Source organism: Neobacillus niacini (assembly GCF_031457145.1).
GTDB lineage: Bacteria > Bacillota > Bacilli > Bacillales > Cytobacillaceae > Neobacillus > Neobacillus niacini_J.
In genome coordinates, this window is record NZ_JAVDVZ010000008.1 from 173,015 (window position 1) to 228,022 (window position 55,008).

A 55,008-nucleotide genomic window follows, 5' to 3' on the forward strand; every position below is an offset into this window, starting at 1 on the left:
AGAAAAAATATAATACAAAAAAGATGCCGCTTAAGAAAAAATCTTAACATCAGGTGCATGGTGGTTACTCTTTTTCATCTTATTCTGTCCGAATTAGGCTCCCTTTCAGACTCGATTAGTCTTTGTCCATCTTATTCTGTCAGAATGGGGCCTGCTTTCAGACTCGTTCACTCTATGTTGCAACTGATCTCCATTACATATTTCATTACATACTAAGCTTTATTTAATAGAAAAAACCGCCTCTATTTATGGTACGGTTCCCCGTAACGCATCTAATTGAGGTTCCAACAAAAAGAATGCTAAGATCAAAGCACCCAAGACCCATCTCACATCTTTTTCAATAAGAACTCTTATCCTTAATTAAGTAACCAACGAAAGTAATATAAGCGAGATTCTCCGGTTAAATACAGAACGGAGCTCGTTTCGGCGTAAATAAGGGAAGGTTTTCCGACTATACAAAGCAACCCCCCCCCATTTTCACGTTTTTCGAGTCAATAGGCGGAATCTCTCCGTCTATTTCTTACGATTAGTCAAGTGTATTTCAGTTAATTCATTTATGTTTTTTTATTTAGATGTATTGGAGAGGGGTACCCCTCCCCAATACATCTAAATTTCCCCATGACGAAAAGACCTCACGATATTCTTTTTTTCGAAAGGTCAGTATGCTATAGTGAATATTAACTTGGCTACGATTTTTGAGCTGGTAGTGCGGACTCATAATCGTAAAGTATGCCGTGTGTCAGTAACTGAAACGTCACTTTCAGAAACTTATTGATACACGCCACAATCGCGACCTTATGAGGCTTTCTCTGAGGTTGCGTTTTTAATTTGTAATAATAGTCTACTAAATGATTAGGTTTTCCTTTTGCCATAAGCATCGTACAAATCATAAAAAATAAAATCTTCCTTAGCTTCTTGTTTCCTCGTTTATTAATACGATCACGGTATTGTGTATTGCCAGATTGATAGCGCATAATATCGATGCCAACGTAAGCGTTCAGTTGTTTCGCGTTTTTAAATCGGCGAATATCACTTAGTTCGCCAATAAGTCTGCAAGCTGTTGTATCACCAATCCCTGGAAAAGAGCGTAATACGGTATATTCCTTTCTTCCTTCAGACATCATAACCATTTGTTTCACAAGCTGGTCTTTCTTTTCCATTAAATCCGCAATACGTCGGGCATAATCGCGTACTTGATTACAACGAATATCCGTTGGTTCAATGGCAGGATATGAATTTTTCGCAGCTTCTAATAACACGATGGCTTTTTTCTCTGCACGTTCTAGTGAAAGATTTTTACGTGTATTGCTTTTTAAACGATTTTTTATAATTGTCTTTGAATGAGCTAATAAAAATGCTGGATGTGGATACAATTGTACAAAATTTAAAAATAGCGCTGAACTCGGTGTAATAAGTCGTTCCAACTCTGGAAATGAAATATGTAAAATGGCATGCATACGATTGCGTAAAAGAATAAGTTCTTCTTCAATCTCGTCATAATAACGAGTAATCGCACGCATCTGTTCATAATAATCATTCTGCACATACGTCGTTTCACGTTCCAATTTAAAGTGGGTTTTCGCTAACTCATGGGCATCGCTAATATCGGTTTTCTGTCGACGCATTGAAGCCATTTGTAGGTTCGCTTCAAGCGGATTCATGCGGCAGTAAGTATGTCCGTGATCCCGTAGAAACTTTTCAACTGATTTTGAATAGACTCCCGTCGCCTCAAATACGATTTCAGGGGCTTGTCCATCAAGAGCTGTTATCTCCTTAATACGAAGGTGTAACTGCTCAAAATCAATGCGTGTATGATATAATTCCCCTTCAAATTCACATTGTCTATAGCCATCATAAATGGCAATGGTACTTTTCCCTTTACTAACATCAAGAGCGATGACATGTTTCATATAAATATTCTCCTTTTATAACCAATCATAGAAGTCTTCACAGTGCCTTATCGATTCCATTTTCTTATACACGATCTCTAGGACCCAACATACTAAACTGATTCAAACAAGGGTGTGAAGTTGGTCTGTTTAAAATACGGACTCTTACATGGTCCCATAGACGGATCGACCTTCCTTCACTTCTACTATAAAAAAATAGTAGCACAAACCATGGCCTTGGTTTGTACTACTAATGTTAGTATGTTTAAGCTATTTTTGATTTTAATTACTAATTAAGAGGATTTTTTCCGACTATTTATCTGACCGGGTGCTTAACCTGATCCCCAACCAATAGGGAAGACTTTCAGGTTAGGCAGGTCGTAGATCTTCCAATGATTAAGCCGCTATTTGCCAATTATTAAACTGAAATGACGCCGAGCTGCTTCATTAAGCCCAGATCATCCCTATGCAGCCATACTTCGGCAATCTTCCCGTTCTCCAAGCGAAAAATATGAACGTTTTGTATAACCACTGACTTCCCTGTTGCAGGGATGTTCAGCATCTGGCCTTTGTGCGTCCCGGTAAAGGTAGTCTGGACTACTACTTTATCGGCTTCCTCAATAACTTGCCCCAACTGGAAATGCAAATCTGGGAAAGCGGAAAGATACATTTTCGTCATTTCGATTGCCTGCTCTAACGTCATATACTCCTCTCCACCTGCATGATGTATCACAAATTTCGGATGAATAATCTCTCCTATCTGATCAAAGTTCGCGTTGTTGTGAACTTCATCAAAATAAATACGTATGAGTTCCGTATGACTTGTTGACATTAGAATTCCTCCCTCTTCACCGTAACCAACAGATTACAACCACTTATTTTTATCACGGGGCCTCGCTGCAAACATTAAAGAAACATCTAGTAATGTAATTACTTCCTCTACATTAAGCAATCTTTTCATAGTTTCTGGATTGTAATCATTGCTTAACCTGCTTGCGCGAAGCCCCGTCATCCCATTCCAGATTAACTACTCAAGCTTTGACTCCCATATTTTTAGGTTGGATATAAAAGATTTTAAAAAGCAATGCGATAAATCCTTTTAATTTATGAGTTCAAAATTTAACTTTTGGTTGCCCAAACGCGTCTGCCGTCAGGTCGGATTATCACCACAATACCATCGTCCTGGACAACCAGCCGGCTGCCAGGGTGCGTCCATGTATCAGATGACCAGATAGCTTTATTGGCTGCATCATAGATTACCAGATTGCCGTCCCCTTGCATGATGCATACTCCACCAGGACCACCTGTTCTTGAAGACCAGATTGCCTCCGGCTTTCCATTGATAGTTTGTGGCGGATTCGCAATGTTGCAGGCGCGTAGTTCGGTGTTGGCCTGACTAATTTGTGTGTCCAGTTTACGAATTATGACCGCTAGAGCAGGGCCTTTGATGCCTCCTAGTTCATTCTGAAGATCTTTTTTCTCCATCTGTAGTTCCTGTATCTTGTTATCTATGAGCTTGCACTGCGGAGCTAGGGCACCTGTAACTTTAGTGTTTTTATAGAGCACTAGATTCCCATCACTCTGAAATACGAAAGTAAACAATCCGTTTGCTGAATGTATAGGCCGATCAATCGCAAGTACCTCCCCTGCCAGCATATCATTCCCTTCTGCAGCGGGACCTGACTGGAGCCAAAGCCCATGAATAGGCTTCCATGGATGTCGTTCCCAATCAAGCCACCAGCTTTCTGCCTCAGAAGGGACTAATCCACCTGCCTGCTTCCGTTCCTGCACGATGTCCTTAAGCGTATTCTTGAGGGAACGGACCTCTAGCAATGCCTGCAAATCAGGTTTCATAGTCGGCGCGGGATGCACTGGGCGACCACTGTCATCATATTTCAGGAGGAAACCATTGGCTGCGTATTCCCGCACCCAAATGGACAGTCGGGTCTGAACAATCAAGCTAGTGCGACGTTGATAGGCGTACTCCTCTGTAAGCTGTTGATACTCCATCGGATTCCGCTGCTTAGCCTGCAAAGTATCATCCGCCCGCATGTAACCATGCGCCATCCGGATATCAATTAGGCCAGGGTCAATGGTCATGATGTCGTGGATGTCGAAGTTAGGCTGAATAATGGTCACATTCACACCCCAGCCACGCGGTGGGTCTATCTCGTTCAGAACAGTCTCGTCCGTCATAATGTCATTAGCAGCACGGCTCGCCACATCGAGGATATTAGCCGCCCCCACATTAAATGACGAAAGAAGCTTACCAGTCGCAACACTACGAGCGCTGTCCACCTTGCTATCGGAGGCTAAAATCGCGTAAACGTCGGTGGCTCCTGACTGAATAGCGACTTGGATAGGAACGATTTCCCGCACACCACCGTCTACGTAGTTCTCATTGCCGAGCTTAACTGGCGGAAAGGCTAAAGGAATCGAAGCAGAAGCAAGCGTGCCTTGTATTAGACTGACACGTAATGGGCTAGGCTTTGGCGGATAGGTGACTTTGCAATTATTCAGTTCGCTGGTCAGTCTAGTAATTTCTGAGTTGAGTTCACGCATTCTTTTGACAATTGCTGGTTTTCCGTTCACTGACTCATGCAGTAGAGCCTGAAAGTTGTCGGCCTCATTCTTCAGTTCCTCAATCTTCGCGGCGATGCTTTGGCATTGTGGAGAAAGGGCGGCCAAGGGTGCCTGAACTGGCGTGGTGTTGTCGCGTTCTAACATTTCTCCTGTTTCAGTCACAAAGCGCAGAGCCCCACTCTCTAATGCTACTGTCGCTAGGCGCAACTTAATACCACTCTTTTGCACCTTTTCCAAATCGAGCTTGGACGGGTCGCTCAGCTTGGTATTAATAGGCCCAAGATTATAGAGCGAACGTGAACTGCCTTTCACTACTTTACCGAGTTCATCTATAACATATCCAATATTTCCGACAGCCTCTAGCAATTCTAAAATGTCTTTAATATTCCCTCGAAAACCGTTGTGCAGTTGTAAGGACTGCTCGAGGGATGACTTCTTGAAAAAAGCGGCAAGCTTCGTGTTCTGGATATTCGCCAACCAGTCTTCCTCTCTCCACATATCAGAGTTGTTTTGCATATCACGCCAGAGTTTGATCAGCCCAGTGGGGTCCCCTTTTCCCTCAGCCAGCATAATCGCGTTGATTGAACCAACTGAACAGCCAGCTAAAATGGCGGGCCTAATTTTTTTTATCTCGTAAAGATAACGGACTGCTCCAACCTGGAAGTCACCTCGTGCCCCTCCACCACTAAACACAATTCCAACAGTCATAATCTCTCCTCCATATCCATTTATTAGCCCCACGGCATACGCTGAGGTAGATCGAACAAGATTTTCTTGAGCCTTATGACAATGCTTTATACAAAAGGTATTTAATGAACTAACGAAATATACCTTATCAATATTGAGAAGCGACACTTCATTAAGCCATAGCCTGTCATTCTGGCGAGAGATAAAAGTCAGTAGGTATTTAAATAAGCTCACCAAACAATCCAGATGTTTCCATACTGGATGGATTAGCGGTTTCACTTTTTCCAAGAAAGAAACATGTTGGTGTGCTGCACATTTAGTTACTTAATCACGATCCTTCACGGACTAATACTTGATATAGGAGCTCTAATGCTTTATTCAAATGCCGATAATAAGTGGCCGTTGATAAATTTAAGCTTTTGGCTGCTCGTTCAAGCGGTCGAACTCCTTCTATATAAGTAGTGGTTAACAACTTACCCAACATTTCTTCTTGCTCGTTGCCTTCGGTTAAGCAACGGATCGCTTCACCTAAATCATTCTTTGCATTATAGCCTGCCTTCTCGCCTGAAATGTCTGGTGCCAATCGATGCGGAAACAATCTACCGTAAGTCTGGATTAATAAAGGTTTGCTGGGAAGGACAGCCCAATGCTTCAAGATGTCTTTGAGCTCCTGAATGTATGGCTCCGCTTTCATTAAAGTGGAAGCTCCTGCCGTAGAACGATGGTTAACGGATCTATCCAGCTTTGTGATGAAGTCCTCTTTTCTTAAATCGAGCACGTAAGCCTGATAATCAGTACCGAGTTCAATGGTTGTATCCGCCCAGGCTGCACGTTCAAATCCGCAAAGCTCAAATACGGGAAACCACTCTCTCCAGGAAGTTAAGGCCAAGATCCACTCGGGGCTGCAGTAATGATTGAGTAAAGTGTGGATGAAATAAGATCGATACCGCCACTCAAGCTGGGGATCGATTCCTACTAACGCTATTAAATAGGCATTCGGGATGGGCTCCCATCCGTTGATGAACGGTTGTAACAGGGGGTCACTTTTTATTTCCTGTATGACTTGTTCATCGTGTAGGGGGATTTTGCCGAAAAAAGCTACAATGTTATCGTTTCTCCATATCGTAATAAAGGCGGAAGGTGCAACTTCCCATAGTTTGCTTATCCGATTTACTAGCGGCAGCAAGTCGACACGAGAAGTAGAAGTAAATTGGTGTGATTTGATGTATAAATCTCGGATAACCGGTAGGTCGCATTCTCGACATTGGCGAACTTCCATATCGTCCATATGTCCATAAAAACAAAGCGTACGAACGAGCGGATGCTCGTGTAAATTTAGTTTATCCAAAGGCGGCCTCTGACCCAGAAGCGGATTCAAACTTTCTTCCATACGAATATACTGCAGCGCTTTGCATCGCATTTGTTCGTAGGTATTTGGCTTACGAAGCATGAAATCTTCCAGCGTCCATGCTCTGACAGCGTCATGAAGCATCCAGCCATCTTCATTCATGATTACGAATGGCATTCCGACGAACTTACGAAACGCATCTGCCTCCAGCCCCGTGTCCATGATCGCTTCAAGTCTTTCTTCATTGAATCTCCAATAAACAGATGCAGCCTCGAGCATCCGATGCACAAAGGGAGGTTGCCCAAGTAGCATTTCACTCATCAGGACGGATATGAGTTGGAATTGTTTGTCGCGTTCCAACCGCCTGAGGTCATTACCCATTAGTATCGTTTCTGCGGCAAGAACCATTGCGAGCGGTACGCCCCTGGAAAAACGAAAAAGCTCAGTGTGACTGTCAATATCGGTAAGTCCACACTCCTTTGCGTATGACCCCACCTCGGTAAGGGTTAGCGCTTGAAGCTGAGTCATATGAATTCGGCCGGTCCATTCAGAACGCAGCCAGCTACCAGTGAGCAAATTACGGCCAGCCGTAACAATCTGAAACGACGCATCCAACGAGTTAAGCCAATTCAAAAACCAATAGGAGATAGAATGACAATGGTCGAATTCATCAATAAAGATAACTGCGTGGTTGCCTAAAGAACGCGAACGCCGGTTCATACAGCGGGCAATCCCTTCCGAATCCTCAGTAAAGTAGGATTCGCCAGCGTTACGAAGTTGTGTAGCTAACTGTACCAGAACACCCTCCTTCTGTTGGATCAGTTTACTTCCGTCTACGTAATAGAAATGATATCCTTCTGTTTCCATCATGAAGCGCCGAAGAAGCGTAGATTTTCCAATGCCGCTTTGTCCATAGATATGGAGCCAGCGCCACAACCAATCTCCTTTCACGTGTTGCCGCAACAGATCCAATTCATGTACACGGCCGACAAAACATGCCCACCCCAATTGAAATGTTTCCCCATATGACATTTGATCCCCCCTATAGACTACTAATTATTTTCAGTATATACAATCTAGTCTGATATCTCATCATATTATTGAGAGTAAATTGAGAGTATGTTGAGACGCAATTCTATTATAAACACCTTCATTATTTAGGTAAGCTCTAACAATTCCTATTTTACATTCATCATCATATGTAGCTATAGAAAACACCCCCGAGAGTAAGAGTTTTTGGTCTAACTTTTGGGGGGCGTTTCACTTATGATACGGTTCTCCAACATGTATTAAATTGAGGTTTTTACTACCCTAGAAATCTAAATAAGTAGAATTTCATATACCCTTACATATGTATATTTGATGGGTTCATTATTAATTACAAAGTATGGAGGAATGGTATGAAAGTATTAAATAAAGTCATGGTCGTAACAGGGGCTGGTGGAGGGATTGGGAGAGAGCTTGTTTTCCAACTCTTGGAAAGGGGAGCTAAAGTCGCGGCCATCCTCAACAAATCCGGGCTAGAGGAAATAAAATCATTAGCTACAGTCTATGATGGCAAGATTTCAATACACATTGCTAATTTAACCAACAGAGATGATGTGGAAAGGCTTCCAGAGGAAATCATCGCCGTTCACGGATGCATAGATGGGATTATTAATAATGCGGGAATAATTCAGCAATTCCATAGTGTGAATGATCTTGACTATGAACAAATTCAAAGGGTTATGGATGTAAACTTTTACGGTACGCTCTTTATGTGTAAATCGTTCTTACCACACCTTTTAAAACGACCAGAGGCTCACATTACAAATGTTTCGAGCATGGGTGGATTTCTTCCTGTGCCACATCAATCGATTTACACAGCTTCAAAAGCAGCTGTCAAAATGTTAACAGAAGGTCTTCATTTAGAACTAAGAGATACCAATGTAGGCGTAACAGTCGTCTTTCCTGGTGGAGTCGACACTAACATCGTCCAAAATGCTGGAATTAAAATAGAAAGTGCTGGCAACCATTCATATAAGTTGCTCAGCCCAAATAAAGCAGCTGCAATCATTATTAAAGGCATGGAAAGTAAAAAATTCCGAGTATTAGCCGGAAATGATGCAAAAATAATGGACTTTTTATATCGTTTAAATCCAAAAAAAGCTGTGGACATCATTGCTAAAAAGATAAAAATACTTGAGAAAAAAGAATGACCCTCCAGCTAGGCTTGTCAAATAGAGTGTGTAAATTTTTGGTGAAAACCTTTGAGAACCTAATTTTTTTTCTGATTAATAGGTAAGCGTCAAATCCAACCCACCGTCAACGGCACCTTCACCATGAGAACGTAGAGGTAATCGAATTGAGGAGGTTGCCTCTATGTCAACGAAAGAACAACCCCGCCAACTATGGGCCAAGCGTATTGTCGAGTTTCGCGCCAGCGGAATGACGATGGCTGCTTGGTGCTCCGCTCCCTAATGCTCCATTGATCAGTTAAAATACTGGCTTAACAAAGCCAGTCGAACATTCTCACCCGTTATACCTTCCACCTCGCCGGTTTGGGCACCTCTTGCTGTCGTCGATGCTAGGTCTACCTCCGGCCCCTCTCTTGTCGTTCGTATCGGAAAGAACTTGAATAAAAAAAATTCTAACATCCCCATCTCAAGGGAATTTGTTCAGTCAATACAAAAACCTCATTTACTTATGATACGGTTCCCCTCGATTAATTCGAAAAGCCCGATAAATCTGCTCTACAAGGATTAATTTCATCAGCTGGTGCGGAAAGGTCATTTTTGAAAATGAGAGCTGCTCGTTCGAACGTTTTACTACATCCTCGCTTAAACCTAAAGACCCGCCAATAATAAAGGCAATTTTACTTTTCCCGTAGGTAGCGAGTTTATCTAACGTATTCGCAAGCTCCTCAGAAGACTGCATTTTCCCATTGATTGCTAATGCAATCACATATGTATCCTGGCTAATCTTAGCCAATATTCTTTCACCCTCTTTTTGCTTTACTTGCAGCATTTCCGCTTCACTTAATTCTTCCGGTGCCTTTTCATCTGCTACCTCTATAATCTCTACCTTCGCATACAAAGTCATCCGCTTTAAATATTCGTCTATTCCCATTTTTAAATATTTTTCTTTTAATTTGCCAACCGTGACAATTGAGATATTCACAATCCACAACCCTCATTTTTATTTTACAAACAGTTTACAAACAAGTTATCCACAGAAGTTATCCACATGTCCACAATTTTTATCCACATATTGTATGGAATCATTTGTTCGCCACAATATATGTATCTGTATTTTGCCGAAATTCACAGCCTGTTGATAAGTTATCCCCAGTAATTTGAATAAAGACAGGATGGTACTTACTCCATCCTGCCTTCATTTTATAATCTTTCTTCAGCTAAGGTGATAGTGGTAGTTTCCAGCTTTCCTTCTCTGTAATACTTTACTTTCATTTCATCACCAATCTTCTTCTCCTGGTAAAGATGCTTCCTGAGATCGATAACATCATGTATTTTTTCGCCATCCAATTCAACAATCACATCGAGCTCTCTTAATCCAGCCTGTGCTGAAGGTGAATTTGGTAACACCTGACGAAGTGCAACTCCATAGGTGATATCCCGTGGTAATTTTAACGCTTCTTCTTGATAATAGCCAGGAATTTCAGCAACTGATTTCAAGTCAACTCCCATATACGGCCGTTTTACTACGCCAAATTGCTCCAAGTCCTTAATGATTGGTTTCGCATAGTTAATAGGAATCGATAGGCCAATCCCCTCAACTGCGCTTTGAGCGATTTTCATGGAATTAATTCCGATGACTTGTCCAGCAATATTGACTAATGCACCACCGCTGTTTCCCGGATTAATAGCTGCATCTGTTTGTAATACTTCCGCATTCCAGTCCATAATACCATCCTGATTGATATCAACCGGTATCGTCCGATTAATTCCGGAAATAATCCCTTGTGTAACAGAACCAGAGAAAGTAGCACCTAGAGGATTACCAATGGCCATTACAGGTTCACCCATTTTTAATGCTTCAGAATTACCAAACTCGGCGATTTTTTTCACCTGTCCAGCATCAATTTCAAGGACAGCCAAATCAGTCCAAATATCCCCACCCAGCAGTTTAGCAGGTATCTTTGTACCATCATTCAAGGTCACTTCTAGCTGAGTAGCACCTTCCACCACATGCTGGTTGGTTACGACGTAAGCCTTATTTCCCGCTCTTTTATAAATAACCCCTGACCCAGTACCCGCTAGTCCCTGGTCAGCAGCCGTTTCATCGGACCAGAAATTAGATGTTTGGATATTATTAATCCCAACAATAGCATCTGCAGCTTTATCGATTGCTTTTGTCGTATCTGAATTTACATCGTACGTAACCTGTTGTTGAATAAAATTTCCTTGATTATTTTTATTTGTCCCAGCAGGCTGATTTTGATTTGGCTGAACATTGTAGGGAAGAAATCCTTGGTTGGATAATGTCGGAATTGAAATCACAACGAGCATGGCTCCAATTATCGCACCAACGATACTAGAAAAAAAATATCCTCCTCTCGTTCCATTTTTCTTTTGGTAACGCTCTTGGGAATGATCATCATAATAACCCATTTTCACCACGTCTCCCTTTCATAAGCAACTAATTTATATTTTGGCTCATACTTACAATTATACTCCGCCAACGGGAATTTTATAAAAAAAAGAACAAAGATACCCATCAAGTATCTTTGTTCTTCCTTATACTGCAGTAAGAATCGTTGGCACCTTCGGATCTGTATCGTAGAGGTCAAATTGCTCTCCTACAATTAATCCTTGGCTTTTTAGTGTTTGAGCTACTGACATTCTTGCTAAATCCTTCATATTGTTGTCGAGACTTAAATGGGCAAGATATACCCTTTTTGTATTGTCTCCAATGACTTCACTCATCGCAATCGCTGCATCTTCATTTGATACATGACCGAGGTCGCTTAGAATCCTTCTTTTTATACTCCATGGATATCTTCCCATTCTTAGCATTTGCACATCATGATTTGACTCAAAAATATAGGCATCGGCATTTGATATGATTCCCTTCATCCGATCACTTACATAGCCTGTATCCGTAATCAAGACCAATTTTTTTCCGGAATGATGGAAGACATAAAACATTGGTTCTGCTGCATCATGCGATACCCCAAATGACTCAATATCAACAGCGCCAAAGCTTGTTACACTTTCAGTGCTGAAAATCATCTTTTGCTCTAGAGGAATATCCCCAACCAGGCGTTCCATCGCCTGCCATGTTTTTTCATTCGCAAAAACAGGCAGTTTATATTTACGGGCCAATACACCAATCCCTTTTATATGGTCGCTGTGTTCATGAGTTACAAATATCCCTGATAATTTACTTATATCACGATCTATATGTTGAAAAAATGCCTCCATTTGCTTGCCGCTAAATCCGGCATCGACCAGAAAGGAGTGCTCGTCTGACTCTACATAAAGCGAATTCCCCGTACTTCCGCTCGCCAAAATGCTATATCGTAATGACATATTATTTCACTCCACATCCCTATTTTCATCGCTGTTAAATTGAATAATCTGCCCTTCCAATGCATTGACATAAAGGCTTTCTTTATCGTCTACCACAAAACGCCACGTAGGGGCTAAAGCTTGCGAAGCTGCAAGCTGAATTAATGTTGAATAGCCAAGCTCCACCTTGGTAATTTTGCTCTTTGGCTTCAATACACCCTTTTGGTGCAAGGTTTCGAGTGCCTTCAAAGGAGGGAGGAGTTCCTTCTTCTCTATCATTTTAAAAATATCCTCTAAATAAGTTTGTTCGTACGATATTATTTGATTTTTATCATCAATGTGAAAAATAATCATCCCACTTAGATTTTCATATAAAGTCATATTCTCATAATGTTGAAAGTAAATGATTGTATTCTTCTTATCATCTTTCTTCCAATATTGATATTGATCACCGAATAAAATATTATCCTTAATAAAAGGAGTAAGCTCTGCAGCCTCAAATTTTGCATTTACTTGTATTGGCTTATCTAGCTTCACTTGTAATGTTGTACTTGTCTCCTTCAAATTCACTGTTTGTCCCTTAAGCTTTACTATATCATCCTTGGTAAACATTTTAGGCTTCGCACTAAGATACTGGTCCTTTATAGGTACCTTCGGAAATTCTTTGTAGCTGATTTCATCTGCCTCCAGCTGTTCCTCGAATTTGGCCTCCGTAATGATTTCGTATTTATTAGCGTCTCTAATTTTCATAAATTGAAATAAGAGGTACACATCTAATATCAAAAACGTTATGATAAAAATGGTTTTTATTTTACTCCAATCCATGTAACAATCCCCCCAGGTCTTCCTTCGTGATTTGTCCCCATGACTGGTTATATCGATAGAACCAAGCAGGCTCTAGGAGGATCAATTTGTTTTCATCTGTATTCCTTGCCATCCGGTAACCTAAAACAAGTTGTTCTAGTAATTCTGGTTTAAAACTTTTTCGACTTTTAAGATATTCCAGCGCCTCAGATCCTGATGGAAGTGTTACATTTACCATTTCTGCCGTCAATGGAAGCTCTAGGGCTATATTAGGTCTGACATATTTAGTGATTTCATCCCTGCCCCATACCTCTTGAATTTCCGACATTCCACTTTCATTAAAAACAGGGTAACCATCGACACTATATAAACGGAACTTAACTGATTTTCTTTTCACATCAATTGCGACATACCGATAAGGGTCTGTCCATCCTCCATGACCATTAATAAAATCAATACTTCGCATTAATAAATCATAAGAGTTATCAACATAATTGGATTCTACGTTAGGATTAACATAATGCAGCATATTGGTATTATTATTTATCGTCATCTTACTAGAAACATCACTGTATTCTTCCCCGTTAGAGATTGTACCTCTTTGAACAAAACTTGGATCACTAAACAATGCCTCTTTGAATGCCTCCGAATTTAAAATAACTGGTAAATAGGTATATTCCATCATTTCCAATTTACCATCGGGAATAAAAACAGTCCGCTGTTCTGTCGGCTCAAAGGCAAAATACCGTTGATATTGCCCAGCGTTTTTAAAAAAATCTCGGTTAAAATCATTTAATAAATCGGGTGATATATGACTCCTATATACGTTCTGATAATCGGAAGAAATAAAATAAACTGTTCCATTTCCCTTTTCGGAATTCTCGACATTAATAACGATGCGATTAAAATTAAAAGCAGGAATTCTCTTTTCTTCAAATTTCAAAACACTGCGATATATTTCAATCGGAACATCGGCAGGAAAAACAATTTCAGCATTGCCATTTCCATGCACCAATTCTTTGATATCCTCTACCTGATCAGAATAATTGGTGATGTCATAGAAAGACCATTTCCTTAATGAATCCATCATCTTATCAAGATCTACTGCATTCGTTGTTCCATAGTGCTGACCGTTATGGTGAAATAACGCTAAATCAGGACTAATAATCTCCTGGAGCTCCTGTTTTTCTTTCAACGTTACTTCTGCAACATAATCATAGTTTTCCATCATGTCAAAATTAGGCTGATACGTCCAAAGATTCCAGGTTAATACAATACTAACCAAGATTAGAAATATAAGAATCGCTGATTTACTATTTTCATACTTCATGACCATTCATCCTCTTCAGATTGCTCGTAAGGAAGTGAAAAGGAAACCTCCGTACCCTTGCCCTCTTCACTCTCAGCCCAAATCATGCCACCATGAACATAAACCATTTCCTTCGCAATAGCTAAACCTAATCCTGTGCCGCCTAACTTTCTCGTTCTCGCTTTATCTACTCGGTAAAAACGATCAAAAATCTTTCCGATATTCTCCTTTGGAATCCCCACGCCTTCATCAGAAACACTGACAATAATTTTTTCTTCTTCCTCTTTTATTGAAAAAGTAACCTGTCCGCCTTCAGGAGAATACTTAAGGGCATTCGAAATAATATTGTAGAGGACCTGTGTCATTTTATCTTCATCAATTTCTACAAAAATAGCATGGCTTGGCAGTTTCCTTCTAAAGCTGACATTTTGGTCCTTCGCCATTTCAAAACGGTCAATAATTCGGTCGAAGAAATCAACAAAGTTCACCCATTCTTTTGATAGGCGATAATCTGTGCTATCCAATTTGGAGAGTTGAAGGAGGTCATTCACTAATCGAATCATTCTTTCCGTTTCAGTCCGCGTTACTTCTAAGAAATTAGGGGCGATTTCTTCATCTTTCCACGCACCATCTGCCAATGCCTCTAAGTAGCTTCTCATCGTCGTGAGCGGCGTCCTTAACTCGTGTGATACATTGGCAACAAACTCTCTTCTTTCTGCTTCTATTTTTTCCTGGTCCGTTATATCATGAAGGACCGCAATCAATCCATTAACAAATCCAGTCTCTTTTTGAATGACAGAAAAGTTAGCACGAAGGATGTATGGTTCCTTTTTTGTACTATAATCTAGAATCAACGAATCTTTCTCCTCTATTAAATCTTCAAAGGTATTGGTGTCCGTTAAACTTAATAAGGAAACAATCGGCTGCGAGAGAACTGTTTCACGTGAAACATTCAGCATCTCTGCAGCTGGTTCATTGATTAAGATAACTCTACCTTTCCGATCTGTCGCAATAACACCATCTGTCATATAGGATAAGACGGAAGAAAGCTTTCTTCTTTCCCCTTCGGTCATGGCCTGGGCCTCTTGGAGTTTTTTTGTTAAATTATTAAAGGTCATTGCTAGGGTTCCAATTTCATCCTGGCCATATACTTTTACCTTACGTGAAAAGTTCCCCTTAGCCATCGCCATTGCTTGCTTTTTCATATCTGTAATCGGTCTAGTAATCGTTTGTGCAAGAAGTATTCCTAAAATAGCTGTAATAGCTAAAGCAATACCTGTCCCCGTCGCAAAAATACTATTAATGGTTTTCATTTGCGTAAACACATTTTCTATTTTTGCTTCCAAATCTATAGCAGCAATTACTTGATTGCCTGATTTTATCGGAGTGGACAGTACCCAAATTCGATGACCGCTTTTTTGATCAATTTTGATACTGCTTTGGTCCTCCGCTAAATTGATTGACTGTGTAATCCGCAGCTCTGTTGTCCTCTGTCCAATGACTCCTTGATTAGGGTCAGAGGTTCCAAGAATTTTACGAGACTTACTTTCAATAACTCTAACTTCAAAAATATCTGCAGATTCAAAATCCCGAAGAATTTTTCTGATATCATCTTCAAGAATAGGATCTTCAGGAGTCCTTTTCTTTTCCATTTCTTCCACAACATTATAGGCAAGTAAATTAACGCGTTCTTTTATAGAGGTTTGAAAATTTGTCCTTAATGTTTCTTCGAGCTGCCTGACAAAATAGACGCCAATAATCTGCATCGCAACTAAAATAAGCAGTACATAGATGATGACAAACTTCACATGTATCGATTGAAAAAAACTAACCTTTTTCATGTAGGGCATTACTCCTGATCTGGGTTTCGTAAATAGTATCCCACTCCTCTACGCGTGACGATCCACGTAGGGTGGCTTGGACTATCTTCAATTTTTTCACGTAAACGGCGAACCGTTACATCTACTGTACGAACATCACCAAAATAATCATAGCCCCAAACGGTTTGCAACAGGTGTTCTCTTGTCATTACCTGTCCGATATGTTTAGCCAAATAAAAGAGCAGTTCAAATTCACGGTGCGTTAATTCAATCGTCTCACCACGTTTTGAAACCACATAAGCATTTGGATGGATCGTAAGCGAGCCAATTTCAATTTCGTTTGTTTCAACTTCCTCATCTGTTTGAGAGACGACAACTTGATGTCGGCGCAGGTTTGCTTTCACTCTCGCAATTAATTCTCTTGTACTGAAAGGCTTCGTCACATAATCGTCTGCACCAAGTTCAAGTCCTAATACCTTATCTATTTCAGAATCTTTAGCCGTCAACATAATAATCGGCATATCATATTTCTTGCGGACTTCTCGGCAAACTTCCATTCCATCCATTAATGGCAGCATGATATCCAAGAGAATTAAGTCTGGCTGTACTTCTTCTACCATTGCGATGGCTTCATTTCCATCATAAGCACTGTAAACATCGTAACCCTCTTTTTTTAAGTTAAACTGCAAAATATCCGCAATCGGTTTTTCATCATCTACAACAAGAATTTTCTTTTCCATCCCATTGCTCCTTTTGTTTTATAAAATATCTATCAATAAATACTTAATCGGCATTTCTACTCTAGTTTACTTTACCATGGATTCCTCAGTAATTCACGTATTAGTAGTATTTGACAAAGAAGGAGCCTCTAGTACGGACTAGAGACTCCTTTGAAAAAGTGACATTATTTCAAATAATTGGAAGGGTTTTGGAGAGATCCATTTTTATATACTTCAAAATGTAAATGTACTCCGGTTGAGTTTCCTGTTGAACCCATTACCCCAATGGCAGATCCTTGTGAAACAGTTTGACCAACACTAACATCGATGGATGCAAGGTGCGCATATACAGTACGTAAGCCATTTTGGTGATCAATAACAATTTTGTTACCATAACCGCCATCCATGCCAGCTGATACTACCTTACCATTATCTGCTGCCTTAATCGTTCTGTTGCTTGGTCTTGCGATATCAATACCTTTGTGACTTTTACCCCATCTCATGCCTTGCTGACTGGAAACATAGCCTCCAGACGTTGGCCATGCAAGGTTACCACTTCCACGTGATGGGATAACCTTTGTTCCTTTAACAACTATATGATTAACTGGCTGTGAAAGTACAACCTCACTTGTTACTACGCTGCTTGTTGTTGTTCCATTTTGTGTTGAAGTTAGATAATTAACCGAACGTTCGCCATCTTTTCCTTCTTGCTGAACTTTTGTTTCGCCTTTTGGCATAGAAGCATCATCGACTGTTTCATTGGCAAACGGGATAGCTTCTTTTTGGTTAAATTCTTTATCAACAATAATTTCAAAATATGGTTTTAGCGCTGTAACATTGACCTCTTGACCAATTTTTACTACAGAGTCTTCAGTAAGTCCAGGATTTAATGCAATAAAGTCTACTAATTTTAAACCATGATTATTGGCAATTGTTCCAAGAACATCTCCTTCTTGGACTACATATTTCTTTTCTTCTAACGTACCCTTTTGTAAAAAGGTAACAGCTTCTTCAACTGACATAATTTTATCAGGAGTAACTTTTTCTATATCAAATGAAACATTTTTAGATGCTCTTACGTCTAATATACGAGTTTCATTTTCAGCTAGTGGTGGAAGTTCTGCTGTTGGTACTGCCTTTCTAGCTTCTACTTCATCTAGTTGTGCTTGAGTTACATAGGCAAGTTTAAGTCTATTCATTACCTCTTCAGCAGTTTCTTGGTTTTCTAAGAAAACAATTGGCTTCTCATCAATAATAATGGCAGAGGCTTCTGCTTGAAGCTGGATCGTACTTTCAAGATTTTTTACCGTTTCACTATTATTTGCTGTTGAATTAAAAACCTGTTCTTTTATGTACTCAATATTTGATCCAAATTTTAAGTCCATATCCTTCATGGAATCTTTAAATATGTCTTCTTTTTCTTTGACGATTTTTTCAACAACCTCTTTATCAGAAACAGTACCTATATATTGTTGGTTATGGTATACATGGTAAACGGTTGTGAATTTGATTGAAGCAGCAGCACTTCCTGAAATGGTGCTAAATAATAGTGCTGAAGCCGCGAACGCTGTCATAACAGCAGTTTTTAAAGATTGTTTTTTCTCTAATTTACTTGATTTACTTCCTTTATTAAAAAATAACATTGGAATCCTCCTAAATTACGGAAACAACTCTCTTAATCTAGTGCTTTATAACCACAAAAGAAATTTCCCTCTTTTTCTACTTTATAACTTTAACATAATTCCGAAACAAATAACGATTAGTCTTGATAATGTAACAAAATTGTATAAAACCTGACATTTTACTACAATGGCAGGTGTTGGATATCGAGGAATTTCATGTGCTATTCTCCCTATATTTGTAGGTGAAAGTTATTATATCAACGGTTATAGCAGGTATTAGAATATGACTACATTTTACAAAACGAGACAAACCCCGCTAATTACGTGTAAATATTTGGATATTTTTTTACAATAATATTACATTTGTTACAAACAAAAAAGAAGCTTACAATTTGTAAGCTTCTTTTTTATATGGCGCAGGACGGAATCGAACCGCCGACACAAGGATTTTCAGTCCTTTGCTCTACCGACTGAGCTACTGAGCCACAAATTATGGCGGTCTGGACGGGACTCGAACCCGCGACCTCCTGCGTGACAGGCAGGCATTCTAACCAACTGAACTACCAGACCATTTTTTTGATATTGATCGTTAGCAAGGAGACCGGACTTGCCAATCACTTGCCAACAATCAAATGCCAATGACCCCTACGGGATTCGAACCCGTGTTACCTCCGTGAAAGGGAGGTGTCTTAACCACTTGACCAAGGGGCCATATTTTAAAAAAGTTATTTTGCTTTCGCAGGTTGAAAGTTATTTTGCTAGCGCAAAAAACTATGGTGAGCCATGAAGGATTCGAACCTTCGACCCTCTGATTAAAAGTCAGATGCTCTACCAACTGAGCTAATGGCTCTTACTATTAATTGTTTCCTAAACTCATTTTAGCGTTGTCAGATGTTCCGTTTACCTTTTTTCAAAACGTAAACTCCACAACTCGCAGAATTTTCAAGAAGCGCTGCTCGTTGCTCTACCAACTGAGCTAATGGCTCAAACTAAATGTTTGTTTGTTTCGTTTGTGACGACGCTTTTTATAATAGCATGGCTTGTATCTATTGTGCAATACTTTTTTAAAAAAAGTTTTAATTAATTGAAAAGCCCCCAAAGTTGAGGGCTTTAATCTGTTTAAATTTGTCTCCAAGGACTACGGACTACATTTGTTTGATTTCTATCTGGCCCTACTGAGAAAGTAGTTAATGGAATACCAGTAAGTTGGGTCACCCGTTCCACATAATGGCGAGCATTCACAGGTAATTCATCTAACGACTTAACGCCTGTAATATCCTCAGTCCAGCCAGGAAGTTCTTCGTAAACAGGCTCACACTGTGCTAGTACCTTTAAGCTGGCAGGATACTCGGTAATTAATTCTCCATTATAGCTGTAAGCCGTACAAATCTTCAATGTTTCAATTCCTGATAAAACATCAATGGAATTAAGAGATAGATCTGTTAGACCGCTGACACGACGGGCATGGCGAACAACCACACTGTCAAACCAGCCAATACGACGTGGACGGCCGGTAGTGGTTCCGTATTCACGACCAACTTCACGGATTCGATTCCCAATTTCATCATGTAGTTCAGTTGGGAACGGACCGTCACCAACACGGGAGGTATAAGCTTTACAAACACCTACAACATGGGTGATTTTTGATGGACCAACGCCAGAACCAATTGTAACGCCGCCTGCAACTGGATTTGAAGAAGTTACAAATGGGTAAGTACCTTGGTCAATATCCAACATAACACCCTGTGCACCTTCAAATAAAACGCGTTTGCCATCATCCAATGCGTCATTTAAAACCACAGATGTATCACAAACATATTGCTTAATTTGCTGACCATATTCATAATACTCATCTAAGATTTCTTCTTTTGTAAAACCGGTTGTCTCATAAATACGTTCAAATAAACGATTTTTTTCAGCCAGGTTGCGTTCCAGCTTTTCTTCAAACACATCACGCTCTAGAAGGTCAGAAATTCTGATTCCAACACGCGCTGCCTTATCCATGTAAGCAGGGCCAATCCCTTTTTTAGTGGTTCCAATTTTATTGGCGCCCTTACTTTCTTCCTCGACAACATCAAGCTTCAAATGGTAAGGAAGGATAACATGTGCGCGATTACTGATACGAAGGTTATCCGTTGTAATTCCTTTTTCATGTAAATAAGCAAGTTCTGCAACAAGCGCTTTAGGATCTACAACCATCCCATTGCCAATTACACAAACTTTTTCTTTATAAAATATTCCAGAAGGAATTAAATGTAATTTGTATGTTTCTCCATTGAACTTGATGGTATGACCTGCGTTGTTTCCGCCCTGGTAACGAGCAATTGCCTCTGCATTTTCAGAAAGGAAATCTGTAATTTTACCCTTTCCTTCGTCTCCCCATTGTGTACCAACTACCACTACTGACGTCATATAGGCACCTCCAAATTAAATACACTTTTCTTTTTCCATACACAAGTTTAACAATTAATGCCGCTAAAAGTCAACAAAACCCGAACGTTTTATATTAACTTATTAAAATATGTTCGTAAAATATTAATTTATCAATCTAGCTTGTATTGGATGCTGATTTTCCATAAAATAGGTATTAGAGTTTTTTTAATATAATAATAGGGACGTGTTATATGATTTTTAGACCGCGGCCAGAAAAATTGGAATTAGTTCTTTTACGGTACTTACATTCACGAATGGTATTTAACGAAAGTCAAGCACTAATCTTCTTCACCATTGAAAAAGGATATGAGGGAGAGCTAAAATGTGATGCCTGGCTCAAAGGGTTAAGCGACGAGTGGCTGATCCTAAATGATTTATTATTTGACTATCATGGTTCACTCTTCCAAATTGACACCTTAATTATTGCTTATGAAAAAATATACTTGTTGGATGTTAAATACTTTGAAGGTGATCATACGATTAAAGAAGATAAGTGGTTTACTCCAACAGGAAAGCCTGAAAAGAACCCATTACACCAGCTGGAACGGTGTGAGACCTTATTTAAACAACTTCTAAATGAATTAGGATACAAAATATCGGTTGAATCCTATCTGATTTTCATCAATCCTGAGTTCCACTTATATCAAACCACAATCAATCCTGCAATTATTTTTCCATCGCAACTTAACCGCTTTTTGAAAAAGTTAAAAACTAAGCCAGTCCAGCTCAATAAAAGGCACTATGATTTGGCACAAGAACTAGTTGACCACCACATAGAGGAATCCCCTTATACACGATTACACAAATATAGCTATGAACAATTGAAAAAGGGTATAACCTGCGCGAACTGTAAGACCCTATTCTTAGACGATACATTGGTATGTAATAAATGTGGGTTTGTTGAGGATGTGGAAGCAGCCGTTTTGAGGAGCGTGAAGGAGTTTGCAATACTATTTCCTGATAAGCTGATTACTGTCGATTATATTTACGACTGGTGCGGTGGTCTTAAGTCAAAAAAGGCACTTCGGAGAGTCCTTTCTAAATACTTTGTTCTTGTAGGCAAAGCAAGGGCTTCTCATTACAAAGAGTCGTAAATCAAATGGGAAATGTACTTAAAGTTACCTTTTTATAGAACGACCAATTTAGTATCATTCCATTGTTTCTTCTTTTTAATAGTCCAAGGGAATGATTCTCCTAGTATCGTTCCCTCATCATCTCTTTTCTCCATTCCAAGGGAACAATTCTCCCAGTATTGTTCCCTCATCATCTCTTTTTTCCATTCCAAGGGGATGATTCTCCTAGTATCGTTCCCTTATCATCTCTTTTCTCCATTCCAAGGGAACGATTCTCCCGGTATCGTTCCCTCATCATCTCTTTTTTCCATTCCAAGGGAATGATTACCCCTCTATCAGACAAATAATCAATTAATCTACCAATCCACAAAAAAAGCCAGCCGAAAATCTCGACTGGCTCAAAAAATCTATGCACTTGGATCATACCGTGTCTCAAGATTCACGAACTTATTGTACTCTTTTACAAAGGCGAGTGCGACAGTGCCGGTTGGACCGTTACGCTGCTTGGCAATGATGATTTCAATGATGTTTTTATTCTCTGATTCTTTATCATAGTAATCATCACGGTATAAGAAGGCAACGATATCGGCATCCTGCTCAATCGAACCAGATTCACGAATATCGGACATCATCGGACGTTTGTCTTGGCGCTGTTCCACACCACGGGAAAGCTGAGAAAGAGCAATAACAGGGACCTTAAGCTCACGTGCTAATTGTTTTAGGGAACGAGAAATCTCCGAAACTTCCTGCTGACGGTTCTCGCCCGAGCGGCCGCTTCCCAGGATTAACTGCAAATAATCAATTAAAATCATGCCTAAACCATGCTCTTGCTGCAGACGGCGGCATTTTGAGCGGATATCACCGACTCTAACCCCAGGTGTATCATCGATAAAAATCCCTGAATTCGATAGACTTCCCATCGCCATCGTCAGCTTGCCCCAGTCATCATCCGTTAGGGAACCCGTACGCAGCCTTTGCGCATCAATATTTCCTTCCGAACATAGCATACGCATAACAAGCTGTTCAGCACCCATCTCGAGACTGAAAATCGCGACATTCTCACTTGTTTTTGTTGCAACATTGGCAGCAATATTCAAGGCAAAGGCCGTTTTACCCACGGAAGGACGGGCACCCACGATAATCAAATCATTGCGCTGGAACCCTGCTGTCATCCGATCCAATTCAGCAAATCCTGTTGAAATACCGGTAATATCCCCTACGCGGTTGTGCATTTCTTCAATATTGTCATACGTACGAACTAAAACATCCTTGATATTGTGAAAAGAACCAGCATTTTTCCGCTGAGCGACGGCAAGGATATTTTTTTCTGCTTCACTTAAAAGTGCTTCGACTTCATCTTCACGGGAATAGCCATCCGATGCAATCTCAGTTGCTGTTCGTATTAATCGTCTCAACAAAGACTTTTCTTCTACGATTCTCGCATAATATTCAATATTGGCAGCAGTCGGGACAGAACCAGCCAATTCACTAAGATAACTAACACCGCCAGTATCTTCAATTAGCTTCGCTGCTGCTAAGTCCTCCGTTACCGTTACAAGGTCAACTACCTTGCCTTCGTCACTCAACTTCAGCATAGCATTAAATATCTTTTGGTGTGAAGCACGATAGAAGTCTTCCGGTATCAAAACTTCAGAAGCCACTGTTAAAGAAGATGGCTCTAAAAAAATAGCACCTAATACGGCCTGTTCTGCTTCAATATTCTGCGGTGGCAGACGATCTGCATATAAATCATTCATCTATCAAAAACCTCCTATTAATGAAGAGGATCATTTATATATTTTAATAGTTTTAACACTACATACGTCCAAATTAAGGCTATTTTCGAAATGATTGTTGTTAAAATCTTAAAACCGATTTTAACGTGGAAAAAGTTATTTGGCGCTTTAGAATTTAGTTTGCAGGCTCTTTTCTTTCTATTTTCCTACGGAAACTTAGCAAAGTCATTAAATTTTGTTCCAAAAGCAACGTTTAAGAAAAGAGCCAGAATAAAGAAAAGTGACCAGTCAGAACCGATCACATCACTTTTTTTATTTTAACATGTTTATCTAAAATTTGAACTGGAAATTAATTTACTTCTTTTACATGAACTGTTAAAGAGGCTGTAACTTCATGATGCAGCTTAACCGGAACCTTAATGTGACCAAGCGTACGAATCGCATCAGCTAGTTCCATTTTACGTTTATCAATTTTAATTCCGTGTTTCTTTTGAAGTTCTTCGGCAATTTGCTTCGTTGTAATCGAGCCAAATAGACGACCACCTTCACCAGCTTTTGCCAATAACTCGACAGTTATTTTATCTAACTGTTCCCCAAGCTTTTTTGCTTCCTCAAGCTCTTCTGCAGCACGTTTGTCTTCCTTCTTCTTTTGGCCTTCGAGCGTGCTGATGTTTGTATTATTTGCTTCAATTGCCAGACCCTGCTTAATCAAGAAGTTATGTGCATAGCCATCAGCAACATTTTTCACTTCGCCTTTTTTTCCTTTTCCTTTAACATCTTTTAAAAAAATTACTTTCATTCTTTTTTCCCACCTTCAAAATAATCTTCAATTGCAAGCTTTAATTGTCCTTCTGCTTCTGTTACTGAGATGCCGGTTAGCTGAGTGGCTGCATTCGTCAAATGCCCGCCGCCCTGAAGCTTCTCCATTATCACTTGAACATTTACATTTCCAAGTGATCTGGCACTTATTCCAATAAGCCCCTCGCTTCGTTTTGCAATCACAAATGACGCCGCAACCCCATCCATAGTCAGGAGTGTATCTGCCGCCTGGGCAAGAAGTACTTGATCATGAAGTTCATTTTCATCGCCTTTTGCTATCGCAATACCATCGTGATAAAAAAGGACCGATTCAATTAATTTCGCTCTCTTTATATACGTATCCACGCTTTCTTTTAAAAACTTCTGAACAAGAATTGTATCTGCTCCTTGACCTCTTAAATAGGAAGCAGCATCAAAAGTTCTAGCGCCCGTTCTTAAGGTAAAACTTTTGGTATCCACCACAATTCCAGCTAAAAGAGCAGTTGCTTCTATCATTTCTATTTTACCTCGTTTTGGCTGGTATTCAAGAAATTCGGTTACAAGCTCCGCTGTTGATGAAGCATATGGTTCCATATAAACAAGTACCGGATTCTCAATAAATTCTTCCCCACGGCGATGATGGTCAATAACAACAACATTATCAATTTTATTAAGGAGGCGTTCTTCAATAACAAGGGCAGGTTTATGGGTATCCACAATAACCAATAGTGTTTTCTCAGTGGAAATTTCCAAGGCTTCTTCTGGACCAATAAAGCGAGAAAACAATTGCTCTTGATGACGGATTTCTCCCATTAGTCTATGAACGGCTCCATCCATTTCTTGAGGGTTCAACACTATGTAGGCGTCCTTTTGATTCATCTGAGCTACCTTGTAAATACCAATCGAAGACCCGATAGAATCCATATCAGGATTTTTATGCCCCATAATAATGACTTTATCACTTGCCGTAATTAAATCCTTTAATGCATGAGAAATGACACGAGCACGTACTCTTGTCCGTTTTTCAACCGGATTTGTTTTACCGCCAAAGAATTTAACTTTGCCATTTGGATGTTTGATTGCTACCTGATCGCCGCCTCTTCCTAATGCCAAATCCAGACTGGATTGTGCTAATACGCCTAATTCAGGCAGAGAAGGGGTTCCAGCACCTACACCAATACTGAGTGTGAAGGAGATATTTTGCTTAGATGTCATTTCTCTTACTTCATCTAGAACTGTAAATTTTCCTTTTTCGAGTAGCAGAAGAATGGCTTCATTAAAAACTGCGATAAAACGTTCTGATGAAATTCTTTTAAGAAAAATACCATTGTCCTGTGCCCATTTATTTAGGGTTGAAGTAACCATATTGTTAATGCTGCCACGCATTTGGTCATCCATACCTTGTGTTAATTCATCGTAATTATCTAAAAAGATAACCGCAATAACGGTCCTTTCATCATGGTACATTTGTTCAATTTCTTTTTGTTCTGTGACATCGAAGAAGTAAAGGAGTTTCTCCTCGCTTTTAAGAATCACTCGAAATTTCCGTTCGTGAAGGGTAATAATTTCTGTGCCAACTTCTTGTTTAATTAACGGAATCAACGTATCAGCTATTTCGTAGAGCGACTTTCCAATAAGGGTATCTTCATCAAAATAGGATGAAAGAAAAGGATTGGTCCACTCAATAAAATATTCATCATTGATGAGCATAATCCCAATCGGCATCTCCATCAGCGCTTCTTCGCCTACCCTTTTCACTCGGTATGAAAGGGTTGAGATGTAGTCCTCCATCTCTTTTCTTTGGCGCGAATCGATGACTATCATATAGTACAGCGGCGGGATGATAAGAAATAATCCCACCAAGCTTAGTATCCAATTATAGTAGGTCAGGACAATGAGCAGCACCACTGTAATGCCTATAAGCCCGTAAAAAGGATAACGAATCGAGCGTTTTTCAATAAATGCAGGCAATTTTTTCAGCTCCTAAACAGTAGTCATCTCTCTTTTTTAGTAAAGCCTTTTCGTAAATCAAAGCCTAAATCAATTATACCTAATATCCCTACAATATAAAGGAAAATTGGAATGAGGAAAGAGACAATCGCTATTGTAATAGAAATAGCCTTGGAAATGCCCTTTTTGTCAAAGTAATAAAATATAAATGTATATCCCTGCAAGACCATTAAGAATTGGAGAATATAGGTCATATTAATAATTGCCATATACCAGAAAGTGCCTTCTACAGGATTCATTAACATACTTAGAAGCAGGGTAAGAAGAAAATAATATAATAAACTTTTTGGCAACGAGATCTCTTTAAAACTTTTCCACTTCTCTACCTTAACCCCGAATCTCTTAATAATCGGAAACGATACAAGCTGGATAATGAATACGATGAAAAAGGAAGAGATAACAAATAAAGTCGGAATTAAGGTTTTAATAAGGGTCAATCCGTTATTAAATTGTTCCATTGCCTTTTCAGTGTTTTGTGCATTTCCAAAATTCTTTAGTAAATCAGCTGAAGTATTGAGTGATTCACGCATCATATCAAGCATTTCAGTAATCATATTCACATTAAATAGAACAATGCTTGTCACATAAATAATAATTAAATTTATTAAAAAGACAAGAGACCCACTGATGAATAAAACGCCCATATTCTTTTGCTTCTGAATTAAGTAACCAATTACGACGCCTGTTGTTCCATATGCCAGCGTTAATGGCAGCGACATAATCGTTCCTACAATAAACGAAAGTAGAAGGGAGGCAATAATAAAAACAAAAATACTTTTACCGTCATTTTTAGCTGCAAAAAGCATGAAAGGCACTGCTAAAAACAGATTTACGATCATCCCTAAAAATGGGACATAAATCGTAAGTAATAAAAGAACTGCAAAGGCTGCTAAAAGAATAGCGCCTTCTGTTAGTTTACGAACATTTTTCACTACTTCACCTCAATTATTTCAAAAGCCTATTCCTTAATTTTAGCTAGAAAAGCTCTGCTATTCAACAATTTAGCAAGATAAAAGAAAAAGACAGTAAGGGCACTCCCCCTACTGCCTTAAATCTCTTTATTCACCTGCAACGAATGGTAATAATGCCATTTGACGTGCACGTTTGATTGCAACTGTTAGTTTACGTTGATATTTAGCGCTTGTACCAGTTACACGACGTGGTAAAATCTTTCCACGCTCAGAGATAAACTTTTTAAGTAAATCTACATCTTTATAATCGATGCGAGTGATACCATTTGCTGTAAAATAGCACACTTTACGGCGCTTCGCGCGTCCGCCTTTACGTTGTCCTGCCATGAAAATTCCCTCCTTTATTAGTTCTTCTTTCATGAACGTTCATAAAAAGTTTACTTTAAAATGGTAAGTCATCATCGGAGATGTCAATCTGACCGTTGCCTGCGAACGGATCATCATCCACTTTAGTAAAACCTTTATTATTGTTATTATTGTTGTTGTTGTTTTGATACTGTCGTTGATTCTGATTGCCGCCGCCATAAGGATTACCCTGTGGTTCCCTTGGTGGAGCACCGAAATGATCATTGTCGCTTCTTCCGCCGCCACCAGAAGAGTTTTTAGGTTCTAGAAATTGGACACTTTCTGCCTGAACTTCTGTAACGTAAACACGCTTACCATCTTGTCCTTCATAGTTGCGGGTTTGAATACGGCCATCAACACCTGCAAGACTGCCTTTTTTCAAGAAGTTTGCCACATTTTCAGCAGGTTTTCGCCAAACAACACAATTTATAAAGTCTGCTTCACGCTCACCTGACTGACTAGAAAACGGACGGTTAACAGCTAAAGTAAAGGTAGCAACAGGAACCCCATTTGGTGTGTAGCGTAAATCAGGGTCTTTTGTTAAACGGCCAACAAGCACGACACGATTCATCATCAGAATCAACTCCTTTTCTTTGCGGAGAATGTTCCATGTGAAACATTCTGACCAAATATATTTATATTAAGCTTCTTCTTTAATTACTAAATGGCGAATGATATCTTCGCTGATTTTCGCAAGACGAGAAAATTCTTGTACCGCGTCAGCTGAAGATGTAGTTTTCACGATTTCGTAATATCCATCACGGAAATCGTTGATTTCGTAAGCTAAACGACGCTTACCCCAATCTTTTGTTTCAGCAGTTTCCGCACCGTTATCAAGAAGAATTGTATTGAAACGCTCAACAAGAGCTTTCTTTGATTCATCTTCAATATTTGGGCGGATGATGTACATGATTTCGTACTTTTTCATCACAGTCACCTCCTTTTGGTCTAAACGGCCCATTTTTGGGCAAGAAGCAATTATTCATTACTCACAAGTTAAAATTATAGCATAAGTGTGGGCGAAATGCAATGTTGTTTGCCATTTCTTGTTTTTATCCTTAAAAAAAATTATGCAAAAAGCCTTGCATACACAAGGCTCACGTTCTTATACATTAAAACGGAAGTGAATGACATCTCCATCTTTTACTAAATACTCTTTACCTTCTAAACGGACTTTTCCAGCTTCCTTTGCAGCATTATAGCTTCCAGCTGTTAATAAGTCTTCATAAGAGACCGTTTCGGCACGAATAAATCCGCGTTCAAAATCGGAATGAATAATTCCCGCACATTGTGGAGCTTTCATGCCATGTATAAACGTCCAAGCACGAACCTCCTGCACACCTGCTGTAAAATAAGTCGCTAATCCAAGCAAGTTATAAGCCGCACGAATTAATTGATCCAAACCTGATTCTTCAATTCCAAGTTCTTCAAGGAACATCTGCTTTTCTTCGCCTTCAAGTTCTGAAATTTCTTCTTCAATCTTTGCACATACCACGATTACTTCTGCATTATCTGCTGCCGCGAACTCACGAACCTTTTGTACATATTCGTTTGCAGATGGATCCGCCACATCATCCTCACCTACATTCGCCACATAAAGCACTGGCTTAATGGTTAAAAGGTGAAGCATTTTTGCAATTTTCAATTGTTCATCGGTAAATTCAACTGTACGTGCTGGCTTTTCTGCTTCAAAGGCGTCACGAAGCATAGAAAGCACTTCAAACTCAGCCGCCGCCTCTTTATCTTTTTGCTTAGCTAATTTTTCAACACGGCTAATCCGCTTTTCAACAGACTCCATATCAGCAAGAATTAACTCTAAGTTAATGACTTCAATATCGGAAATCGGATCCACTTTACCCGCTACGTGAGTGATATTGTCGTCTGCAAAGCAACGAACAACCTGGCAAATCGCATCCACTTGACGGATGTGTGATAGAAATTTGTTTCCAAGTCCTTCACCTTTACTTGCACCCTTTACAATTCCTGCAATATCCGTAAATTCAAATGCAGTGGGAACTGTCTTCTTCGGTTGAACTAATTCCGTTAATTTGTTTAGGCGGTCATCAGGAACTTCTACGATTCCTACGTTAGGATCAATCGTACAAAACGGGTAGTTCGCTGATTCAGCCCCAGCTTGTGTAATTGCGTTAAATAATGTAGACTTCCCCACATTCGGAAGTCCTACAATACCTGCTGTTAAAGCCATTAAATTCACTCCTCAAAATCAAATCTATTTTAATAAAATAATGTCCGATATTATTAAAAAGCCTCTCACAATTATAGGCATTAGCCGTTAAAAAGACAAGCATATAAAAAACTGCCGCTGCTTTCCGAGCGACAGTTAATTTATCTTTTCAAGATTCACAAGACAATCATACAAGGTGCTGCCAAGTCCATTATCAGATTCCCGACTCGATGTTAGATTATTAACAGAGCCGCCAAAACTTTTCCAAATGCCCTCATCGATATTAATGGTATTAGGATGTACCTTTGGAAGAATCGAAATATAACCTTTCACTTCACCACGAATATTCCATACTCTCACAAAATCACCATTCTTTAAGTGTTTATCCGCTGCAATATTTTCGGCAACTTCGACCTTTAACTCAGGAGCTTTAGGGAAAAGGTGGTAGTTTTGTGAATGGTTGGACCTTAAGGGATGGATGGTTAATAGGTTATAAGGAAATTTCTCAGCGAGTTCCGGATTACTCCATTTAGATTCTTCTGGAACAGCTAATTTCAGCTTACCTTCATCACCCTTACTCATCGAAGTGAACTCATATTTTCCAGAAGGGGTTTTGAATTGAAAATCACTCCACGGAATGGGTTTTACTGGCAGTTCCAGTGTATGCCTTTCCTTAAGCTGATCTAAGGTCATTCCCTTTTCTGCTAATGATTGCAGCGCCATACCCAGCCACTGTTCTCTTGAATAGTTAAAATCATCACCAAATCCTAGTCTTTCAGCAAGCTGTGTCCATATCCATAAATCAGACTTTGCTTCTCCAGGAGCTGAAACCAGTTTCGGACCATAATTGACGTAATGATGATACATAGAAGAATAATAAAAATCATCTTCCTCAAAAGAGGTGGTAGTTGGCAGGATATAATCGGCCAAACGAGCTGTATCTGTCATAAATTGTTCGACCACCACGAGTGTGGAAACGGAAGAAAATGCTTTTTCTACAATCGACGAATCTGGGACCTGTGTCAATGGATTGCCGCAAGTGACGAAAATCATTTTGATTTCAGGGTCGACTGCAGCCAGCACTTCCTCTGCTTGCTTCATAATCGAAAACTCCCTGTGGCTGCTTTTCCTGCTGCCCAAGGTTAAATTAGCGACATCAAAGCTTTGCCCCACTTGGAGGTTGGCAAAATTTGCACCCCCACCAGAAATTCCAATATTTCCACTTATAGCCACAAGGGCATCAATCAAGCGGATGGTATTTCCGCCATTTTTATAGCGCTGTAATCCAAGTCCCATGAAGGTAGAGGTTGGACGATCCGCAAAAACCTCTGCTAAAAATTGAATGGTTTCAATCGGAACCTCGGTCATTTTACTTACCTTCTCCAGTGAAATACTAGCAATCAGTTTCTTTACATCACGAAAGCCATGTGTATGTTGATCGATAAAATCCCGATCCTCTAACCCTAATCGGAGAATTTCCTTGATAATACCTGCAGCTAATAAACCGTCCATTCCAGGTTTTACGGAAATATACTTATCTGCTATTTTTGCAGTAGCGTTAAATAGAGGATCAATAACAAGTATTTTTGCCCCTCTTTTCTTTGCTTCTAGGAGCATTTCGTAAAAGTGCATGTTGGTCCGCGCTACATTTCTTCCCCAAATGATGATGTTTTTACTATGTAAAACATCATTCGGTTCATGCCCGTAAGCATCACCAAAATCCCATTTTTGTGCCTCAATGCCAGCACCCCAGCATAAGGAACCATAGATTTCCGTGACACCGCCATAACGATTAAAAAATCGCTGGTCTAGATTTTTTAGTATCCCGTTGTTGGCATAATCGTGACTGTGAAGGACCGCAGTGGAACCATATTGGTCTTTAATTTCCTTTAACTTAAGGGCTAACTCATCAAGAGCCTGATCCCATGAAATTTGTTTAAATTCACCGTTCACTTTTTTTAAGGGATGAAGAAGTCTCTCAGGAGAATTAGTCCTTGTTTCTAGCATTCTACCTCTTCCACAAATTTTTCCCTTTGTAATTGGGTGGGAAGGATCACCTTCCACTTTTATTATTTTATTATTCTCTACCGTTACGTGAAAACCACAGCTATCCCAACAATTTAAGGGACACGCCGATTTTAGAATTTCAGCCAATTTCCCCACCCCCTTAAAACGATCCATAATTAATTAAGAATAATATATTTACTCAAAAAAAAGAAGCAAGAACTACTGTTCATGCTTCACCAATATTTTCTTCATTTTCCGTGAAAATTCACGTCTTGGAATCATAACGCTATGTTCGCAGCCCTCGCATTTAATCCGAATGTCCATCCCCATACGAATTATTTTCCACCGATTTGTCCCACATGGATGCTGCTTTTTCATTTCTACGACATCATTTAACCCAAACTCTTTTTCTTCCATTGAATTCCTCTCCTTTAAACACTAGGTTCATTAACGTTTCCAGAATTCTTTGAGTACATGACCATACGTGGATATGGTATTTCAATTCCATGTTCATCTAAACATTGTTTAATATCGCTCTTAATTTTCCTTGAAACACCTGCATGCTTCATCGGCAATGTTTCCGCAACAATTCTCAATACAACCTCTGATGGTCCTAAGGTTTGAACACCTAAAAGCTCGGGTGCTTTTGTTAATTCTTCGTATTGATCCGGCATTTTCTCAAGTAATTCCTTAATTACCTTTTCCGTTTTTTCAATATCCTCTTCATAAGCAACAGATACATCAATAATTGCAAGGCTATTATTTAAAGAGAAATTTGTTACCTGAATGATACTTCCATTCGGCAGAATGTGGACTTCTCCTGTCCAACTTTTTAACTTTGTTGTTCGTAAACCAATGGTGTGAACCGTTCCTTCAAATTGGTCAATTCGAACATGATCCCCTACAGAAAATTGATCCTCAAAAATGATAAAGAAACCACTGATCACATCTTTAACAAGACTTTGTGCTCCAAAACCAACTGCGAGGCCAACAACCCCTGCACCAGCTATCAGCGCTTTTACATCAATCGTTAGGACAGAAAGAATCATCATAAAGGAAATAAAATAAACAACATATGTAAGCACATTATCCAGAAGTTTTGATAATGTTTCTTCTCTGCGTTCTGAAGTCTTTAGGGGCGAACGAGTTCTTATTTTAAAAACATTGTCAATGGCGATACTGCCTAATTTTATTAGAATTTTGGCAACAATCATAATAGCAATGATTTTAAGTACACCTTCTCCAATTGTCAGCCAAGTATCTTCATTTTGGAATTTATCGATAAATCGGTTAATAATCGAACTCATTGGAACACCCTTCCTCACTACCTAGATGAATTACACTTATTTTATCAATTTTTCTATGTAGTTTATAGTATTGTGATTTATTCGTTTTTTCAATAGGAATATCTTTTATTCATACGTATAGATTTTCTAAATTTTCCGTATACTGTTAAAAAGTGTTGCAACGCGAGGAGTGGACTTATGAATCTGAAGCCTAGTTTCTTTGATAGGAGGACCAATACACAACGAATTATCCATGATGATTTTCAAGCAGTTGAAAATCTAGCAATGGAATTACTTAAGTTTTTACCCAAGGCGTCGCAACAATCCATCGTGTTTGTTTGTATTGGAACTGACCGTTCAACTGGGGATTCATTAGGACCACTTGTAGGGTCATTTTTAGAGGAAAAAGATATTCCTCACTTTCATGTGTACGGTACATTAGATGAGCCTATTCATGCTGTTAATCTTGATGAACGGCTGAGAGAAATAACAATCAAACATCATGACCCCTATATCATCGGTATTGATGCCTGTCTAGGAAGAATGAAAAATGTCGGGGTCATCCAAGTAGCTGACGGTCCTGTTAAACCAGGTGCTGGAGTAAACAAGGAGCTTCCTGCTGTCGGTGATATCCATATCACTGGAATCGTTAACGTGAGTGGCTTTATGGAGTTTTTTGTTTTACAAAACACCCGACTTAATCTAGTGATGAAAATGGCAAAAACAATCGCAAATGGAATCTATCAGGCGAGCATTCTCCATTCAAAGGGACGGCTGCAGGATTTAGCCCAAGAACAGAAAAAGTCAAATTAAAGAGCAATTGGGTCTACTCCCAATTGCTCTTTCTTGCAGATAATGTAAATTTTTCAAAAATATTGATGATATTGATAAAGAATTGTTACCATAATCGTGGTTACGAGAATAGCAGGGAGGAGGTTGGCAACCTTTATTTTTACTAAGCCGGTTAGATTTAGCCCGATGGCAAAAATCATCACTCCACCTGTTGCAGTCATTTCAACGATAAATTGATCCATTAACATTTGTGGAATAAATCGGTCAATCTGGGTGGCGAATAATGCAATCAGCCCTTGATAAAGCATAACAGGAATCGCAGAAAAAATAACACCGACTCCAAGGGTAGATGTTAATATAATCGATGTGAATCCATCTATGAGCCCTTTTGTATATAAAATATCATGGTCCCCACGGATACCACTATCAAGTGCTCCAATGATTGCCATAGCTCCAATTACAAAGATTAAAGTTGCTGTAACAAATCCTTCTGAGATACTGCCTTTTCCAGTAGATCCTATTCCCAAAGAACCAATTTTCTTTTCCAGCCAAAACCCCAATTGATTTAACTTTTCCTCTAATTGCATGAGTTCCCCAATAACGGCTCCCATCACCAAACTTATAATCACAATCAGGAAATTTTCGCTTTTCAGGCCCATCTGTAAGCCGAGCACAATCACCGACAATCCAATGGCATACATGACCGTTGTTTTCATGCTTTCTGGAATTCGATGCAAAAGCTTTCCAATTAAGGTACCAATGATGATTAAAACCCCGTTAACAAGCGTCCCTAATAAAAACATCTGCTATTCACCTATTCTTCGAATCTCGAAATTTATAATAGTATTAACCTATCATGTTTTACCAGCAAAGAAAAGGTATTTATTTAGAAAAAAAATAAACCATCCCATTGATGGTTTAAAGTGATTCTTCCTGATCCAGCATTTCTAAAATTCGTTCTAAATCCTCTTTTGAGAAAAACTCAATCTCAATTTTACCCTTGTTTTTGGATTGTTTAATACTTACGGTTGTACCAAAACGTTCACGGAGGGAGTGTTCCCGCTCCTGAATAAATACATCCTTTTTCTTTTCGGGCTTTTTTGTTTCACGTGGAACATTATCATTTAATTGCTGAATAAGTTTCTCCAATTGGCGAACGTTCAATGATTCCTGAGTGATTTTATCCACTAGAGCGGGCAGCTTTGCCTTTTGGCGAAGACCCAAAAGTGCACGGCCATGGCCCATAGAAATTTTCCCATTGGAAATCAATTCTTGAATCTTAACAGGGAGGGAGAGCAGCCGGATATGATTCGCTACATGCGGACGACTTTTCCCTAAACGCTTTGCCACCTCTTCTTGGGTGAATTTTAACTTTTCCATTAACGTTTGGTAAGCTTGTCCCTCTTCAATCGGGTTCAAGTCCTCACGCTGCAGGTTTTCCAATACTGCTAATTCCATCATTTGCTGTTCTGTTAACTCTCTAACAACGGCTGGTACAGTTTCTAGCTTTGCTTCTTTTGCTGCTCGAAAGCGTCTTTCTCCGACAACAATTTCATAGCCTTTAATGCTTTTTCTCACTACAAGAGGCTGGAGGATTCCATGCTCTAGGATTGATGCTTTTAACTCATCAATCGCCTCTTGCTGGAAGGTTTTCCTAGGCTGGTAAGGATTAGGACGTAATTCCTTCACACTAATTTCTTGGACAGTCTCTTCCTTACCAGCTTCGATATTTGTAAAAAAAGCATTGATGCCTTTTTTACCTAGACCTTTAGCCATTTGAGACCACTTCCTTTGCTAAATCTAAATAAACTTCTGCCCCGCGGGATTTCGAATCATACGTAATAATTGGTTCGCCATGGCTTGGTGCTTCACTTAGACGTACATTTCTGGGAATAATGGTTTTATATACTTTGTCTTGAAAGTACTTCTTAACTTCTTCTATGACTTGAATGCCCAAATTGGTTCTGGCATCGAGCATTGTTAATAATACACCTTCTATTTTCAAGTCTTGATTTAAGTGTTTTTGTACTAGACGGACAGTGTTTAATAATTGACTTAAACCTTCTAAAGCATAATACTCACATTGAACAGGAATTAAAACCGAATCAGAAGCAGTCAAGGAGTTGAGTGTTAATAATCCTAATGAAGGCGGACAATCGATAATAATATAATCAAATTGATCTTTGACTTCTTCAAGAGCACGTTTTAAACGTACCTCTCTTGAAATAGTAGGAACAAGCTCGATTTCCGCTCCCGCTAGCTGTATCGTAGCAGGAATGGCATATAAATTTTCAACAGATGTTGATTTTATAACATCCTTTGCTTCGACATCATCTACTAAAACATCATAGATGCACTGTTCTACATCTGCCTTATCAATACCAATTCCGCTCGTTGCATTCCCTTGAGGGTCAATGTCTACTAATAAAACCTTTTTCCCAATGTATGCTAAGCAGGCGCCTAGATTGACAGAGGTTGTTGTCTTTCCAACTCCGCCTTTTTGATTCGCGATTGCAATGGTTTTGCCCACGATGTCACCTACCCTTGTTTCAAATAAAATATTTAAATTCTAGTAAAAATAACTAGTTTACTTGTCAGTCTAGCAAGCGAAACTAGTAATGTAATTTTTCCATTCTATGTTATTTTATCATGAAACTGATTTATTGTTATTTTTTTTCAAAAAATATTGATGACGATTAAACGTAATGGCCTCCATTATTTTACACAGACTCATTTCTTACATAAAAAAATAAAAACCAAACTACAAAGAAGTCTGGTCCCATTTTGTGAATATTTTATTTTTTCTTTGGAATTTTTATGGTAAATTGATAATACTCTTCAAACTCTTCTTCTTGCGCATCGAGATTAATTCCGTTATCGGACACCATGGTTAATGATTGTCGAATGGTGTTTACAGCAATTCTCATGTCTTTGCTGAAGGCCTTCCGTTTTGGCTTTGGTTTTTGATTTTTTTCTTCGAGCATCCGTGCAACTCTATCTTCTGTTTGCTTTACATTAAAATTTTTTTCAATAATATCTTGTAAAAGCAAAACCTGCTTCTCTGGATCTTTCAGCGGAATAAGTGCCCTGGCATGTCTCTCAGTTATTTCTTTTTTTAACAAGGATTCTTGGATGGGCTGTGGCAGCTTTAGAAGCCTGAGCTTATTAGCTACTGTCGACTGACCTTTTCCGAGACGCTGAGCTAGCGCTTCTTGCGTTAAGTTATGCAGCTCGAGCAGCTTTCCATAAGCAATAGCCTCTTCAATTGGCGATAGCTCTTCCCGTTGTAAATTTTCAATTAAAGCAACCGAAGCAGTTTCTGTATCTGAATAATTTTTTATGATTGCAGGTGCTTCATCCCAGCCAAGCTTCTTCATTGCCCGAAAGCGGCGTTCCCCGGCAATAATTTCATATTTCCCATCAAACTGTCGGACCACAATTGGCTGAATGATTCCGTGTGTATGGATTGTTCGTGATAATTCCTCTATTTTTTCATCATCAAATACGGTTCGAGGCTGAAAACGGTTTGGAACAATACTTTCAATCGGAATCTTTTTAATTTCTTCATTTTTAACAACATCTAGATTTTGTTCTAGCTCTTGTTCTAGCTCATTTTCAAGCTCTATTTCCAACTCAACCTTTTGATCTCCCTTTTCGCCGAGGCCAAAAAAGCGTGAAAACGAATTCTTCATCCCCAACACCACCTTTACGAAACTCCCTTTTACTAATTCGCTGTCTATCCGTTTTCTTCCTGCCAAATCCGCTGTTTTATTTAAGCTCTTTTCTTAAACTTTGTTGCCTTTGGGAACAAAACTTAATGATTGTGCTAAATTTCTGTAGAAATTAGCACAATTTAATAAGAAAAGAGCCTGCAAACTATATTCTAAAGTGCAAAATAGCTATTTCCACGTTAAAATCGGCTTTAAGATTTTAACAACAATCATTACGTAAGCAGCCTTTATTTTAACAAATATATCCGCCTATTCAATCGGCATTTTGCCAGGTGTTCCTGGTTTTCGCGGATATTTTTTGGGCGTTTGTTTTTCCTTTTTAATCACAAGAATATTTCTTTCACTTTCTTCCATCGGCAAAATAAACGTAAACTGCTTTTCTAGTTTTCCACCAAGTGTTGTGATTGCCTTCTGTCCAACGGCTAATTCATCATTCGCATGAGCCGCCTTCATTGCTATGAAATGTCCGCCAACTTTTACAAGCGGCAGGCAAAGCTCACTAAGAACAGACATTCTAGCGACCGCACGAGCAGTAACCAGGTCGTAGGACTCCCGGTGGGATGGATTCACCCCAAAGGTTTCAGCGCGGTCGTGAATGAAATGGACTTTATCCAATTTTAATACATTTGCTAAATGATTTAAAAAGGAAATTCGCTTATTTAATGAATCAACGATGGTTACCTCTAAGTGAGGAAAAGCAATTTTTAAAGGAATACTTGGAAATCCTGCACCTGCACCTACATCACAAAGATGAAGAGGCTGTGTAAAGTCAAAGTAAAAAGCAGCAGATATCGAATCATAGAAATGTTTTAAATAAACATCACTTTGGTCAGTAATTGCCGTTAGGTTCATTTTTTCATTCCACTCAACCAAGGTATGGAGGTACTTCTCAAATTGATCTAGCTGCTCCTCGTTAAGGGTAATGCCCTTTTCAAGAAGCATAGCTTTGAATTGTTCGATGTTCATCAGCAAAACTTCCTCTTTTTTTCTAAAATTATAGGCTATGTTAAATTAATTAGGCTGTTGATTTGCGCTCCAGGCGCGAGCGGTTCGCGGGCTCGGCCGTTCTTCCCGCAGGAGTCGAGCCCCTTCCGCTCCAATCAACAGGTTCTAAATTCAACAATATCCTTTATCACAGCCATATTATAAATTACTCGTTTTAGCTATTCTTCCTTGTTCTAAATAAATAAGGAGTATCGAGATATCAGCAGGATTTACACCAGAGATTCTTGAAGCCTGAGCAAGGGATAACGGTTTGATTTGTTTTAAATTTTGCTTTGCTTCATTTGCAAGTCCTGATATGGAGTCATAATCAATATTCTCAGGTATTTTCTTATTCTCCATTTTCTTTAAGCGTTCAACCTGTTGGAGTGACTTTTCAATGTATCCTTCATATTTAATTTGAATTTCAACCTGTTCTTTTATATCTTGGTCTAATTCCACATCACTAGGTGATATTGTTTCAATATGTGCATAAGTCATCTCTGGTCGTTTCAATAAATCTCCAGCAAGGATTCCATCCTTCAGCTCACTGCCGCCTGTACTTCTGATTAGCTCTTGAACTTCTGCGGAAGGTTTTAATCTGACTGTTGAAAGTCTTTCTTTTTCTGCCTCAACTGCCGCCTTTTTTGTTAAAAATCTCTGATAACGCTCATCTGGTATAAGACCAATGGAATGACCAATTTCCGTTAACCTTAAGTCTGCATTATCATGGCGTAAGAGAAGACGATATTCTGCTCTAGAAGTTAACAAACGGTATGGTTCAGATGTCCCTTTTGTAATTAAATCATCAATTAATACACCAATATAGGCATCGGAACGGCTAAGAATTAACGGATCTTTCCCTAGGGCACTCAAGCCAGCATTGATTCCAGCCATAATACCTTGTCCCGCTGCTTCTTCATATCCTGAGGTTCCGTTAATTTGGCCAGCAGTAAAGAGGTTTTTTACCATCTTCGTTTCTAGCGTCGGCCATAGCTGGGTCGGATTAATGGCATCGTACTCAATCGCGTATCCAGCCCTCATCATTTGTGCATTTTCCAATCCTGGAACGGTTTTGATGAGTTGCTGTTGAACATCTTCAGGCAGACTGGTTGATAATCCTTGAACATAAACCTCTTGTGTTTTTCTTCCTTCCGGTTCGAGGAAAATTTGGTGACGTGGTTTATCATTAAATCGGACCACTTTATCTTCAATAGACGGACAGTAACGCGGACCCGTCCCTTTTATCATTCCCGAATACATGGGTGAACGATGGAGGTTTTGGTCAATCAACGTATGTGTTTGTTCATTTGTGTATGTTAACCAGCATGGAAGCTGATCAGTAATATATTTAGTTGTTTCATATGAGAACGATCTCGGCTCTTCATCACCAGGCTGAATCTCTGTTTTGCTATAATCAATCGTTTTACTATTTACACGCGGCGGAGTTCCTGTTTTAAAACGAACCAACTCAAATCCAAGTTCTTCTAAATGCTCAGATAATTTTATAGATGGCTGTTGATTATTAGGACCACTTGAATACTTCAATTCTCCGAGGATAATTTCACCACGAAGATACGTACCGGTCGTAATAACAACTGTTTTTGCACGGTAAATAGCGCCTGTTTTTGTAATAACCCCAACACAGACGCCGTTTTCAACGATTAATCTCTCAACCATCCCTTGAAGGAGTGTCAGATTTGGAGTATTTTCAATTGTATTTTTCATTTCAGACTGGTACTCAACTTTATCTGCTTGCGCCCGCAGTGCACGGACTGCAGGACCCTTCCCAGTATTCAACATTCTCATTTGTATATGTGTTTTATCTATATTTCTTCCCATTTCGCCGCCAAGTGCGTCTATTTCCCGGACAACAATCCCTTTTGCCGGTCCACCGATTGATGGGTTACATGGCATAAATGCCACCATGTCGAGGTTAATGGAAAGCATTAATGTTTTTGCACCTATACGTGCAGCCGCAAGGCCAGCCTCACAGCCAGCATGACCAGCCCCAATAACCACAACATCAAAAGTACCTGCTTCGTATGACATCTCTTTCACCTCTTTCTAAATTTATGTCTATCTCCAGCGCCTAGCCAGTTTTCATCCTGAATAGACTTCTTCGTTTATCTTGCGAGAAGCGTTAGCTTTGAGCAGCTCGAGGTCACTTCGGACCAACCGAAGAAGTCAAAGTGCGCGACTTCTCCGCCTGGTCCTCCAGCGCTTGTCGGGGCTGAACGAGGCGCTTCCGCTTTTCTATTTTCCTAAACAGAACTGTGAAAACAACTGGTCGATTAAGCTTTCGTGAACACTTTCACCGATGACTTCGCCAAGCAATTCCCACGTTCTTGTAATGTCAATTTGTACAATATCAATTGGAGTTCCCATTTCAACTCCATCAATCGCTTCTTCTATCGTATGCAAACTTTGCCCTATTAAAGCAATATGGCGGGTATTCGATAGATAGGTCATATCACCAGCGTCAATGGACCCTGCGAAAAATAAGGAGGATATCGCCTCTTCAAGCTCATCAACGCCGCGATCTTCTAATAATGAGGTGGTGACGATTTTATGCTCAGAAGCTAATTCCTTTACACGGTCCATATCAATTTGCTGCGCGAGGTCCGTCTTATTAACGATAACGATAACATCCATCCCTGCAACAGCTTCAAAAAGGTTTTCATCTTCTTTTGTAAATTTGTCGGCATGATTTAACACCAACAAGATTAAATCTGCTTCTTTTAATACCTGCCTAGACTTTTCTACGCCAATGCGTTCAACAATATCTTCCGTTTCTCTTATTCCTGCCGTATCTAGGAGTCTAAGCGGCACCCCACGAACATTAACATATTCTTCAATGACATCACGGGTTGTCCCAGGAATATCCGTGACAATTGCTTTATTCTCCTGAACAAGACTATTTAATAACGATGATTTCCCAACATTCGGACGTCCCACAATCACCGTTGAAAGACCTTCACGTAGAATTTTCCCTTGCTGAGAAGTTTGTAACAATTTCCTCAATTCATCTCGAACATAAGTAGCCTTTTCCAATAACATTTTATGCGTCATTTCTTCAACATCGTCATATTCCGGATAATCTATATTTACTTCGACATGCGCGAGTATCTCTAATATTTCTTGGCGCAGTCCCCTTATTAATTTTGATAATCGACCTTCCATTTGCCCTAGGGCGACATTCATAGCCCGATCTGTTTTTGCCCGAATTAAATCCATTACTGCTTCTGCCTGAGATAAATCAATCCGTCCGTTTAAAAACGCTCGCTTTGTGAATTCACCTGGTTCGGCAAGTCTAGCACCATGCGCTAATACATGCTGCAAAACCCGATTCACAGAAACAATTCCACCGTGACAATTTATTTCAACTACATCCTCTTTTGTAAAAGTTTTTGGTCCCTTCATGACCGATACCATTACTTCTTCGATCACTTGTTCATCCTTAGGATTAATTAAATGTCCATAATGTATCGTATGAGTTGGTACTTCAATCAACCTTTTACCACCGATGCTCCGAAAAATTAAATCCGCAATTTTAATGGAATCATCGCCACTCAATCGTACTATTGCAATTGCTCCCTCACCCATTGGTGTCGATATAGCAGCTATCGTATCAAATTCCATTACTTTCACCACTCTTTATAAAAATATATAAGATGAGTATTTTTTTACTCCAAATTATTAGAATATCACATCTGTTCTTGTCTAAATACAAAAAATACTTATAAATAAATTATCCACAACCAAAAAAATGTCCACGTATTATTTTAACTTATCCACATGTGAATAACAATAAAACAAGAGATTTCATATATTTGTTATAAACAGGGACTTTTTATCTATTTTACTACACACAAAAAAAGACACCCATGGAATGGATGTCTTTTACTCGTATTATTTGACTGGTGAAATAACAATATGTCGGTGTGGGTCAGAACCATCTGAAAAAGTTTTCACTCGTTTATTGTCGGATAAAGCTGTGTGAATGACTTTACGCTCGTATGAAGGCATTGGTTCCAATGCGACATCCTTCCCTGTTTTTACAGCCTTTAGGGCGAGGCGATGGGCTAATTGGAATAGCGTATCATTTCTCCGATTTCGGTAATCCTCTGCATCCAAGATAACGGTTAGATACTGATCAGAAAAGCGATTGATGATTAACTGCGTCAAATATTGCAGTGAATTCAATGTTTGTCCTCTCTTACCAATCAAGAGAGCAATCTTTTCTCCGGACAAAACGAAATGTACCTGTTTGCCATCACGTTTTATCTCTATACTGACAGGGGCTCCCATTTGTTCACTTACCTGAAGCAGAAACTTCTTTGCCTCATCAATTGGATCAATGATCACCGTAACCTTAACAACAGCAGGGCGAGAACCAAAAATTCCAAAAATGCCCCTTTTTCCTTCATCAATTATGGCTACATCAGTGCGGTCTTTTGTTGTATTTAATTGAGCTAAAGCTGATTGCACTGCTTCTTCGACAGTTTGTCCGGTAGCAGTTACTTGTTTCACTTTTTTGCTCCTCCCGCTTTACCGGCGACTGCATTCTTTCTTAGGTCCGGTCCTTTAATGAAGTAAGTTTGTGCGATCATAAAAATATTACCAACTACCCAATACAAGGAAAGGGCTGCTGGGAAATTGAAAGCAAAAATAACAATCATAATCGGCATCATCCAAAGCATCATCGCCATTTGCGGATTATGCTCCTGTCCGGCCATCATCAATTTTTGCTGAATAAATGTTGTGATGCCTGCAATAATCGGCAGGATATAAAACGGATCCTTATCACCAAGATCAAACCACAAAAAGCTATGATCAGCAATTTCTCTTGTTCTTGAAATCGCATGGTAAAAACCAATTAAGATTGGCATTTGTACGATTAAAGGGAAACATCCAGCCATTGGGTTAACACCGTGCTTTTGAAAAATAGCCATTGTTTCCTGCTGCAGTTTTTGTTGTGTTTTTTGATCTTTTGAACTGTACTTTTCTCGAAGAGCCTTCATTTCTGGCTGCAAGGCCTGCATTGCTTTAGAGCTTCTTGTCTGCTTAATCATTAGCGGCAAAATAGCCAATCGTATTAAAAGTGTTACGACAATCAATGAAAACCCAAAGCTTCCGCCTAGTACTTCTGCACCCTTCACAATCACCCAAGAAAGTGGATATACGATATACTCATTCCAAAACCCTGTACTTTCTGCACTAATCGGTTTATTTATTTCCGTACATCCTGTTAAAAACAAAAAGACTGAAACAATGCCAAGCAAAAGTAATATTCGTTTTTTCAACCTGAATTTTCCTCCTTGAATAATACATATACTCTATTTAAGTTGAAGCTTTTAATAAATATATCCATATGGAATAGTTCATTGGTATTTTACCATCTTTTAGAATAATTTGTCTCTTAAATTTATGACGAATACCTCTTTATTTTGACAAACTATCGTTTCTTTAAAACCTTTCCAACCTTAAAGACATGAGTTAAACTTTTTTTCACCTCAAAAAAGTCCATTTCAGCTGCAGGCTTCCTAGCAATTATCACATAATCATTCCCTGGAGCAAGTAAATCAGATAATTCGAAAACAGCTTGTCTTATGTATCGTTTAATTTGATTTCTAGTTACAGCATTTCCAATCTTCTTGCTCACAGAAAGGCCAATTCGAAAATAGTCCTGATCTGCTTTCTCGAGACTATAGACAACAAATTGTCGATTCGCAAAGGATTGCCCCTTTTGAAATGCCTCTTGAATTTCTTTATTCTTCTTCACACGTAATTCTTTCTTCATAGAAAACACCTTCCATCTACACAAAAACTTTTCCACTCTGAAAGATATTTATTAGAAAAAAGACCACTGATGTTTCAGTGGCCTAAGCTGATAATACTTTTCTTCCTTTTAGACGACGGCGTGCTAGAACTTTACGTCCGTTAGCTGAGCTCATACGACTGCGGAAACCGTGAACTTTACTATGTTTACGTTTATTTGGTTGATATGTTCTTTTCATTATAAGACACCTCCCTGAGGAATAGCTGTTAAAGACAGTCTAACTTATTATAAAGAGTGACCCTCACATTGTCAACCACTCATACAATATTGTTCCCTCATTAACAATTTTTTTACACCAAGATGTTTTTAGTTAATAAATTTTTTATCAATCCAATTGCCTAGCAAAATTCTACCTGTGGATATTTTTTTCGACATTTTTTTCGCTACTTCACAAGATATTGACAGTTTTTACACAGGATACACTACTTGTGGACAAGTTTTAATCACATCTTGTCACAGTTGTGGATAAACTAAGAAAAGGCATTGCACCTCTGCGTTTTATTTGGTATCATATTTGTGTTTTCACTCTGAATAACTACGTCTAATAAAATTGTTATCCACAAACTGTGGATAAGTTGTGGACAAGTTATTCAAGTGTACTGCAGAAACTTGTCCACAAGCGGTGGATATTGTCGAAACTCCACTTTATTTCCTATATTATGTTTTTCCACAACCATTGTTTCGTATATTTATAAATTAGTAGGTTGTACAGCTTGTATAATGTTGTTTTACACGGAACTTTTGTCCATTTTGATATAAGGATGCGTGCTAAGGATACTTCACAACTCTTTGTGAAAAAATACTTTATATATGGAGTTAGACGAAAAACAAAACTGCAAAGTGCATTTCATTAATAGATAGAAAAAAAGAAAAAAGGAGGGACAACCGTTGGAGAATATTGCGGATCTTTGGAATGCTGCTCTTGCCAATATTGAGAAAAAGATTAGCAAGCCTAGTTTTGACACCTGGCTGAAGTCCACAAAGGCCCATTCCCTTCAAGGCAATCTACTCGTGATCACAGCTCCTAATGAATTTGCACGTGATTGGCTCGAGGAGCGCTATTCCCAGTTAATCTCTGGTATTCTTTATGAAATTACTGGAGAAGAGCTATCTGTAAAGTTCATTATTCCGCAAAATCAAAAAGAAGAAGACTCACATTTGCTTACGCCTGCTAAAAAGGCAAAGAAAGAGGATGACCAGCATGAGTTTCCTCAAAACATTTTAAATCCAAAGTACCTGTTTGATACGTTTGTTATTGGTTCAGGTAACCGGTTTGCTCATGCAGCTTCCCTTGCGGTCGCGGAAGCACCTGCAAAAGCCTACAATCCCTTATTTATCTATGGGGGTGTTGGTTTAGGCAAAACACACTTAATGCATGCCATCGGTCATTATGTTTTAGAGCATAAACCTAATGCAAAGGTTGTTTATTTATCTTCAGAGAAATTCACAAATGAATTTATTAATTCTATTCGTGATAATAAAGCTGTAGAATTCCGCAATAAATATCGAAACGTCGATGTGCTGCTAATAGATGATATTCAATTCTTAGCCGGAAAAGAATCGACACAAGAGGAATTTTTCCATACTTTTAATACTCTTCATGAAGAAAGCAAACAAATCGTCATCTCAAGTGACCGGCCTCCAAGGGAAATTCCCACACTTGAGGACCGCTTACGTTCACGCTTTGAATGGGGATTAATCACGGATATAACTCCGCCAGATTTAGAAACGCGCATTGCGATTCTTAGAAAAAAAGCTAGGGCGGAAGGATTGGATATACCAAATGAGGTCATGCTTTATATCGCCAACCAAATCGATACAAATATCAGAGAGCTTGAGGGAGCTTTAATTCGTGTAGTTGCCTATTCTTCCCTAATCAATAAAGATATTAACGCAGATTTAGCATCAGAGGCCTTAAAAGATATCATTCCGAGTTCAAAGCCTAAAGTAATCACCATTCTTGATATCCAAAGGACTGTCGGCGAACACTTTAGTGTTAAGCTCGAGGATTTCAAAGCTAAGAAACGCACGAGATCTGTAGCATTCCCTCGACAGATAGCTATGTATTTATCACGGGAATTAACTGATTATTCATTGCCTAAAATAGGAGAAGAATTTGGCGGCAGAGATCATACCACAGTCATCCATGCTCATGAAAAGATTTCTAAGCTCTTGCAAACTGATCTTCAGCTGCAAAGGCAAATGAAGGAGATAAATGAGTTGTTGAAAGTTTAAATAAATTGTGAATAACTTGCACCTATTTACACACAGTTTGTCCACATGTGGATAGACTGTGTTTCCATGACGAAAAATAAGTTATCCACATATCAACAGGCCCTACTAGTACTTCTACTGTTTTTTCTTTAAAAAACTTATTATTATATGTTTAAGAAATTCCATTTATGCATACTAAGAATAAAAATTTGCTAGGAGGATTATGAAATGAGATTTATCATCCAACGGGACCGCCTCGTTCAAAGTGTCCAAGATGTAATGAAGGCCGTCACATCCAGAACGACCATTCCCATTTTGACAGGAATTAAAATTACAGCTAGCAGCGAAGGCGTTACCCTAACAGGAAGTGATTCGGATATTTCAATTGAATCATTTATACCAAATGAGGAAGCTGGAAACGAAATCGTTGAGATTAAACAAAGTGGTTCTATTGTCCTTCAAGCAAAGTTTTTTAGTGAGATTGTTAAAAAATTGCCTACAGATAGTGTTGAAATTGAAGTACTAGGATCCTTACAAACCGTTATTCGTTCTGGAAAATCAGAATTCAATTTAAACGGTCTTGATGCAGAGGAATACCCTCACCTCCCACAAATAGAGGAAAATAATAAATTTCACATTGCCACTGATTTATTAAAAACCATGATACGGCAAACCTTTTTCGCAGTGTCCACCTCAGAAACACGCCCTATCTTGACAGGTGTAAACTGGAAGGTCGAAAATGGCGAATTAAACTGTATTGCAACAGATAGTCACCGACTAGCTTTAAGAAAGGCAAAAATTGAAACGGAAAATAATGAAAGCTACAATGTAGTCATTCCAGGTAAGAGTTTGAATGAACTTAGTAAAATTATTGATGATTCCAATGAATTAATTGATATTGTGATTACCGAAAATCAAATTTTGTTTAAAGCAAAACATTTATTGTTTTTCTCAAGATTGTTAGAAGGAAATTATCCTGATACATCTAGACTTATTCCGAATGAAAGTAAAACAGATTTAATTGTTAATACAAAGGATTTCCTCCATGCGATTGATCGAGCTTCGCTGCTTGCACGAGAAGGAAGAAACAATGTAGTAAAACTTTCTACAATTGATGGAGGTGTGATTGAAATTTCCTCAAATACCCCTGAAGTTGGTAAAGTTGTTGAAGAGATTCAAAGCCAATCCATTGATGGTGAAGAACTAAAGATTTCCTTCAGCGCTAAATATATGATGGATGCATTAAAAGCACTTGAAGGTACAGATATAAGAGTAAGTTTTACTGGTGCCATGCGCCCATTTGTTATTAAGCCGCTGCACGATGAAACTACCTTACAGTTGATTTTGCCAGTTAGAACTTACTAAGATAAAACACACAAATGGTCACCATGTTTTTGGTGACTTTCTTTATTTATTCTTTTTTAGTAAAATAAAGTATTGAGACCATTTTAGAAATGAGTGATAAACATTGCCTGAAAAAATAAAGCTTGATACAGATTTTATTACGTTAGGACAATTTCTTAAATTAGCTGAAGTCATCCAATCTGGTGGAATGGCTAAATGGTTTTTAAGTGAAAACGATATTTTTATTAATGGTGAACAAGATCAAAGAAGAGGAAGAAAGCTCCGAGCAGGAGATGAAATCCAAATTCCTGGTTTTGGGGAGTTTTTGATTACGAGTAACTAAAGGGTTGTGTCGTTTTCATGTATATTGAACAGTTAGCACTAAGAAATTATCGAAATTACGAGAGCCTATCGGTTGAATTTGAGAATAAAGTAAATGTGATTCTTGGGGAAAATGCACAGGGGAAGACAAATGTGATGGAGTCTATCTATGTTTTAGCAATGGCAAAATCCCATCGAACCTCAAATGATAAAGATCTTATTCGTTGGGACCAAGAGTATGCTAAAATAGAGGGTAGAGTTCAAAAACAATACAGTTCATTGCCTTTACAATTAATTATTTCAAAAAAAGGCAAGAAGGCAAAATGTAATCACATGGAACAGCGAAAGTTAAGCCAATATGTTGGGAACATGAATGTGGTTATGTTTGCACCTGAGGATCTTAATTTAGTTAAAGGCAGTCCGCAGATTAGACGGCGGTTTATTGATATGGAGATTGGACAGGTTTCACCCATTTATTTACATGATATAAGTCAATATCAAAAAATACTTCAACAGCGCAACCATTTTCTAAAAATGCTACAAATAAAAAAACAGACTGATCAAACTATGCTTGAAATTCTTACAGAACAGTTTATTGAAATGGCTGTAAAGATAATTTCAAAAAGATTTGAATTCCTTTATTTGCTAGAAAATTGGGCAAAGCCTATTCATAAAGGAATCTCTAGAGGGCTGGAATCATTGAAAATTGTCTATAAACCATCTGTTGATGTATTAGAAGATCAAGATTTGTCGAAAATGAAAGCATGCTTTGAGGAAAAATTTAGTAAAGTCAGAATGAGGGAAATAGAGCGGGGAACCACACTATTTGGACCTCATCGTGATGATTTGTTGTTTTTTGTCAATGATAGGGATGTCTCAACATTTGGGTCACAGGGTCAGCAAAGAACAACTGCACTTTCTGTTAAGCTTGCCGAAATTGAATTAATTCATTCAGAAATCCGTGAATATCCAATCTTACTTCTTGACGATGTGTTGTCAGAATTAGATGATTATCGTCAGTCACACTTGCTTAACACCATTCAAGGTAAAGTCCAAACATTTGTTACAACAACGAGTGTAGAGGGCATCCATCACCAAACATTAAAAGAGGCATCAACTTTTGATGTAGAATCCGGTTTTATCAATAAAGTGAATTGAGGTGGAAGTGTGTATATTCATGTCGGGGAAGATTTGAATATCAGGGCGAAAGATATTATCGCCATTCTTGATAAAGGGTGTGTAAATTCTTCAAATTCAGTCGAAGAGTTTTTAAACCAGCATAGCGAAAAGCTCGTTAACCTTTCAAAAAACCCCTTTAAATCAGTCGTGATTACATACGATAAGGTTTATTTATCCCCAATCTCTTCCGGAACGTTAAAGAAACGTTCAAATCAAAAGGAAATACAGGAATATTAAAATTATTATCTTACATTTTATGTTAATAGAGTATTTTTTCAATGAAAGTGCGGGTGAACTATATTGACAATGGAACAAAAATTAGTCCAGGAAGAAGAATATGGTGCAGATCAGATACAAGTCCTTGAAGGTCTCGAGGCTGTTAGGAAAAGACCTGGTATGTATATTGGTTCAACCAGTGGAAAGGGCCTTCATCATCTTGTTTGGGAAATTGTAGATAACAGTATTGATGAGGCTTTGGCTGGTTATTGTGATGAGATAAATGTCATCATTGAAGAAGATAACAGTATAACGGTTAAAGATAACGGTCGTGGTATTCCTGTCGGAATTCAAGAAAAGATGGGCAGACCTGCAGTTGAGGTTATTATGACTGTGCTCCACGCTGGGGGTAAATTTGGCGGCGGAGGATATAAGGTTTCTGGTGGTCTTCATGGTGTAGGTGCATCAGTTGTTAATGCCCTTTCGAGTAATTTAGAAGTTTATGTACACCTTGATGGTAATATACATGAAATTAAATTTGAACGTGGAGCGGTAGTTAAAGAATTAGAGGTAATTGGAACTACCGACAAAACGGGTACGATTACTCACTTTAAACCGGATAGTGAAATTTTTACTGAAACATTGGAATACGAGTATGATATTCTGGCAACTCGTCTGCGTGAACTAGCATTCTTAAATCGTGCAATTAAAATCACGATTGAGGATAAGCGTGTTGAAAATAAAAAGAATGAGTATTACTACGAAGGCGGAATTAAATCGTATGTCGAGCATTTAAACCGCACTAAAGAGGTCATTCATGACGAACCAATCTTTCTTGAGGGAGAACGCGATGGAATTAGCGTTGAAGTCGCCCTTCAATACAATGAGGGATACACTGAAAGTATTTACTCATTTGCTAATAACATCCACACGTATGAAGGTGGAACTCATGAATCAGGCTTTAAAACAGGTTTAACTCGAGTTATTAACGATTACGCTAGGAAAAATGGCTTAATTAAAGAGAATGATACGAATCTAACTGGTGAAGATGTTCGCGAGGGTTTAACGGCAATTGTCTCAATAAAACATCCGGATCCTCAATTCGAAGGACAAACAAAAACAAAGCTAGGAAATTCTGAGGTTAGGACCATTACTGATTCATTATTTTCTAGTCATTTTGATAAATTTTTATTAGAAAATCCATCAGTAGCAAGAAAAATTGTTGAAAAAGGTCTAATGGCTGCTAGAGCAAGGATGGCTGCAAAGAAGGCAAGAGAGCTAACACGACGTAAAAGTGCTTTAGAAGTTTCTAGCTTACCCGGGAAATTAGCAGATTGTTCTTCAAAGGATCCTTCTATTAGTGAATTGTATATCGTTGAGGGTGATTCGGCGGGTGGTTCAGCAAAACAAGGCCGTGACCGTCATTTCCAAGCTATTCTGCCATTAAGAGGGAAAATACTTAATGTTGAGAAGGCACGTTTAGATAGAATTCTCTCTAATAATGAGGTTCGCTCCATGATAACTGCAATCGGAACAGGTATTGGAGAAGATTTCGATATTGCTAAAGCTAGATACCATAAAATCGTTATTATGACAGATGCGGATGTTGATGGTGCTCATATTCGAACACTCCTTTTAACTTTCTTTTACCGTTATATCCGAAAAATTTTAGAAGCTGGCTATGTCTATATTGCCCAGCCTCCATTATATAAAGTACAACAAGGTAAAAAAATCAGGTATGCGTATGATGAAAAAGAACTGAATCAAATATTCGCAGAGCTGCCAAGTCAGCCGAAGCCTAATATCCAACGTTATAAAGGGTTAGGTGAAATGAATCCTGAACAATTATGGGAAACGACCATGGATCCTTCTACTAGAACGATGCTTCAGGTTAGTCTAGAAGATGCGATTGAAGCAGATGAGACATTTGAAATGTTAATGGGTGACAAAGTAGAACCACGCCGTAACTTCATAGAAGCAAACGCACAATACGTAAAGAATTTAGATATATAAAGAAAAGCGGAGGCGGCTCGTTCAGGGAAAAAAAGCAGTTCATTTTTTCCTAGGGGCGACAAGCATAAGTCGCCCTCTGTAAAAAGGCGGTTTTTGCCTTCTTACAGGGGGTGCTTATGACCGAGGAAAAAGCGTTTTTCTTTTTCCCTCGAGCCCCTAGCCGCCGGAGCTGGACATAAAGAAAAGCCTATATAGAAAGGGATAGCGGGATTACCACTATCCTCCTTTTTTCGTTTATATAGATTTCATTGGATGACATTTCAAAGCAGATTGTCACCAAAATAGGAGGTACTAAAATGGCCGAAACACCAAATTCTCAAGTGAAAGAAATTAATATCAGTCATGAAATGAAAACATCGTTTCTTGACTATGCAATGAGTGTTATTGTTTCACGTGCCCTTCCAGATGTTCGAGATGGATTAAAACCAGTCCACCGCCGTATTTTATACGCTATGCATGATCTTGGAATCCATGCTGATAAACCTTATAAAAAATCAGCTCGTATCGTTGGCGATGTAATCGGTAAATATCACCCACATGGCGATTCAGCCGTATATGAAACCATGGTACGTATGGCGCAGGATTTTAACTACCGATATATGCTGGTAGATGGTCATGGGAACTTTGGTTCTGTAGACGGTGATTCAGCAGCAGCTATGCGTTATACAGAATCGAGAATGTCTAAAATCTCGATGGAATTATTAAGAGATTTAAACAAAGATACGATTGATTTTCAAGATAACTATGATGGTGAGGAAAGAGAGCCAGCCGTTTTACCAGCGAGATTTCCCAACCTTTTAGTTAACGGTTCTTCAGGAATTGCTGTTGGTATGGCTACTAATATTCCACCGCACCAGCTCGGCGAGATTATTGATGGCGTATTAGCCATTTCTCGTGATCCAGAAATAACGATTCAAGAGTTAATGGAAATCATTCCAGGTCCGGATTTTCCAACCGGTGGTATCATCATGGGGCGAAGCGGTATTCGTAAGGCATACGAAACGGGCAGAGGGTCCATAACAATTCGCGGAAAAGTAGAAATTGAAACAAAATCAAATGGAAAAGAAGTTATCATTGTTAATGAGCTACCATACCAAGTAAATAAAGCGAAATTAGTTGAAAGAATTGCAGAATTACATCGTGATAAAAAAATAGAAGGCATTACAGATTTAAGAGATGAGTCAGATCGCAAAGGGATGCGAGTCGTTATTGAGGTGCGTAAAGATGCGAATGCGAATGTCCTCTTAAATAACTTATATAAACAAACATCACTTCAAACTAGCTTTGGGATCAATACATTAGCTCTTGTAAACGGACATCCAAAAGTATTAAATCTTAAACAATGTTTGGTCTATTATTTAGACCATCAAATCGTGGTTATTCGTAGAAGGACAGAGTTTGAGTTACGTAAAGCAGAAGCACGAGCTCATATTTTAGATGGTTTAAGGATTGCTTTGGATAATCTGGATGCAGTCATTAGTTTAATTCGAGGCTCACAGACAACGGATATTGCCCGCGAGGGTTTAATGACACAATTCAACCTTTCTGAAAAACAAGCACAAGCCATTCTGGACATGCGCTTGCAACGTTTAACCGGTTTGGAAAGAGAAAAAATTGAGGAAGAATATCAAAGCTTAGTAAAGCTGATTGCAGAATTAAAGGCAATTTTAGCTGACGAAGAAAAGGTTTTAGAAATCATCCGCGAAGAATTAACGGAAATCAAAGAGCGCTTTAATGATAAGCGCCGTACAGAAATCCAAACGGGTGGAATTGAAAATATTGAAGATGAAGATCTCATTCCACGTGAAAATATTGTTATAACGTTAACACATAATGGCTATATTAAACGTCTCCCAGTTTCGACTTATCGTGCCCAAAAGAGAGGCGGTCGCGGTATTCAAGGAATGGGAACGAATGAAGACGACTTTGTCGAACATTTGATTACGACTTCTACACACGATACGATTCTTTTCTTTACGAACAAAGGAAAGGTTTATCGTTCAAAGGGCTATGAAATCCCTGAATACAGTCGCACGGCTAAAGGCCTGCCAATTATAAATCTCCTTGGAGTGGAAAAGGGAGAATGGGTTAATGCTATCATTCCAGTTGAGGAATTTGTGGATGACTGGTTCTTATTCTTTACTACAAAAGAGGGAATTTCTAAGCGCTCACCTTTAACATCATTTGCACATATTCGTAACAATGGTCTAATCGCCTTGAATCTCCGTGAAGGTGATGAACTGATTTCTGTCCGTATGACTGATGGAACAAAGCATATGATCATTGGGACTAAAAAGGGTATGCTAATTCGTTTCCCAGAAACGGATGTGCGATCTATGGGAAGAACTGCAACCGGAGTGAAAGGAATTACCTTAGATAGTGATGATGAGGTAGTTGGAATGGAAGTACTTGAGGAAAATAACAGCGTCCTAATTGTTACTAAGAACGGATTTGGTAAGCGTACACCAGCTGAAGAGTACCGCATTCAAGGTAGAGGCGGTAAAGGTATAAAAACATGCCATGTTACTGAAAAAAATGGATCCTTAGTATCCGTAAGAGCTGTAACTGGTGAAGAAGATTTAATGTTAATTACTACAGGTGGAGTCCTCATTCGAATCGATGTTGCTGGCATTTCGACAATGGGTCGAAACACTCAAGGTGTTAAATTAATAAGCATTAAAGGTGATGAACACGATTATGTTGCGACTGTTGCCAAGGTAGAAAAGGAAGAAGAAGTTTCAGAAGAAACAGATGAAACTGATGTTATTGAAGGCATAGAGAGCACAGAAGTAATCGATGGAACGGAAGAAGAAAACGCAGGAGATGAGCTTAATCCTGAAGATGATTCTTCTGACACATCTACTGAAGAATAAATAATTTTAAAGTGGAGCACCTTAGGGTGTTCCACTTTTTTAATTTAATGCTTCCGTTTTACTAAATTTCTCTTGATTGATTGTAATAATGCTGGTATACTCATTTGAGTCGACAAGGATTTGTTAGTAACACATAGTAATTAGCAAATAAACGTTGACATTCATCATAACAAATGTTACATTAGTAAAGTCGCTTCTAGGTGATAGAGGAAATTTGATCTTTGAAAACTAAACAAACAAGAACGTCAACAAACAATTTTTTAGCTTTTTTTAAAAAGCTAAGCCAACGTAACAAATTGAGCTATATCAACTTTCTTGGAGAGTTTGATCCTGGCTCAGGACGAACGCTGGCGGCGTGCCTAATACA

General features: G+C 38.9%; 48 protein-coding genes, 4 tRNA genes and 1 pseudogene. 11 read left to right on the forward strand and 42 right to left on the reverse strand.

Annotated features, from left to right (window positions below; translation table 11 throughout):
* Positions 1-686 precede the first annotated feature (686 nt).
* From J2Y03_RS18890 to J2Y03_RS28960, 5 genes and pseudogenes are all read right to left on the reverse strand, one after another.
* Positions 687-1,910, reverse strand: coding sequence for an IS110 family RNA-guided transposase (locus tag J2Y03_RS18890; RefSeq protein WP_310196775.1), 1,224 nt, complete (start codon positions 1,908-1,910; stop codon positions 687-689).
* A 397-nt stretch (positions 1,911-2,307) separates the two neighbouring features.
* Complete coding sequence (locus tag J2Y03_RS18895; protein ID WP_310196776.1) at positions 2,308-2,721, reverse strand: ester cyclase; 414 nt, start codon at positions 2,719-2,721, stop codon at positions 2,308-2,310.
* Between the two features lie 287 nt (positions 2,722-3,008).
* Positions 3,009-5,180, reverse strand: coding sequence for a patatin-like phospholipase family protein (locus J2Y03_RS18900; protein ID WP_310196779.1), 2,172 nt, complete (start codon positions 5,178-5,180; stop codon positions 3,009-3,011).
* A 307-nt stretch (positions 5,181-5,487) separates the two neighbouring features.
* Positions 5,488-6,828: a hypothetical protein gene (locus tag J2Y03_RS18905; RefSeq protein ID WP_310196781.1), complete on the reverse strand. Its 1,341-nt coding sequence runs from the start codon at positions 6,826-6,828 to the stop codon at positions 5,488-5,490.
* Between the two features lie 282 nt (positions 6,829-7,110).
* Positions 7,111-7,539: pseudogene (locus tag J2Y03_RS28960) on the reverse strand (AAA family ATPase); the annotation flags it as partial.
* A gap of 368 nt (positions 7,540-7,907) precedes the next feature.
* On the opposite strand from J2Y03_RS28960, the gene J2Y03_RS18910 reads away from it, so the two are divergent.
* A complete protein-coding gene (locus J2Y03_RS18910) occupies positions 7,908-8,705 on the forward strand; it encodes an SDR family NAD(P)-dependent oxidoreductase (RefSeq protein ID WP_310196784.1) in 798 nt (265 codons plus the stop codon).
* Positions 8,706-9,186: 481 nt separating this feature from the next.
* On the opposite strand, the gene rlmH is transcribed toward J2Y03_RS18910, so the two are convergent.
* From rlmH to J2Y03_RS18975, 13 genes are all read right to left on the reverse strand, one after another.
* On the reverse strand, positions 9,187-9,666 hold the full coding sequence (gene rlmH / locus J2Y03_RS18915) for a 23S rRNA (pseudouridine(1915)-N(3))-methyltransferase RlmH (protein ID WP_132087363.1): 480 nt from the start codon (positions 9,664-9,666) through the stop codon (positions 9,187-9,189).
* 218 nt (positions 9,667-9,884) lie between these two features.
* Positions 9,885-11,117, reverse strand: coding sequence for a S1C family serine protease (locus tag J2Y03_RS18920; protein ID WP_132087360.1), 1,233 nt, complete (start codon positions 11,115-11,117; stop codon positions 9,885-9,887).
* A gap of 126 nt (positions 11,118-11,243) precedes the next feature.
* Positions 11,244-12,038: an MBL fold metallo-hydrolase gene (locus J2Y03_RS18925; protein WP_132087358.1), complete on the reverse strand. Its 795-nt coding sequence runs from the start codon at positions 12,036-12,038 to the stop codon at positions 11,244-11,246.
* A gap of 6 nt (positions 12,039-12,044) precedes the next feature.
* Entirely contained in the window at positions 12,045-12,842 is a 798-nt protein-coding gene (locus tag J2Y03_RS18930) for a two-component system regulatory protein YycI (RefSeq protein ID WP_310196793.1), read from the reverse strand.
* A complete protein-coding gene (locus tag J2Y03_RS18935) occupies positions 12,829-14,151 on the reverse strand; it encodes a YycH family regulatory protein (RefSeq protein WP_310196795.1) in 1,323 nt (440 codons plus the stop codon). Before J2Y03_RS18935 ends, J2Y03_RS18930 begins: the two co-directional genes overlap by 14 nt.
* Positions 14,148-15,971: a cell wall metabolism sensor histidine kinase WalK gene (gene walK / locus J2Y03_RS18940; protein ID WP_310196799.1), complete on the reverse strand. Its 1,824-nt coding sequence runs from the start codon at positions 15,969-15,971 to the stop codon at positions 14,148-14,150. Before walK ends, J2Y03_RS18935 begins: the two co-directional genes overlap by 4 nt.
* Positions 15,972-15,979: 8 nt before the next feature.
* Positions 15,980-16,690 carry a response regulator YycF gene (gene yycF / locus J2Y03_RS18945; protein WP_132087346.1) on the reverse strand — a complete coding sequence of 237 codons (711 nt, stop codon included), beginning with the start codon at positions 16,688-16,690 and terminating at the stop codon, positions 15,980-15,982.
* A 164-nt stretch (positions 16,691-16,854) separates the two neighbouring features.
* Positions 16,855-18,312, reverse strand: a complete 1,458-nt coding sequence (locus J2Y03_RS18950; protein ID WP_310196804.1) for a M23 family metallopeptidase — start codon at positions 18,310-18,312, stop codon at positions 16,855-16,857.
* Positions 18,313-18,703: 391 nt separating this feature from the next.
* Positions 18,704-18,776, reverse strand: a tRNA-Phe gene (locus J2Y03_RS18955).
* 8 nt (positions 18,777-18,784) lie between these two features.
* Positions 18,785-18,861 (reverse strand) — tRNA-Asp (locus J2Y03_RS18960).
* Between the two features lie 69 nt (positions 18,862-18,930).
* A tRNA-Glu gene (locus J2Y03_RS18965) sits at positions 18,931-19,002 on the reverse strand.
* A gap of 63 nt (positions 19,003-19,065) precedes the next feature.
* Positions 19,066-19,141 (reverse strand) — tRNA-Lys (locus J2Y03_RS18970).
* Positions 19,142-19,410: 269 nt separating this feature from the next.
* Positions 19,411-20,703: an adenylosuccinate synthase gene (locus tag J2Y03_RS18975; protein ID WP_132087340.1), complete on the reverse strand. Its 1,293-nt coding sequence runs from the start codon at positions 20,701-20,703 to the stop codon at positions 19,411-19,413.
* Positions 20,704-20,915: 212 nt separating this feature from the next.
* Here J2Y03_RS18975 and J2Y03_RS18980 point away from each other — a divergent pair, with 212 nt between their 5' ends.
* Entirely contained in the window at positions 20,916-21,818 is a 903-nt protein-coding gene (locus tag J2Y03_RS18980; RefSeq protein WP_310196808.1) for a nuclease-related domain-containing protein, read from the forward strand.
* 32 nt (positions 21,819-21,850) lie between these two features.
* Here J2Y03_RS18980 and J2Y03_RS18985 read toward each other — a convergent pair whose 3' ends face one another.
* The 3 genes from J2Y03_RS18985 to dnaB are packed head-to-tail and all read right to left on the reverse strand — an operon-like array spanning position 21,851 to position 23,554.
* Positions 21,851-22,009, reverse strand: coding sequence for a hypothetical protein (locus tag J2Y03_RS18985; RefSeq protein ID WP_310196810.1), 159 nt, complete (start codon positions 22,007-22,009; stop codon positions 21,851-21,853).
* Positions 21,988-22,167 carry a hypothetical protein gene (locus tag J2Y03_RS18990; protein ID WP_310196815.1) on the reverse strand — a complete coding sequence of 60 codons (180 nt, stop codon included), beginning with the start codon at positions 22,165-22,167 and terminating at the stop codon, positions 21,988-21,990. Before J2Y03_RS18990 ends, J2Y03_RS18985 begins: the two co-directional genes overlap by 22 nt.
* Before the next feature lie 37 nt (positions 22,168-22,204).
* Entirely contained in the window at positions 22,205-23,554 is a 1,350-nt protein-coding gene (dnaB, locus tag J2Y03_RS18995; RefSeq protein ID WP_132087332.1) for a replicative DNA helicase, read from the reverse strand.
* Between the two features lie 90 nt (positions 23,555-23,644).
* On the opposite strand from dnaB, the gene J2Y03_RS19000 reads away from it, so the two are divergent.
* Complete coding sequence (locus tag J2Y03_RS19000; RefSeq protein ID WP_310196819.1) at positions 23,645-23,854, forward strand: hypothetical protein; 210 nt, start codon at positions 23,645-23,647, stop codon at positions 23,852-23,854.
* Positions 23,855-23,882: 28 nt separating this feature from the next.
* Here J2Y03_RS19000 and rplI read toward each other — a convergent pair whose 3' ends face one another.
* From rplI to J2Y03_RS19050, 10 genes are all read right to left on the reverse strand, one after another.
* Positions 23,883-24,332 carry a 50S ribosomal protein L9 gene (gene rplI, locus J2Y03_RS19005; RefSeq protein ID WP_132087329.1) on the reverse strand — a complete coding sequence of 150 codons (450 nt, stop codon included), beginning with the start codon at positions 24,330-24,332 and terminating at the stop codon, positions 23,883-23,885.
* A complete protein-coding gene (locus J2Y03_RS19010) occupies positions 24,329-26,302 on the reverse strand; it encodes a DHH family phosphoesterase (RefSeq protein WP_132087326.1) in 1,974 nt (657 codons plus the stop codon). Before J2Y03_RS19010 ends, rplI begins: the two co-directional genes overlap by 4 nt.
* A gap of 23 nt (positions 26,303-26,325) precedes the next feature.
* Positions 26,326-27,273, reverse strand: coding sequence for a YybS family protein (locus J2Y03_RS19015; protein ID WP_310196823.1), 948 nt, complete (start codon positions 27,271-27,273; stop codon positions 26,326-26,328).
* A 126-nt stretch (positions 27,274-27,399) separates the two neighbouring features.
* The gene (gene rpsR / locus J2Y03_RS19020) at positions 27,400-27,639 is read right to left on the reverse strand and encodes a 30S ribosomal protein S18 (protein WP_132087320.1); all 240 of its coding nucleotides are present in this window, start codon (positions 27,637-27,639) and stop codon (positions 27,400-27,402) included.
* A gap of 55 nt (positions 27,640-27,694) precedes the next feature.
* On the reverse strand, positions 27,695-28,231 hold the full coding sequence (ssb, locus tag J2Y03_RS19025) for a single-stranded DNA-binding protein (RefSeq protein WP_132087317.1): 537 nt from the start codon (positions 28,229-28,231) through the stop codon (positions 27,695-27,697).
* Positions 28,232-28,297: 66 nt separating this feature from the next.
* Entirely contained in the window at positions 28,298-28,585 is a 288-nt protein-coding gene (gene rpsF, locus J2Y03_RS19030; protein WP_132087314.1) for a 30S ribosomal protein S6, read from the reverse strand.
* A 177-nt stretch (positions 28,586-28,762) separates the two neighbouring features.
* On the reverse strand, positions 28,763-29,863 hold the full coding sequence (ychF, locus tag J2Y03_RS19035; protein ID WP_132087311.1) for a redox-regulated ATPase YchF: 1,101 nt from the start codon (positions 29,861-29,863) through the stop codon (positions 28,763-28,765).
* Positions 29,864-29,998: 135 nt separating this feature from the next.
* A complete protein-coding gene (locus tag J2Y03_RS19040) occupies positions 29,999-31,996 on the reverse strand; it encodes a molybdopterin-dependent oxidoreductase (protein ID WP_396954224.1) in 1,998 nt (665 codons plus the stop codon).
* Positions 31,997-32,068: 72 nt separating this feature from the next.
* Entirely contained in the window at positions 32,069-32,266 is a 198-nt protein-coding gene (locus J2Y03_RS19045) for a DUF951 domain-containing protein (protein ID WP_045519309.1), read from the reverse strand.
* Between the two features lie 14 nt (positions 32,267-32,280).
* Positions 32,281-33,156, reverse strand: coding sequence for a mechanosensitive ion channel family protein (locus J2Y03_RS19050; protein WP_132087305.1), 876 nt, complete (start codon positions 33,154-33,156; stop codon positions 32,281-32,283).
* A 177-nt stretch (positions 33,157-33,333) separates the two neighbouring features.
* Between J2Y03_RS19050 and yyaC the strand changes: the two genes are divergently transcribed.
* Complete coding sequence (gene yyaC, locus J2Y03_RS19055; protein ID WP_132087302.1) at positions 33,334-33,948, forward strand: spore protease YyaC; 615 nt, start codon at positions 33,334-33,336, stop codon at positions 33,946-33,948.
* Between the two features lie 53 nt (positions 33,949-34,001).
* Here the strand turns inward: yyaC and J2Y03_RS19060 are convergent, their stop codons facing one another.
* From J2Y03_RS19060 to rpmH, 11 genes are all read right to left on the reverse strand, one after another.
* Entirely contained in the window at positions 34,002-34,730 is a 729-nt protein-coding gene (locus tag J2Y03_RS19060; protein ID WP_310196834.1) for a DUF554 domain-containing protein, read from the reverse strand.
* Positions 34,731-34,845: 115 nt separating this feature from the next.
* Positions 34,846-35,703 carry a ParB/RepB/Spo0J family partition protein gene (locus J2Y03_RS19065; protein WP_310196839.1) on the reverse strand — a complete coding sequence of 286 codons (858 nt, stop codon included), beginning with the start codon at positions 35,701-35,703 and terminating at the stop codon, positions 34,846-34,848.
* Entirely contained in the window at positions 35,696-36,457 is a 762-nt protein-coding gene (locus J2Y03_RS19070; RefSeq protein WP_132087294.1) for a ParA family protein, read from the reverse strand. The genes J2Y03_RS19065 and J2Y03_RS19070 overlap by 8 nt, the downstream gene beginning before the upstream one ends.
* A 265-nt stretch (positions 36,458-36,722) precedes the next feature.
* On the reverse strand, positions 36,723-37,619 hold the full coding sequence (gene noc, locus J2Y03_RS19075) for a nucleoid occlusion protein (protein WP_310196844.1): 897 nt from the start codon (positions 37,617-37,619) through the stop codon (positions 36,723-36,725).
* Positions 37,620-37,907: 288 nt separating this feature from the next.
* Entirely contained in the window at positions 37,908-38,624 is a 717-nt protein-coding gene (gene rsmG, locus J2Y03_RS19080; RefSeq protein WP_310196846.1) for a 16S rRNA (guanine(527)-N(7))-methyltransferase RsmG, read from the reverse strand.
* 177 nt (positions 38,625-38,801) lie between these two features.
* Positions 38,802-40,691: a tRNA uridine-5-carboxymethylaminomethyl(34) synthesis enzyme MnmG gene (gene mnmG / locus J2Y03_RS19085; protein ID WP_310196849.1), complete on the reverse strand. Its 1,890-nt coding sequence runs from the start codon at positions 40,689-40,691 to the stop codon at positions 38,802-38,804.
* Positions 40,692-40,895: 204 nt separating this feature from the next.
* Complete coding sequence (mnmE, locus tag J2Y03_RS19090; RefSeq protein WP_310196852.1) at positions 40,896-42,281, reverse strand: tRNA uridine-5-carboxymethylaminomethyl(34) synthesis GTPase MnmE; 1,386 nt, start codon at positions 42,279-42,281, stop codon at positions 40,896-40,898.
* A 270-nt stretch (positions 42,282-42,551) separates the two neighbouring features.
* Positions 42,552-43,172, reverse strand: coding sequence for an RNA-binding cell elongation regulator Jag/EloR (jag, locus tag J2Y03_RS19095; protein ID WP_310196855.1), 621 nt, complete (start codon positions 43,170-43,172; stop codon positions 42,552-42,554).
* Positions 43,169-43,945 carry a YidC family membrane integrase SpoIIIJ gene (gene spoIIIJ / locus J2Y03_RS19100; protein ID WP_310196857.1) on the reverse strand — a complete coding sequence of 259 codons (777 nt, stop codon included), beginning with the start codon at positions 43,943-43,945 and terminating at the stop codon, positions 43,169-43,171. Before spoIIIJ ends, jag begins: the two co-directional genes overlap by 4 nt.
* A 152-nt stretch (positions 43,946-44,097) precedes the next feature.
* Positions 44,098-44,442, reverse strand: a complete 345-nt coding sequence (gene rnpA / locus J2Y03_RS19105; RefSeq protein ID WP_310196860.1) for a ribonuclease P protein component — start codon at positions 44,440-44,442, stop codon at positions 44,098-44,100.
* 82 nt (positions 44,443-44,524) lie between these two features.
* Complete coding sequence (gene rpmH / locus J2Y03_RS19110) at positions 44,525-44,659, reverse strand: 50S ribosomal protein L34 (protein ID WP_007084526.1); 135 nt, start codon at positions 44,657-44,659, stop codon at positions 44,525-44,527.
* Positions 44,660-45,369: 710 nt separating this feature from the next.
* Between rpmH and dnaA the strand changes: the two genes are divergently transcribed.
* The 7 genes from dnaA (at position 45,370) to gyrA (ending at position 54,641) form a co-directional block, all read left to right on the forward strand.
* Entirely contained in the window at positions 45,370-46,716 is a 1,347-nt protein-coding gene (gene dnaA, locus J2Y03_RS19115) for a chromosomal replication initiator protein DnaA (RefSeq protein ID WP_132087269.1), read from the forward strand.
* A gap of 207 nt (positions 46,717-46,923) precedes the next feature.
* Positions 46,924-48,060: a DNA polymerase III subunit beta gene (dnaN, locus tag J2Y03_RS19120; protein ID WP_310196862.1), complete on the forward strand. Its 1,137-nt coding sequence runs from the start codon at positions 46,924-46,926 to the stop codon at positions 48,058-48,060.
* A gap of 103 nt (positions 48,061-48,163) precedes the next feature.
* A complete protein-coding gene (gene yaaA / locus J2Y03_RS19125; protein WP_310196864.1) occupies positions 48,164-48,382 on the forward strand; it encodes a S4 domain-containing protein YaaA in 219 nt (72 codons plus the stop codon).
* A gap of 17 nt (positions 48,383-48,399) precedes the next feature.
* On the forward strand, positions 48,400-49,518 hold the full coding sequence (gene recF / locus J2Y03_RS19130) for a DNA replication/repair protein RecF (RefSeq protein WP_310196867.1): 1,119 nt from the start codon (positions 48,400-48,402) through the stop codon (positions 49,516-49,518).
* A gap of 9 nt (positions 49,519-49,527) precedes the next feature.
* The gene (gene remB, locus J2Y03_RS19135) at positions 49,528-49,776 is read left to right on the forward strand and encodes an extracellular matrix regulator RemB (RefSeq protein ID WP_132087257.1); all 249 of its coding nucleotides are present in this window, start codon (positions 49,528-49,530) and stop codon (positions 49,774-49,776) included.
* Positions 49,777-49,845: 69 nt separating this feature from the next.
* Complete coding sequence (gene gyrB, locus J2Y03_RS19140) at positions 49,846-51,768, forward strand: DNA topoisomerase (ATP-hydrolyzing) subunit B (protein WP_310196871.1); 1,923 nt, start codon at positions 49,846-49,848, stop codon at positions 51,766-51,768.
* Between the two features lie 296 nt (positions 51,769-52,064).
* A complete protein-coding gene (gene gyrA / locus J2Y03_RS19145) occupies positions 52,065-54,641 on the forward strand; it encodes a DNA gyrase subunit A (RefSeq protein WP_310196872.1) in 2,577 nt (858 codons plus the stop codon).
* Positions 54,642-55,008: the final 367 nt, after the last annotated feature.

Excerpts from the sequence above, each read along its gene's own strand:
- recF (WP_310196867.1), top strand. The coding sequence starts at position 48,400 with ATGTATATTGAACAGTTAGCACTAAGAAATTATCGAAATTACGAGAGC.
- J2Y03_RS18950 (WP_310196804.1), bottom strand. The coding sequence starts at position 18,312 with ATGTTATTTTTTAATAAAGGAAGTAAATCAAGTAAATTAGAGAAAAAA.
- J2Y03_RS18975 (WP_132087340.1), bottom strand. The coding sequence starts at position 20,703 with ATGACGTCAGTAGTGGTAGTTGGTACACAATGGGGAGACGAAGGAAAG.
- J2Y03_RS18900 (WP_310196779.1), bottom strand. The coding sequence starts at position 5,180 with ATGACTGTTGGAATTGTGTTTAGTGGTGGAGGGGCACGAGGTGACTTC.
- noc (WP_310196844.1), bottom strand. The coding sequence starts at position 37,619 with ATGAAGAATTCGTTTTCACGCTTTTTTGGCCTCGGCGAAAAGGGAGAT.
- dnaN (WP_310196862.1), top strand. The coding sequence starts at position 46,924 with ATGAGATTTATCATCCAACGGGACCGCCTCGTTCAAAGTGTCCAAGAT.
- ssb (WP_132087317.1), bottom strand. The coding sequence starts at position 28,231 with ATGATGAATCGTGTCGTGCTTGTTGGCCGTTTAACAAAAGACCCTGAT.
- gyrB (WP_310196871.1), top strand. The coding sequence starts at position 49,846 with ATGGAACAAAAATTAGTCCAGGAAGAAGAATATGGTGCAGATCAGATA.
- J2Y03_RS18980 (WP_310196808.1), top strand. The coding sequence starts at position 20,916 with ATGATTTTTAGACCGCGGCCAGAAAAATTGGAATTAGTTCTTTTACGG.
- J2Y03_RS18930 (WP_310196793.1), bottom strand. The coding sequence starts at position 12,842 with ATGGATTGGAGTAAAATAAAAACCATTTTTATCATAACGTTTTTGATA.
- J2Y03_RS18935 (WP_310196795.1), bottom strand. The coding sequence starts at position 14,151 with ATGAAGTATGAAAATAGTAAATCAGCGATTCTTATATTTCTAATCTTG.
- yycF (WP_132087346.1), bottom strand. The coding sequence starts at position 16,690 with ATGGAAAAGAAAATTCTTGTTGTAGATGATGAAAAACCGATTGCGGAT.
- J2Y03_RS18910 (WP_310196784.1), top strand. The coding sequence starts at position 7,908 with ATGAAAGTATTAAATAAAGTCATGGTCGTAACAGGGGCTGGTGGAGGG.
- J2Y03_RS18890 (WP_310196775.1), bottom strand. The coding sequence starts at position 1,910 with ATGAAACATGTCATCGCTCTTGATGTTAGTAAAGGGAAAAGTACCATT.
- J2Y03_RS18920 (WP_132087360.1), bottom strand. The coding sequence starts at position 11,117 with ATGGGTTATTATGATGATCATTCCCAAGAGCGTTACCAAAAGAAAAAT.
- rsmG (WP_310196846.1), bottom strand. The coding sequence starts at position 38,624 with ATGAACATCGAACAATTCAAAGCTATGCTTCTTGAAAAGGGCATTACC.
- J2Y03_RS19060 (WP_310196834.1), bottom strand. The coding sequence starts at position 34,730 with ATGTTTTTATTAGGGACGCTTGTTAACGGGGTTTTAATCATCATTGGT.
- ychF (WP_132087311.1), bottom strand. The coding sequence starts at position 29,863 with ATGGCTTTAACAGCAGGTATTGTAGGACTTCCGAATGTGGGGAAGTCT.
- gyrA (WP_310196872.1), top strand. The coding sequence starts at position 52,065 with ATGGCCGAAACACCAAATTCTCAAGTGAAAGAAATTAATATCAGTCAT.
- mnmG (WP_310196849.1), bottom strand. The coding sequence starts at position 40,691 with ATGTCATACGAAGCAGGTACTTTTGATGTTGTGGTTATTGGGGCTGGT.
- J2Y03_RS19000 (WP_310196819.1), top strand. The coding sequence starts at position 23,645 with ATGATTGTTGTTAAAATCTTAAAACCGATTTTAACGTGGAAAAAGTTA.
- rplI (WP_132087329.1), bottom strand. The coding sequence starts at position 24,332 with ATGAAAGTAATTTTTTTAAAAGATGTTAAAGGAAAAGGAAAAAAAGGC.
- J2Y03_RS19050 (WP_132087305.1), bottom strand. The coding sequence starts at position 33,156 with ATGAGTTCGATTATTAACCGATTTATCGATAAATTCCAAAATGAAGAT.
- mnmE (WP_310196852.1), bottom strand. The coding sequence starts at position 42,281 with ATGGAATTTGATACGATAGCTGCTATATCGACACCAATGGGTGAGGGA.
- yyaC (WP_132087302.1), top strand. The coding sequence starts at position 33,334 with ATGAATCTGAAGCCTAGTTTCTTTGATAGGAGGACCAATACACAACGA.
- J2Y03_RS18905 (WP_310196781.1), bottom strand. The coding sequence starts at position 6,828 with ATGAGTGAAATGCTACTTGGGCAACCTCCCTTTGTGCATCGGATGCTC.
- rpsR (WP_132087320.1), bottom strand. The coding sequence starts at position 27,639 with ATGGCAGGACAACGTAAAGGCGGACGCGCGAAGCGCCGTAAAGTGTGC.
- walK (WP_310196799.1), bottom strand. The coding sequence starts at position 15,971 with ATGAAAAAGGTTAGTTTTTTTCAATCGATACATGTGAAGTTTGTCATC.
- rpsF (WP_132087314.1), bottom strand. The coding sequence starts at position 28,585 with ATGAAAAAGTACGAAATCATGTACATCATCCGCCCAAATATTGAAGAT.
- J2Y03_RS19065 (WP_310196839.1), bottom strand. The coding sequence starts at position 35,703 with ATGGCTAAAGGTCTAGGTAAAAAAGGCATCAATGCTTTTTTTACAAAT.
- J2Y03_RS18895 (WP_310196776.1), bottom strand. The coding sequence starts at position 2,721 with ATGTCAACAAGTCATACGGAACTCATACGTATTTATTTTGATGAAGTT.
- rpmH (WP_007084526.1), bottom strand. The coding sequence starts at position 44,659 with ATGAAAAGAACATATCAACCAAATAAACGTAAACATAGTAAAGTTCAC.
- dnaB (WP_132087332.1), bottom strand. The coding sequence starts at position 23,554 with ATGAATGATTTATATGCAGATCGTCTGCCACCGCAGAATATTGAAGCA.
- J2Y03_RS19045 (WP_045519309.1), bottom strand. The coding sequence starts at position 32,266 with ATGGAAGAAAAAGAGTTTGGGTTAAATGATGTCGTAGAAATGAAAAAG.
- J2Y03_RS18925 (WP_132087358.1), bottom strand. The coding sequence starts at position 12,038 with ATGTCATTACGATATAGCATTTTGGCGAGCGGAAGTACGGGGAATTCG.
- rnpA (WP_310196860.1), bottom strand. The coding sequence starts at position 44,442 with ATGAAGAAAGAATTACGTGTGAAGAAGAATAAAGAAATTCAAGAGGCA.